This is a genomic window from Natrinema pallidum DSM 3751 (genome assembly GCF_000337615.1).
Taxonomy (GTDB): Archaea; Halobacteriota; Halobacteria; order Halobacteriales; family Natrialbaceae; genus Natrinema; species Natrinema pallidum.
Genome location: NZ_AOII01000014.1, coordinates 1 through 56,646, shown reverse-complemented (window position 1 = coordinate 56,646; position 56,646 = coordinate 1). Strand labels below are relative to the sequence as shown.

General features: G+C 63.7%; 55 protein-coding genes and 2 pseudogenes (1 of these 57 only partly in view). 33 read left to right on the top strand and 24 right to left on the bottom strand.

The window, feature by feature from the left end; genetic code table 11:
* From C487_RS01020 to C487_RS01010, 3 genes are all read right to left on the bottom strand, one after another.
* Nucleotides 1–77 carry the start of a preprotein translocase subunit SecD gene (locus C487_RS01020; protein WP_006183798.1) on the bottom strand. The gene continues 1,564 nt to the left of window position 1, outside the view, so the window shows 77 of its 1,641 coding nt (coding positions 1–77); the start codon lies at nt 75–77; its stop codon lies off the left edge, out of view.
* Complete coding sequence (gene secF, locus C487_RS01015) at nt 74–946, bottom strand: protein translocase subunit SecF (protein WP_006183797.1); 873 nt, start codon at nt 944–946, stop codon at nt 74–76. Before secF ends, C487_RS01020 begins: the two co-directional genes overlap by 4 nt.
* A gap of 159 nt (nt 947–1,105) precedes the next feature.
* Nucleotides 1,106–1,579: a DUF5812 family protein gene (locus C487_RS01010; protein ID WP_006183796.1), complete on the bottom strand. Its 474-nt coding sequence runs from the start codon at nt 1,577–1,579 to the stop codon at nt 1,106–1,108.
* Nucleotides 1,580–1,729: 150 nt separating this feature from the next.
* Here C487_RS01010 and C487_RS01005 point away from each other — a divergent pair, with 150 nt between their 5' ends.
* Nucleotides 1,730–3,025: a hypothetical protein gene (locus tag C487_RS01005; RefSeq protein WP_006183795.1), complete on the top strand. Its 1,296-nt coding sequence runs from the start codon at nt 1,730–1,732 to the stop codon at nt 3,023–3,025.
* A 102-nt stretch (nt 3,026–3,127) separates the two neighbouring features.
* On the top strand, nt 3,128–4,249 hold the full coding sequence (locus C487_RS01000; protein ID WP_006183794.1) for a CPBP family intramembrane glutamic endopeptidase: 1,122 nt from the start codon (nt 3,128–3,130) through the stop codon (nt 4,247–4,249).
* 58 nt (nt 4,250–4,307) lie between these two features.
* Here C487_RS01000 and C487_RS00995 read toward each other — a convergent pair whose 3' ends face one another.
* Both C487_RS00995 and C487_RS00990 read right to left on the bottom strand, forming a co-directional pair.
* Nucleotides 4,308–4,766, bottom strand: a complete 459-nt coding sequence (locus C487_RS00995) for an NOB1 family endonuclease (RefSeq protein WP_006183793.1) — start codon at nt 4,764–4,766, stop codon at nt 4,308–4,310.
* Between the two features lie 4 nt (nt 4,767–4,770).
* Entirely contained in the window at nt 4,771–5,016 is a 246-nt protein-coding gene (locus C487_RS00990) for a PRC-barrel domain-containing protein (RefSeq protein ID WP_006183792.1), read from the bottom strand.
* Between the two features lie 249 nt (nt 5,017–5,265).
* On the opposite strand from C487_RS00990, the gene infB reads away from it, so the two are divergent.
* The 8 genes from infB (at nt 5,266) to C487_RS00955 (ending at nt 14,963) form a co-directional block, all read left to right on the top strand.
* A complete protein-coding gene (infB, locus tag C487_RS00985; protein WP_006183791.1) occupies nt 5,266–7,065 on the top strand; it encodes a translation initiation factor IF-2 in 1,800 nt (599 codons plus the stop codon).
* A 169-nt stretch (nt 7,066–7,234) separates the two neighbouring features.
* Nucleotides 7,235–7,993 carry a helix-turn-helix transcriptional regulator gene (locus tag C487_RS21935; protein ID WP_083864450.1) on the top strand — a complete coding sequence of 253 codons (759 nt, stop codon included), beginning with the start codon at nt 7,235–7,237 and terminating at the stop codon, nt 7,991–7,993.
* A 563-nt stretch (nt 7,994–8,556) separates the two neighbouring features.
* On the top strand, nt 8,557–9,333 hold the full coding sequence (locus C487_RS00980) for a halocin C8-like domain-containing protein (RefSeq protein ID WP_083864448.1): 777 nt from the start codon (nt 8,557–8,559) through the stop codon (nt 9,331–9,333).
* Nucleotides 9,334–9,411: 78 nt separating this feature from the next.
* A complete protein-coding gene (locus tag C487_RS00975) occupies nt 9,412–9,789 on the top strand; it encodes a hypothetical protein (protein ID WP_006183789.1) in 378 nt (125 codons plus the stop codon).
* Nucleotides 9,779–11,392, top strand: coding sequence for a hypothetical protein (locus tag C487_RS00970; protein ID WP_006183788.1), 1,614 nt, complete (start codon nt 9,779–9,781; stop codon nt 11,390–11,392). The genes C487_RS00975 and C487_RS00970 overlap by 11 nt, the downstream gene beginning before the upstream one ends.
* A gap of 639 nt (nt 11,393–12,031) precedes the next feature.
* Nucleotides 12,032–13,717, top strand: a complete 1,686-nt coding sequence (pyrG, locus tag C487_RS00965) for a glutamine hydrolyzing CTP synthase (protein ID WP_006183787.1) — start codon at nt 12,032–12,034, stop codon at nt 13,715–13,717.
* A complete protein-coding gene (gene guaA, locus C487_RS00960) occupies nt 13,717–14,634 on the top strand; it encodes a glutamine-hydrolyzing GMP synthase (protein ID WP_006183786.1) in 918 nt (305 codons plus the stop codon). Before pyrG ends, guaA begins: the two co-directional genes overlap by 1 nt.
* On the top strand, nt 14,631–14,963 hold the full coding sequence (locus tag C487_RS00955; RefSeq protein WP_006183784.1) for a DUF7126 family protein: 333 nt from the start codon (nt 14,631–14,633) through the stop codon (nt 14,961–14,963). Before guaA ends, C487_RS00955 begins: the two co-directional genes overlap by 4 nt.
* 628 nt (nt 14,964–15,591) lie before the next feature.
* On the opposite strand, the gene C487_RS00950 is transcribed toward C487_RS00955, so the two are convergent.
* From C487_RS00950 to C487_RS22150, 3 genes and pseudogenes are all read right to left on the bottom strand, one after another.
* Entirely contained in the window at nt 15,592–16,359 is a 768-nt protein-coding gene (locus C487_RS00950; RefSeq protein WP_006183783.1) for a 5-formyltetrahydrofolate cyclo-ligase, read from the bottom strand.
* Complete coding sequence (locus C487_RS00945) at nt 16,337–16,897, bottom strand: MogA/MoaB family molybdenum cofactor biosynthesis protein (protein WP_006183782.1); 561 nt, start codon at nt 16,895–16,897, stop codon at nt 16,337–16,339. The genes C487_RS00950 and C487_RS00945 overlap by 23 nt, the downstream gene beginning before the upstream one ends.
* Before the next feature lie 177 nt (nt 16,898–17,074).
* Nucleotides 17,075–17,260 (bottom strand): annotated as a pseudogene (locus C487_RS22150) (hypothetical protein); the annotation flags it as partial.
* A 123-nt stretch (nt 17,261–17,383) separates the two neighbouring features.
* Between C487_RS22150 and C487_RS00940 the strand changes: the two are divergent.
* Complete coding sequence (locus tag C487_RS00940; RefSeq protein ID WP_006183781.1) at nt 17,384–18,409, top strand: zinc-binding dehydrogenase; 1,026 nt, start codon at nt 17,384–17,386, stop codon at nt 18,407–18,409.
* A 112-nt stretch (nt 18,410–18,521) separates the two neighbouring features.
* Nucleotides 18,522–18,836: a hypothetical protein gene (locus C487_RS00935; RefSeq protein ID WP_049907760.1), complete on the top strand. Its 315-nt coding sequence runs from the start codon at nt 18,522–18,524 to the stop codon at nt 18,834–18,836.
* Between the two features lie 68 nt (nt 18,837–18,904).
* Here the strand turns inward: C487_RS00935 and C487_RS00930 are convergent, their stop codons facing one another.
* Nucleotides 18,905–19,222, bottom strand: coding sequence for a DUF7853 family protein (locus tag C487_RS00930; protein ID WP_006183778.1), 318 nt, complete (start codon nt 19,220–19,222; stop codon nt 18,905–18,907).
* A gap of 221 nt (nt 19,223–19,443) precedes the next feature.
* Between C487_RS00930 and C487_RS00925 the strand changes: the two genes are divergently transcribed.
* Together C487_RS00925 and C487_RS00920 are read left to right on the top strand one after the other, a co-directional pair.
* Complete coding sequence (locus C487_RS00925; protein WP_006183777.1) at nt 19,444–20,517, top strand: alkaline phosphatase family protein; 1,074 nt, start codon at nt 19,444–19,446, stop codon at nt 20,515–20,517.
* Nucleotides 20,514–21,257, top strand: a complete 744-nt coding sequence (locus C487_RS00920; protein ID WP_006183776.1) for a class I SAM-dependent methyltransferase — start codon at nt 20,514–20,516, stop codon at nt 21,255–21,257. The genes C487_RS00925 and C487_RS00920 overlap by 4 nt, the downstream gene beginning before the upstream one ends.
* Before the next feature lie 681 nt (nt 21,258–21,938).
* Here the strand turns inward: C487_RS00920 and C487_RS00915 are convergent.
* Genes C487_RS00915 through C487_RS00905 form a run of 3 tightly spaced genes read right to left on the bottom strand, consistent with a single transcriptional unit; the run spans nt 21,939 to nt 24,650 of the window.
* Nucleotides 21,939–23,000 (bottom strand): glucose 1-dehydrogenase, encoded by a 1,062-nt coding sequence (locus C487_RS00915; protein WP_006183775.1) that lies wholly within the window; start codon nt 22,998–23,000, stop codon nt 21,939–21,941.
* On the bottom strand, nt 22,997–23,377 hold the full coding sequence (locus C487_RS00910) for a Rid family detoxifying hydrolase (protein WP_006183774.1): 381 nt from the start codon (nt 23,375–23,377) through the stop codon (nt 22,997–22,999). The genes C487_RS00915 and C487_RS00910 overlap by 4 nt, the downstream gene beginning before the upstream one ends.
* A gap of 58 nt (nt 23,378–23,435) precedes the next feature.
* Nucleotides 23,436–24,650, bottom strand: a complete 1,215-nt coding sequence (locus C487_RS00905) for an aminotransferase class V-fold PLP-dependent enzyme (RefSeq protein WP_006183773.1) — start codon at nt 24,648–24,650, stop codon at nt 23,436–23,438.
* 112 nt (nt 24,651–24,762) lie between these two features.
* Between C487_RS00905 and C487_RS00900 the strand changes: the two genes are divergently transcribed.
* The gene (locus tag C487_RS00900) at nt 24,763–25,524 is read left to right on the top strand and encodes an IclR family transcriptional regulator (protein ID WP_006183772.1); all 762 of its coding nucleotides are present in this window, start codon (nt 24,763–24,765) and stop codon (nt 25,522–25,524) included.
* Between the two features lie 79 nt (nt 25,525–25,603).
* On the top strand, nt 25,604–26,302 hold the full coding sequence (locus C487_RS00895) for a PIG-L deacetylase family protein (RefSeq protein ID WP_006183771.1): 699 nt from the start codon (nt 25,604–25,606) through the stop codon (nt 26,300–26,302).
* A gap of 351 nt (nt 26,303–26,653) precedes the next feature.
* Here C487_RS00895 and dgoD read toward each other — a convergent pair whose 3' ends face one another.
* Nucleotides 26,654–27,805: a galactonate dehydratase gene (dgoD, locus tag C487_RS00890; protein WP_006183770.1), complete on the bottom strand. Its 1,152-nt coding sequence runs from the start codon at nt 27,803–27,805 to the stop codon at nt 26,654–26,656.
* A 273-nt stretch (nt 27,806–28,078) separates the two neighbouring features.
* On the opposite strand from dgoD, the gene C487_RS00885 reads away from it, so the two are divergent.
* Genes C487_RS00885 through C487_RS00875 form a run of 3 tightly spaced genes read left to right on the top strand, consistent with a single transcriptional unit; the run spans nt 28,079 to nt 31,296 of the window.
* Complete coding sequence (locus tag C487_RS00885) at nt 28,079–29,386, top strand: extracellular solute-binding protein (protein ID WP_006183769.1); 1,308 nt, start codon at nt 28,079–28,081, stop codon at nt 29,384–29,386.
* Between the two features lie 51 nt (nt 29,387–29,437).
* Nucleotides 29,438–30,424, top strand: a complete 987-nt coding sequence (locus C487_RS00880) for a carbohydrate ABC transporter permease (protein ID WP_049907757.1) — start codon at nt 29,438–29,440, stop codon at nt 30,422–30,424.
* A complete protein-coding gene (locus C487_RS00875; protein WP_006183767.1) occupies nt 30,421–31,296 on the top strand; it encodes a carbohydrate ABC transporter permease in 876 nt (291 codons plus the stop codon). The genes C487_RS00880 and C487_RS00875 overlap by 4 nt, the downstream gene beginning before the upstream one ends.
* Nucleotides 31,297–31,390: 94 nt before the next feature.
* Here C487_RS00875 and nagZ read toward each other — a convergent pair whose 3' ends face one another.
* The gene (gene nagZ, locus C487_RS00870) at nt 31,391–32,974 is read right to left on the bottom strand and encodes a beta-N-acetylhexosaminidase (protein WP_006183766.1); all 1,584 of its coding nucleotides are present in this window, start codon (nt 32,972–32,974) and stop codon (nt 31,391–31,393) included.
* Nucleotides 32,975–33,100: 126 nt separating this feature from the next.
* Between nagZ and C487_RS00865 the strand changes: the two genes are divergently transcribed.
* The 6 genes from C487_RS00865 to C487_RS00840 all read left to right on the top strand — a co-directional run bounded on the left by C487_RS00865 (nt 33,101) and on the right by C487_RS00840 (nt 43,178).
* Nucleotides 33,101–34,267 (top strand): ABC transporter ATP-binding protein, encoded by a 1,167-nt coding sequence (locus C487_RS00865; protein WP_006183765.1) that lies wholly within the window; start codon nt 33,101–33,103, stop codon nt 34,265–34,267.
* 217 nt (nt 34,268–34,484) lie between these two features.
* Nucleotides 34,485–36,287, top strand: coding sequence for a glycosyl hydrolase family 18 protein (locus tag C487_RS00860; RefSeq protein WP_006183764.1), 1,803 nt, complete (start codon nt 34,485–34,487; stop codon nt 36,285–36,287).
* 87 nt (nt 36,288–36,374) lie between these two features.
* Nucleotides 36,375–38,111, top strand: a complete 1,737-nt coding sequence (locus C487_RS00855; protein WP_006183763.1) for a glycosyl hydrolase family 18 protein — start codon at nt 36,375–36,377, stop codon at nt 38,109–38,111.
* A gap of 9 nt (nt 38,112–38,120) precedes the next feature.
* Nucleotides 38,121–39,491 carry a PKD domain-containing protein gene (locus C487_RS00850; protein WP_006183762.1) on the top strand — a complete coding sequence of 457 codons (1,371 nt, stop codon included), beginning with the start codon at nt 38,121–38,123 and terminating at the stop codon, nt 39,489–39,491.
* Between the two features lie 273 nt (nt 39,492–39,764).
* Nucleotides 39,765–41,444, top strand: a complete 1,680-nt coding sequence (locus tag C487_RS00845; protein ID WP_006183761.1) for a S8 family serine peptidase — start codon at nt 39,765–39,767, stop codon at nt 41,442–41,444.
* 96 nt (nt 41,445–41,540) lie between these two features.
* Nucleotides 41,541–43,178 (top strand): PKD domain-containing protein, encoded by a 1,638-nt coding sequence (locus C487_RS00840; protein ID WP_006183760.1) that lies wholly within the window; start codon nt 41,541–41,543, stop codon nt 43,176–43,178.
* Between the two features lie 698 nt (nt 43,179–43,876).
* On the opposite strand, the gene C487_RS00835 is transcribed toward C487_RS00840, so the two are convergent.
* The gene (locus C487_RS00835; protein WP_006183759.1) at nt 43,877–44,347 is read right to left on the bottom strand and encodes a PadR family transcriptional regulator; all 471 of its coding nucleotides are present in this window, start codon (nt 44,345–44,347) and stop codon (nt 43,877–43,879) included.
* A 224-nt stretch (nt 44,348–44,571) separates the two neighbouring features.
* On the opposite strand from C487_RS00835, the gene C487_RS00830 reads away from it, so the two are divergent.
* The 4 genes from C487_RS00830 (at nt 44,572) to C487_RS00815 (ending at nt 45,962) form a co-directional block, all read left to right on the top strand.
* Nucleotides 44,572–44,838, top strand: coding sequence for an IclR family transcriptional regulator (locus C487_RS00830; RefSeq protein WP_006183758.1), 267 nt, complete (start codon nt 44,572–44,574; stop codon nt 44,836–44,838).
* 268 nt (nt 44,839–45,106) lie between these two features.
* Nucleotides 45,107–45,355 (top strand): helix-turn-helix domain-containing protein, encoded by a 249-nt coding sequence (locus tag C487_RS00825; protein ID WP_006183757.1) that lies wholly within the window; start codon nt 45,107–45,109, stop codon nt 45,353–45,355.
* Between the two features lie 53 nt (nt 45,356–45,408).
* Nucleotides 45,409–45,666, top strand: a complete 258-nt coding sequence (locus tag C487_RS00820) for a hypothetical protein (protein ID WP_006183756.1) — start codon at nt 45,409–45,411, stop codon at nt 45,664–45,666.
* Nucleotides 45,667–45,695: 29 nt separating this feature from the next.
* Nucleotides 45,696–45,962: a helix-turn-helix domain-containing protein gene (locus tag C487_RS00815; RefSeq protein WP_006183755.1), complete on the top strand. Its 267-nt coding sequence runs from the start codon at nt 45,696–45,698 to the stop codon at nt 45,960–45,962.
* A gap of 175 nt (nt 45,963–46,137) precedes the next feature.
* On the opposite strand, the gene C487_RS00810 is transcribed toward C487_RS00815, so the two are convergent.
* From C487_RS00810 to C487_RS00785, 6 genes are all read right to left on the bottom strand, one after another.
* On the bottom strand, nt 46,138–46,467 hold the full coding sequence (locus C487_RS00810; RefSeq protein WP_206538376.1) for a hypothetical protein: 330 nt from the start codon (nt 46,465–46,467) through the stop codon (nt 46,138–46,140).
* Nucleotides 46,468–46,729: 262 nt separating this feature from the next.
* Complete coding sequence (locus C487_RS00805; protein ID WP_006183753.1) at nt 46,730–47,782, bottom strand: glucosidase family protein; 1,053 nt, start codon at nt 47,780–47,782, stop codon at nt 46,730–46,732.
* Complete coding sequence (locus C487_RS00800; protein ID WP_006183752.1) at nt 47,779–48,501, bottom strand: class I SAM-dependent methyltransferase; 723 nt, start codon at nt 48,499–48,501, stop codon at nt 47,779–47,781. Before C487_RS00800 ends, C487_RS00805 begins: the two co-directional genes overlap by 4 nt.
* Nucleotide 48,502: 1 nt before the next feature.
* On the bottom strand, nt 48,503–49,870 hold the full coding sequence (locus C487_RS00795; protein WP_006183751.1) for a glycosyltransferase family 4 protein: 1,368 nt from the start codon (nt 49,868–49,870) through the stop codon (nt 48,503–48,505).
* Between the two features lie 231 nt (nt 49,871–50,101).
* Nucleotides 50,102–50,662, bottom strand: a complete 561-nt coding sequence (locus C487_RS00790; protein WP_006183750.1) for an NUDIX hydrolase — start codon at nt 50,660–50,662, stop codon at nt 50,102–50,104.
* 75 nt (nt 50,663–50,737) lie between these two features.
* Nucleotides 50,738–51,709 (bottom strand): diacylglycerol/lipid kinase family protein, encoded by a 972-nt coding sequence (locus C487_RS00785; RefSeq protein WP_006183749.1) that lies wholly within the window; start codon nt 51,707–51,709, stop codon nt 50,738–50,740.
* Between the two features lie 42 nt (nt 51,710–51,751).
* Here C487_RS00785 and C487_RS00780 point away from each other — a divergent pair, with 42 nt between their 5' ends.
* Nucleotides 51,752–52,474 (top strand): PHP domain-containing protein, encoded by a 723-nt coding sequence (locus C487_RS00780; RefSeq protein WP_006183748.1) that lies wholly within the window; start codon nt 51,752–51,754, stop codon nt 52,472–52,474.
* A gap of 132 nt (nt 52,475–52,606) precedes the next feature.
* Here C487_RS00780 and C487_RS00775 read toward each other — a convergent pair whose 3' ends face one another.
* Nucleotides 52,607–53,020: an Lrp/AsnC family transcriptional regulator gene (locus C487_RS00775; RefSeq protein ID WP_006183747.1), complete on the bottom strand. Its 414-nt coding sequence runs from the start codon at nt 53,018–53,020 to the stop codon at nt 52,607–52,609.
* A 102-nt stretch (nt 53,021–53,122) separates the two neighbouring features.
* On the opposite strand from C487_RS00775, the gene carA reads away from it, so the two are divergent.
* On the top strand, nt 53,123–54,202 hold the full coding sequence (carA, locus tag C487_RS00770; RefSeq protein ID WP_006183746.1) for a glutamine-hydrolyzing carbamoyl-phosphate synthase small subunit: 1,080 nt from the start codon (nt 53,123–53,125) through the stop codon (nt 54,200–54,202).
* 239 nt (nt 54,203–54,441) lie between these two features.
* On the opposite strand, the gene C487_RS00765 is transcribed toward carA, so the two are convergent.
* Nucleotides 54,442–55,209: an SIMPL domain-containing protein gene (locus tag C487_RS00765; protein WP_006183745.1), complete on the bottom strand. Its 768-nt coding sequence runs from the start codon at nt 55,207–55,209 to the stop codon at nt 54,442–54,444.
* Between the two features lie 303 nt (nt 55,210–55,512).
* On the opposite strand from C487_RS00765, the gene C487_RS00760 reads away from it, so the two are divergent.
* Both C487_RS00760 and C487_RS00755 read left to right on the top strand, forming a co-directional pair.
* The gene (locus C487_RS00760; RefSeq protein WP_006183744.1) at nt 55,513–55,842 is read left to right on the top strand and encodes a DUF7577 domain-containing protein; all 330 of its coding nucleotides are present in this window, start codon (nt 55,513–55,515) and stop codon (nt 55,840–55,842) included.
* 205 nt (nt 55,843–56,047) lie between these two features.
* A complete protein-coding gene (locus C487_RS00755; protein ID WP_006183743.1) occupies nt 56,048–56,362 on the top strand; it encodes a HalOD1 output domain-containing protein in 315 nt (104 codons plus the stop codon).
* Here C487_RS00755 and C487_RS00750 read toward each other — a convergent pair.
* Nucleotides 56,363–56,646: pseudogene (locus C487_RS00750) on the bottom strand (hypothetical protein); the annotation flags it as partial.

Below are 56,646 nucleotides of genomic sequence, written 5' to 3'. Positions count from 1 at the left end.
GCGACGACGGAAAAGGCGAGAAACACCACGAGCAGGAGGACCCGCCAGTTTTGCTTGACGCCGTCGATCGGGTTCATGATCGTACCCCCTCGAACTTGTACCAGCGAAGCAAGCTTAGGTTCAGCATGTACGTGTTCATCAGGTCGGCCGCGAGGCCGACGAACAGGATGATTCCGATCGATGCTAGGAGATCGATGCTGAGTACGAACGCCGCGACGCCCATGACGAGCATCGCGGCCATCGACGTGACGGTCATCGTGATACCCGTTCGCATCGCGCGATGGGTGCTGTCGTAGAAATCACCACCCCGGCGCAGGATGTGATTGTTCAACAGGATATCGGAGTCCACCGAATACCCGATCAGCATCAACAGCCCGGCGACCGTCCCCAGCGAGAGCGGTATCCCGGTCAGCCGCATGAACGCGAGCGGGATCATGAGGTCGGAGAACGCCGAAATGATGATCGCGATCGACGGGACGAACGTCCGAAAGAGGATGAACGCGATCGCGCTCATGCCGACGAACGCGATGACGAGGCCGAACAACGCCGTCTGCTGGTTTTGTTGCCCGAACGTCGCGCCCATCGACGAGGCCGACTGAACGATATCGGCGCTCCCGTCCTGTTCGAGCCCCGATTCCGCCTGCGTCCGGAGCGACTGCAAGTCAGAATCGGAGAACTGCACGACGTACTGATTGTCGGTTCCCGTGCTTCTCACGTTCGCGTCTTCGTCGAACGCCCCGGCGATATCATCCTGGGGCGTCGATGTCTGCACCGTCAGTTCCGTCCCGCCGGCGAAGTCCATTCCCATCGGGACCGGAGAGCCCAAGACGAGAAACGACCCGACGAGGACGAGCAGTGCCACTGCGAGAACTGCAAGCGGGACCGCCGCGAGTTGGCGGTTACTGTACCGGGTGTAGTCGATCTCCGGTACGTCGAAATACGCCATATATCCGTCTACTGGTATCCCCCCCGAAGTAAGCCTTCTCAATTCCGACAGTCCGCACCCGACCACGCGAGTCACTCTGCAACGAGGACCACAGTTGCCGTGCCGGTTGCCAGTCCCGTAGCCGACATCGATACGACCGGTCGGTGTGAACCGTGCCGGTCAGTCTGGCAGGTATCGGACGCTCAAGACGCCGTCGTCGACCGATCGACGAACTTCCACGCGGACCGCCTCGAGCCGGGCCGCCCGCGAGATCGTCTCCTCGTCCGCGAGCACGTCTTGGGCTGCGGGTTCGACCTCGCCCTCGGGAACGCTGAAGACGTGGATTTCACCCGTCCCGGCACGGTCCTCCTGTACCAGGTCGCCGACGTCGGCATCGGCCGCCAACTCCTTTTCGTACGTGGTCGGCTCGAGGTCGCTGTCGACCAGTTCGATCGCGCGTCTGTCCGCGACGTCGACCAACTCCCAGGTAACGTCCAGCGGCGGCTCGGGTGCGACGGTCGCCTCGAGCACGTCGTGGACCTCGAGATCGGGGTTGGAGCCGAGGGTGTGAACCTGTGCGGTCTCGACATCGCGGACGACCGCCGAGTCGGTTTCGGCGTGTGTGACGACGAAAGTGCCGGTTTTCTCGGTCATGGGCGGTCGTAGCGGGCGGATCGGTTTCCCGGTTTCGGCTTTCGATCGCCGTCCGAACGTGAGTTGCAAGCGGCACCGTCGCCCGGTAGTGAGTCGCCCTCGCGCTCGCGTCACGGAACGTCTTTAGTCCGGGCGGTCGCGTACTGAGGCATGAACGTCGACATCGGAAACGCGCTTTCGTCGGTCGCGTCGCCGGGCGTCTCGAAGGACTCCCTCGAGCGATTGGATGAACGAGTGGCGACCGCCCACGAACGGATCGAGACGGGAATGGCGACCGAAGACCACGGGTATGAGGCGCTGAACCTGCCCGAGCGGACCGATCCGGATGAGATTCGTGCGGCGGTCGAGCCGATCGCCGACGCCGAGGCGCTGCTCACTATCGGGATCGGCGGGAGTTCCCTCGGCGCGGCGACGATCACGAACGCTCTCGAGTCGGACACCGAAACGGTGTTCCTCGACAACGTCGATCCCGAGTGGGTCTCGAACCACCTCGAGCGACTCCCGCTCGCGGAGACGGCGATCAACGTGGTTTCGCGTTCGGGGACGACGGCGGAGACGCTGGCGAACTTCCTCGTCGTCCGCGAGGCGTTCGAATCGGCCGGCGTCGACTGGACCGAACGGACCATCGTCACGACCGGCGACTCGGGGCCGCTCCGGGACCTCGCGGAACGACACGGACTACCGTCGCTGCTGGTACCCGATGGCGTTCCGGGTCGCTTCTCCGCGCTGTCGGCGGTCGGCATGGTCGCCGCGGCCGTCTGTGGCCACGATCTCGAGGCACTGCTCGCGGGCGCGGCCGCCGAGCGCGAGACGCTGTCGGGGTCGCTGTTCGACTGCCCGGCCTACGCCTACGGCGCAACGACGTACGCACTGGATCAGCGGGGTGCCGGGATCAACGCGCTACTGCCCTACGCCGAGTCCCTCGAGACGTCCGCGGAGTGGTTCGCCCAGCTGTGGGCCGAGAGCCTCGGGAAGGACGACCTCGGCCAGACGCCGGTGCGAGCCCTCGGCGTCACCGACCAGCACTCGCAACTACAGCTCTATCGTGCGGGCCCGCGGGACAAGCTCGTCACCTTCGTCACGACCGCGGAGAGTGCCGACCGCCCGATTCCCACCACCGAGGTCGAGGACCTGACGTACCTCGGCGACGCGACGCTCGGCGAACTGCGTGCCGCGGAGTTCGAGGCCACGGAAGCCAGCCTCGCGGCCGCCGGCCGACCGAACGTCCGCGTCGAACTCGAGCGCGTCGACGAGTTCGAACTGGGCGGGCTGCTCTACGGCATGGAAGCCGCCTGCGTCCTCGCGGGCGAGCTCTACGGCGTGAACACGTTCGAACAGCCCGCAGTCGAGTGGGCGAAGAAGGCGACCCGCGGCCTGCTCGGCGGCGGTGACTTCGAGGAGGCCGCGGCCGTCGCCGAGAAGACCGAACTTCGAGTCGAGCGGTAGTCTGATATCCGTTCCCGACCACCCGACTCGAGTCGGTGTGGTCGACCCGGTCGCCCCGTTCGGTTGCGGTGTGCCTATGAGTCCGGACACGAATACACTGCTATGAGCCAGACTGCACGGGCCGACGACGCCGGCCCGATCGCATCCGACGTGGTCCCCGGCATCGGAACCGTCCTCTCGGCGGTCACGATGGTCGCCATGCTCGTCCCCGTTCGCAGCGGTGTCGACGATCCGATCGTCCTGACCGGTGCCGGGTTCGCCCTCGCTGCCGTCCTCGCGTTTCTGGCCCAGCGCCACGGCGGTCTCGAGGGGCGAATCGCCGGCCCGATCGCCGCCGTCTCGAGCGTGGCCGTCGTCATGCTCGCCGGCTACGCGTTGAATCAGGGTGTCACCGCGCCGGCCACGCTGCCGACGAGTTCGGTGTCGATTCCGATCGTTTTCGTCGCGTTCATCACCGGTGGGCTCACCGCCGCCGCCGGAGTCGCGGATTACCACGGGATCAGCGGGCAGGGGCTCGTGCGTCGGAGCCTACAGGTGGTCGTGCTCTCCGGCGTCGGTATCGCAGGGCTCCTCGTGACGCCGTTGGTTTACGCCACCCTCTCGCTTCCGGTTTCCGCGCTGCTCGAGCCGCTTTCGGAGGTCGAAAACACGGTTTTCACCCAGTTCTGCATGGCCATCGGAGCGACGCTCGTGGCGGGCGGATATCTCGCACTGACTGATCGGGACCGCTCCTTTATCGACATCCGACGGCCGACGCTACGGGATGTCGGCTGGACCATCGGAGGATTGGTCGTGCTCTTCGGGGTGCTCTTCGTGATTTCCGTGGTCATGCAGTCGGCCGGCGTGGAAAGCGCCGAGCACTCGACGACCCAGCGGGCCCAGGAGAACCCCCAACTCATGCTCGTGTTGGTGCCGTTCGCCGTCCTGATTATCGGCCCGTTCGAGGAACTACTCTATCGGAACGTCATCCAGAAGTCGCTGTACGAGTCGTTCTCGCGGGCCGGCGCGGTCGCCGTGGCAAGCGTCATCTTCGCGTCGGTACACGTGCTCGCGTACGCCACCGCCGGACTGGGCGCGGTGATCGCCAGTCTCGGGACGATCTTCGGGCTCGCGATCGTGCTCGGAACGATCTACGAGCGGACCGACAACCTCCTCGTCCCGGCGCTGATCCACGGGGTCTACAACGCGTTGCTCTTCGCGAACCTCTATTTCATCTACGGCTGATCGAGCGCGGTCTCGGCGGGACTACCGGACGGTTGATTCGACAGAAGGGGAACGCAGGCTACGACGGGTTCTTCCGGGCCAGTTCGGACCCGCAGATCGGACACCGGTCCTTCTCCTCGTCGAACTCGCGGCCACAGCCCTGACACTGATACAGCCACTGGCGCTGTTCGTCGATTCCCTCCCGGGCGATCACCTCGACCGCGACGTTGAGTTTCTCCGCGACGTTTTGCATCGCGTAGTCGTCGGTCACCAGGGTCGCATCGAGTTCGAAACTCGCCGCGACGAGCCGAACGTCGGTGTCCGAAAGGACATCGAGGTCGCCGGACTCGCGTGCCGCGCGTTCGACCTTCTCGGTGGTATCGTCGTTGGGAATATGAATGTGCATCCCGGAGCCCTCCATCGCATCGTAGCGGTAGGCGCTCTCGTCCTCGAGTTCCTCGCGGACGAGCGGGATCGTTGCAGTCTGTTCTGTCGTGTGAAAGTCGTGGATAAAAGCGGAGGAGTCGAGAACGTACATACCGTTAGCGCTGGACGACGATGTAGTCTTTCACCGCTTGGACGCGGTTAACGGGAACGAGAAAGCGGCCGGCGTCGTCGTTGTCGAAATCGACGGCGCGCCGGGACAGTTCCTCGTCGGGCTCGATGACGAGATCGTGAAGTTTGCCGGATTTCAGATCCATCGTGATGTTGTAGAGCAGTCCGAGCTCGGTGCCGTCGGAACCCATGACGGACTTCCCCGAGAGGTTTTCAGCGAGTATATCGCTCATGCATGCCCGTACTTACTAATCGGTATTAAAGACCACGGGGTCCGGCATACGAGCGGCAGACACCGGCCGGGACGAGCGTGCGATGTCTCGGCGATCGGGATGGCAGTTGACCGAACTGCATCGGTTGCCGGTCCGCTCATCACCGACGAGGTGGCTCGCGGGCGGACGTGCGCGGTGGACCGTCGATGACGATGGGTTTAACTACGGTGCTACGGAGGTTTTAGGTAAGACCTTCTCGGGTGGTTCATCATGTCGGACACGGATACACGCGACCCCACATCTCTCAGAACGCCGATCGTCGCCGTCCTCGGACACGTCGATCACGGCAAGACAAGTCTCCTCGATAAGATCCGCGGCTCCGCGGTCATCGAGGGCGAAGCAGGCGCGATCACCCAGCATATCGGCGCGACCGCCGTTCCGCTGGACATCATCTCCACGATCGCGGGCGAACTCGTCGACCCGGACGACTTCGACCTCCCCGGCCTCCTCTTCATCGACACCCCGGGTCATCACTCCTTTACCACGCTGCGCTCCCGCGGGGGGGCGCTGGCCGACATCGCCATCCTCGTCGTCGACGTCAACGACGGCTTCCAGCCCCAGACGCTCGAGGCTCTGGACATCCTCCGGCGGTCGGAAACCCCGTTCATCGTCGCGGCGAACAAGATCGATACCGTTCCGGGCTGGAACGCAAACGAGGATTCGCCGATCAACGACACCTACGAGGCCCAATCCGATCGCGTACGCGAGCGGCTGGACGAGAGTCTCTACGAGATCATCGGCAACCTCTCCGACGAGGGGTTCTCCGCGGACCTTTACTGGCGCGTCCAGAACTTCCAGCGCAACGTCGGCGTCGTCCCCGTCTCGGCGATGACCGGCGAGGGGGTCCCGGACCTCCTGACCGTCATGATGGGCCTCTCCCAGCGCTACATGAAAGAGGAGATGGAGATCGACGTCGCCGGCCCCGGCGTCGGCACCGTTCTCGAGGTCAAAGAGGAGAAAGGGTTCGGGACGACGGTCGATACGGTACTGTACGACGGGACGATCCGGTCGGACGATCGGATCGTCGTCGGCGGGCAGAACGAACCGATCGTCACCGACGTCCGCGCGTTGCTCCAGCCGCGGCCGCTCGCGGAAATCCGGACCGAGAGTCGGTTCGAAAAGGTCGACGAAGTGTCGGCCGCGTCCGGGATCAAGGTCGCCGCGCCCGAACTCGCGGACGCGATGGCCGGCGCGCCGGTTCGGGTCGTCCGCGACCGCGATCTCGACGCGGTCATCGACGAAGTTCAGGCCGAACTCGCGGATATCGCCGTCGACACCGCCGAGGAAGGCGTCGTCGTCAAGGCGGATACCCTCGGTAGCCTCGAGGCGATGGCCGACGCCTTGGACGACGCGGAGGTACCGATCGTCCGCGCGGAGGTCGGCGATGTCGCGCCGCGGGACGTCTCGGTCGCCTCGACGGCCGAGGACGGCAAGCAGAAGGCCATCCTCGGCTTCAACGTCGACACCCTCGACGACGCCGACCAGCGCGCGGAGATCGAGGACGTGACGATCTTCACCGACGAGGTCATCTATCAGCTCATCGAGGAGTACGAGGAGTACGTCGAGGGGATCGAGCAGGCCCAGCAGGACACCATTCTCGAGAACATCACCCGGCCCGCGCGGTTTCGCATCCTACCGGATCACACCTTCCGCCAGAACGATCCCGCAGTCGTCGGCGTCGAGGTGAACTCGGGAACGATCCAGAACAACGCGAACGTCGTCAAATTCGAGGGCAACGAGCCCGACCGTGTCGGCCAGGTCAAAGGCATCCAAGAGCAAGGCGAGGACGTCGACGAGGCCCGCGCGGGCAACCGCGTCTCGGTCGCCATCGAGGGACCCACCGTCGGACGGGGGATCGAGGAGGACGACGAACTCTGGATCGAGATTCCCGAGAAACACGCGAAGATCTTAGAGCAGGAACTCGCGAGCGAGATTCCCGGCGACGAACTCGAGGCACTGAACATGTATCTCGACAAGCAGCGCAACCGGGACCCCTTCTGGGGCAAATAATTCAGTACGCTTCGATAGAGAGAATACCTAGTTCGCCACATCCGTTCCGGATAGGTATAGATCTATGAATTAGTCAATGTAGTGTATAGTTGAGGAGTGTTATCGTATGATATGTAAAAACACATAATCACATAAAGTTTTATTGAAGTTCATGTAGTAGCGTTCGATAATGGGGACAGCCAGTGAACAAATAGCGTATTTGTCCCGGTCTGCGAACCGGCCCCGACTGTTACGATCGATCGCAGATCAACCAGGTACTCCGTCGGATCTCGTTGAACGGTGTTCTATCTCGCGAGCAACTGTTCAAAGGATTATCGCGGATTTCGAGAATTACGGGTGGGTCATAAAGAACAACGGTAAATACGGTCTCACTGCTGCAGGATCACTTATACTGGAAACATATGAGGAGACAATAACAAAAATAGATCAAATTATCGAAACAAAACCAGTCCTTCGTCAATTCTCCTCGGGGAATGAACCGCCCGTGCGACCGCTTTCGCAAAGCGATATCGTGGTCGCGTCCGACGACCAACCCCACGCCCCGGTGTTCCATTATCGAAAGCAGTTAACTTGTCGCACAATTGAGGCGCAATATATTGTCGATCCGATCGCAAATCCGACCTTCGATGAGATTCATCATGACCTGTACGAAGAGTGTCAATCTGTAACTGTGATACTTAATTCGAATTTTGAGACTTCTATCGAGAATAGTGGGTGGTTAGTGGATGTATCCCCGGAGGAACTGTATGTGTACCCTGGAAAGCTTTCGGTCGGTCTAGTTATCTCAGAAGATGATGTGCTAGCAATATTTTACGACGAAGATTGGTCAGTGAAGGTGTGTGTCGACAGTACAAATAAGAATGTCGTACGGTGGTTTACATTATACGTGATGGAAAAGAAGGCCGACGCGAAACGACTATCCAAATAATCTGAGAATCGAGTTCTGTGTAATTTCACTCCTGCGTGATGTACAGCGCGATGAATTACCATGCGTTCTCTTTTATTATGGCCATCAAATGATCACGTTCTCAGTAACCGGATTCGGTCGAAACCAGGGATTCACCTTGCGGTAGCATGGATCTATTCTCTTTGAGAAGCGACGCAACGGAGCGAGTAGTACAGTAGTGCGAGGGGAGACATGTCTCAAACACTGCCTCTACCTCCGTTTATTACGTAACGCATCCGAGGAGACCCCTTCGAACACGTGGCGGACGACGATTGAGTAACTGTAATCACACGCTCTCGGACAACTGATCGACCAAGATGCTATTGATCGGTGTGGCAAAAGGGTCAGATCGGAACTACTCGAGACCCGATCTCACCGAGCAATCAGTAAACAGTGGCCGATAGAACGTAGATCGTTGACGTGATGGCGTCAAACCGTATATTAAAACCTATTTTCTCCCTCCGACACACGTCTCACGACCTGAATGTACATACATCAATTAATTATAATCTGTAGTGTATTATATCTCGATCTGGGTCGCTACCATGGCAGACCGGAACAACGATACTACGTACAACCGTCGAAAGGTGCTTCGAATGGGGACCGCAACCGCAGCGCTAACGACGATCGGTATCGGCTCCGTCAGTGCTGAGACTCCAGACGGTTTCGACAAACTGACTGATTCGGAAGCAACGGAAGTGTATGAACGGCTCCAAGACACGCCCGAGTTCCGGAAACTCGAGAGGGAGGTACGTAAAGAGGGAAATACTCTCGCCGACCACGATATCACCGCAGGTAGAGTCGATGGGAAGGACCGGCTTGAACTCGTCTCAGTCCCGATAGCGGGTTCGAGTGCCGACGAGGCATATCTCACGATCGGACGATCGCTTGATTCAGCAGAAGTGACGATTGCGTCGCTCGAGTACGTCGAGAGATCGATCGAACGACCGTCCGCCGATGTGCAGTCTATTGACGACGTAGAGGGTACAATTACCGCACGCGTCGTCGACGCGCTCGATGGGATGGAAGAAACGGTACACGACGTATCGCTTGACTCCTCTGGTCCGGCCGCCGAATCGGACGAAATCTCGGTAGCGTTTGATATCGGGTGTGCAGGATGTAAAACCGCGGTCAAGCAAATCTGTCGGATCGGATGCGGAGCGTCAACTGCTTTCATTTGTGGCGTTCTTACCGGACTCGGGTACATCACGGGCGGTGCGTGCTTCGCATTCACGCAGGCCGCTTGTGCTGCGATCAGCCAGGTTGGCTGTGATTCCCCCGCCAAAGATATCTGCTCTCATCCGAAGCTAGACCTCTGCTGACGGTTCGGAATCGAGTACGGCTGCATAATCGGAACGTATTTATTATTTCATTTCCAATACTAATACAGATGAGATACAATGATCCAAAAACGCCTCGAGTTACTGACGGCAAATAAACTTCTCATCGGAAACGCGCTTCTGCTCGCGCTTTGCGGAATCGTACTGTACGGGCTCGTCGAGATCGACGTTTCGGATTGGTACGCGACGGCAGGGGTTTTCGTTCTCTTGTCGGCCCTCTGTTACGGAATCGGTACCGTACTTTTCGATCACCGACCGCGCTCGCTCGCGGGTGGTGGTTTCGGACTCCTTCTGGCTGCAGGATTCGTAGTTCTCTTCGCACCGATTACCACTGATGATGCGCTGGTTGTCGTCGGTGCCGGCGTTTGGATCGTCGTCGCAATTCCGTTCTTCGGCGAAGCAGCGGGCCTGAACACGCCGGATGAGCATGGGGAATAATCACGTTCGTCTCGTCTTTTCGACGACGCTCCGTCGGGGTGGCCGTCGGCTGATAGCCGATCGCCGACGGTTGTTGTTGCTGGTCGCGAGTCTCCTCGTTACGACGCCGGTCTGGTATCGCGGTATTCGCATCGTGTATCGGTACGGACGAAGATGGGTAACGGGTAAGCCACCGATCCCGCTTCCCGACCTTCTCGGGGGCCAACTGTCTTTCCTGGCAATTCTCGTCGTCGGGCTCACCGTGCTTCGAACAATCCTAGAGATCGGCTATCCGGATGAACCGGCGTTCGTCCTGCTCGCCGCGCCCGCAGCGGACGTCGCCACCGGATTGGTACTCGCCGAGTGCGTTCGCGTCGTACTCGTCCTTGGTGTCCCGACAACTGCCGTCTGGACCGTCTTTGCGCTTGGGATGGATGCGCCACTGCTCGTCGTCACCGGCGGAGTATCCGTCGCATCGTTTCTCATTGCATGTGTCCTCGGCGGGTACCTACTCGGGCTCGGTGCGATGCCAGTCGTCCGACGAATCGATCGTCGAGTGCTGTACGGTCTTTTCGCTGTTGTTCTCGCAGTCGTTATCGCCGGTCTCGAGCGGACTCCGTCTCTCCTCGCGTCGTTTCCAGAAGCCGTCCGTTCCCTGGAGGCGATCCAGATGCCCTTGTCCGTGTATACGAACCTCGCGCTTCTCGGTTCGCCCGCCGTTTCGACGGCCAGTTCGGTGGATTCCGCCCTTTCGATCGCTGCGGCGGTTGCGCTTCCGCTCTGTCTCCTCGGCGCGGTCCGAACGGTCGCGCCTGCAGTCTGGTGGCGATCCTCCAAGCGATCCGCCGGTGCCAAACCGACGCGAGCGGTCGCAACGGGACACCTCCCATTCGAGAGTCACCCGTCGGTTCGCGTTGCTCGGATACAGATACTTCGCGGGGTTCGAAACCCCGCTGGTCTCGCACACGTGTTCGTCGCTGCGTTCGTGTTGCTCCCGACAGGAGTCTCGCTCCTCGGAGAACCGCTGCCGGTCGCGCTGCTCGTCGGCCCGCCTATCGTTTCAGTGGCAACCGTCTGGGCCGCTGGCGCACTCTTCTGTCTGAACCCGATCGGTGACAGCGGACCGATGTACTCACAACTCGTCCTCGCGACCGTTCCCGATCGGTGCTTCATCGCCGGCCGGATGCTCGCGGGCCTTGTTATTACGCTTCCACCCGCAACGATACTGCTTGCAGTAGCTGGCATCGTGGGCCCGATTACGATCCCACAGACAGCGGTACTGACCGGGTTCACTGTGCTGTCTGCGATCTGTGCGACGGCAGTTGGAAGCGGTCTCGGTTGTCTGGTGCCGGCAACCCATCGATCGACCCGAGCCGACGGCCGAACCGTCGTCACTCCGCATCTCACCGTACTCGGGCTCTACTCGTTTCTCGTCGGAGTCGGTGGGTTGGTCGGTTTGCTCCTCGTATTTCTTCCGGACGTGTTCACGATCGTCGTACCGTCCGTACCTGCCGACACGATTCAAACGTGGGGTGGACTTGCCCTATTGACGAGTTGTACTGCGATCAGCATCCTCTCGTATCGCTACGCGGCGGCCCGGTTCGCACGGTACGAGTTGTATTGACCCGTTCCGATCGATTGCCCGTGATTCGTGACGGGTTCTACCGCTCGCTCGTATCGAACTCGATTCCACACTTCACATCCACGAGTTGATGCGAGAAAAACAGGGACGCACCGTAACCGGCCATGAGCAGTCCGTGGAACGATCCGACAATCTCACGTGTTCGCAGACGAACGTTACGGCCATCACTGCGGTGAACACGAACCCGCCGAATCGGTGGCTGCTACACCCTCAGGCCCAGACGACAGCGAGTTCGTCGTCGCTCCAAACCGCTACGAAGTTGCGAGCGGAGGTGGGGACGTGGAATTCGATTACTGCGGGGTCGCGAGCGGATACCATGGCCGTGACGACCCGTGACTCGTGTCAGTCCGACATCTCGACGGGCCGCGAGCCTCGGCGTGCGGCCCGTTCGCGGGTACGCTCGAGCGACTCGAGCCCGGCCGGCGAGTTCCAGTATGGGTGTTACCACACTTCACATCATCGAAATACGGGACGAAGCGCCCGGGTGAGACGTGACGGTGGACGACCGTCGTAGTCGCGGCCGTGACAGTGACCGTCTCCAACGGCAATGGGGGGGGACAACCCCTGTCGGGGGCGGTTCGCTCCCGAAATCGTTTTCAAGCGGTCGCGCGCACACTCGGTATGCCGACGGAATCGGACACTCATTATGACCCCTCGCTGGGGAACAAGTTCATCTTCGTCACCGGCGGCGTCATGTCGGGACTCGGCAAAGGGATTACGGCCGCAAGCACCGGCCGACTCCTCAAAAACGCCGGGTTCGACGTCACCGCGGTGAAGATCGACCCGTACCTGAACGTCGACGCGGGAACGATGAACCCCTACCAGCACGGGGAGGTCTACGTCTTGGAGGATGGGGGCGAGGTCGACCTCGATCTGGGGAACTACGAACGGTTCCTCGATATCGACATGACCTCGGATCACAACATCACGACGGGCAAGACCTACCAGCACGTCATCGAGAAGGAACGCGCGGGTGACTACCTGGGCAAGACGGTCCAGATCATTCCTCACATCACCGACGATATCAAGCGGCGCATCCGCGAGGCCGCGGAAGGCACCGACGTCTGTATCATCGAAGTCGGCGGCACCGTCGGCGACATCGAGGGGATGCCCTACCTCGAGGCCCTGCGACAGTTCGCCCACGAGGAACCCGAGGAAAACGTCCTCTTTACCCACGTGACTCTCGTCCCGTACTCGAAAAACGGCGAGCAAAAGACCAAGCCGACCCAGCACTCGGTCAAGGAGGTCCGTTCGATCGGCCTCCAACCGGACGTGATCGTCGGCCGGTGTGAGGATCGGCTCGATCCCGAAACGAAGGAGAAGATCGCGCTGTTCTGTGACATTCCCACGGAAGCGGTGTTCTCGAACCCCGACGTCGAGGACGTCTATCACGTGCCCCTGATGGTCGAAGACGAGGGGTTAGACCAGTACGTCCTCGAGCACTTCGGACTCGCCGACGAGGCCCTACCGGAAGGCGAGCGGGCGAACGAGTGGCGCGAGATCGTCACGACCGAGAAAGACGGCGAGATCGACATCGCACTGGTCGGCAAGTACGATCTCGAGGACGCGTACATGTCGATCCACGAGTCGCTGAAACACGCCGGCTTCGAGGTCGGCAGCGATGTCAACGTTCACTGGGTCGCGGCCGACGAGTTGAGCGAGGGCCACGACGGCCAACTCGAGGGGATGGACGGGGTCATCGTTCCCGGCGGGTTCGGGATGCGCGGCTCCGAAGGGAAGATCCGCGCGGTTCAGTACGCCCGTGAGAACGACGTTCCGTTCCTCGGACTCTGTCTGGGCTTCCAGATGGCGGTCGTCGAGTACGCCCGGAACGTGCTCGGTCTCGAGGAAGCACACTCCGCCGAGATGGAAGCGGACACGCCCCATCCCGTCATCGACATCCTGCCCGAGCAGTACGAGGTCGAGGACATGGGCGGCACGATGCGACTCGGCGAGCACACGACGGTCATCGAGCCCGAGACGCTCGCCTACGACCTGTACGGGGACACCTCCTGTAGCGAACGGCACCGCCACCGCTACGAGGTCAACCCCGAGTACTTCGACGCCTTCGAGGACGAACCGCTCGTCTTCTCGGGCACCGCGGGCAACCGGATGGAGATCCTCGAACTCGAGGAGCATCCGTTCTTCGTCGGGACGCAGTTCCACCCCGAGTACACGTCACGACCCGGTCAGCCGAGTCCGCCCTTCCTCGGACTCGTCGAAGCGACCCTCGAGCGGACCGACGACGAGGCCGAGCGCGACCCCGAGAATGCGGATACCGACACCGAAACCGAGGTAACCCACTGATGGTAGACACCGAAACGTTCGTTCCAGACGCAGTCGCAGAGATCGACGAGGAAATCGGCGACGCCAACGCCGTCATCGCCCTCTCGGGCGGTGTCGACTCCTCGGTCGCCGCCGCCCTGGCCTACGAAGCGATCGGCGACCGACTCACGCCCGTCTACGTCGACACCGGCCTGATGCGGAAAGGCGAGACCGACCAAATCCGCGAAACCTTCGACTACATGGAATCGCTCCGGATCGTCGACGCGAAAGACCGATTCCTCGACGCGCTCGAGGGAACCACCGATCCCGAGGAGAAACGCGAGATTATCGGCGAGCAGTTCATCCGGGAGTTCGAGCGCGAGGCGAAAGACGCCGACGCCGACTACCTCGTGCAGGGAACGATCTACCCCGATCGCATCGAGAGCGAGGGCGGGATCAAGTCCCACCACAACGTCGGCGGCCTTCCGGAGGTCGTCGACTTCGAGGGGATCGTCGAACCCGTCCGCGACCTCTACAAGGACGAGGTCCGCGAAGTCGCGCGCCATCTCGGTCTCGAGGAGGTCGTCTCCGAGCGGATGCCGTTCCCCGGTCCCGGGCTCGCCGTCCGAATCATCGGCGAGATCACCGAGGAGAAACTCGAGGTCGCACGCGAGGCCAACCACGTCGTCGAGGAGGAACTCGAGGAGTACGAGCCGTGGCAGGCGCTGGCGGCCGTCATCGGCAAGGCGACGGGCGTCAAGGGAGACAACCGCGTCCACGGCTGGGTGGTTTCCGTCCGTTCGGTCGAGTCACGCGACGGGATGACCGCCCGCGCCCAGGAGATCGATTGGGAGACGCTCCAACGGATGCAGTCCCGGATCACGGGCTCCCACGAGAACGTCGCCCGCGTCGTCTACGACGTGACCCACAAACCGCCCGCGACGATCGAGTACGAATGAGTTCCGCGACGACTGCCGTCGTCGCCGGTCCCGACGAGGACGACATTGGGGCTGCACTCGAGAGCGAAGGCGTCACGGTGAGCCGACTCGACGGCGTCATCTCCCGCCCCCAACTCGAGGAAGCTGGCGTCGTCACGGCCGACCTGTACGTCCTGACCGATGTCGGACAGGCGACGACGATCCCGATCGTCTGCGATCTGAACGACGAGGTCCGGACCGTCGTCTACGCCCACCGGACCGTTCCCGAGTTCGTCAAGGGGCAACTCGACATCGCGATCGATCCGCAGTTGATGGACGCGAGCGTCGTCGCCGACGAACTCGTCGACTGACGCTTTCGGACCCGACCGCCGAGCCGGGCTGGCGGTTGGGGCATCGATTCGGTCGCCAGTATCGCCGTTTCGTCCTGTCCGTTTTTCGAACGGCTGTCTCAGCAGTATAAACTTTCTCACCGCCGATTTCGACCGAATAAAATCGAATTGAACTCGGCGGAACTCGGCGTAAAATCGGTGTACCATCACCCCCGTTCAAGTGATAGCCGCCGCTATGTCGCGATGGAGGTCGACGGGCAGGCCCCTGTCTCTTATACACNCCGCCGATTTCGACCGAATAAAATCGAATTGAACTCGGCGGAACTCGGCGTAAAATCGGTGTACCATCACCCCCGTTCAAGTGATAGCCGCCGCTATGTCGCGATGGAGGTCGACGGGCAGGCCCCACCGATGGCACCCACCACTGCTCCCGCGACTTCCAGCAACCCCACCACAGCACCCTTCCCCCACCACTGCCAACCGATTTCGCTGACGCGGGCCCACCCCACCGGCTCGCGTCACACCCTGCGATTCTGGCATCGGGACGCGGCGGATTCCGTCGCGTCCCGGGGATGGACCCCCTTCTGTCGACGCCGCCGGCTCCAGTCGATCCATCACCAGCGACCGCCCCGCAGTCACCCGGATCGCGCTACGAGGTCCGTAGCCGCTCCAGAACCGGAATCTCCGCGAGTCGGTCGTCCGTGAGCAGGTCCCAATCGATACCGGTCGGCTGCGCGCTCCCCTCCGGACGGAACGCGCGCTCGGGCGTGACGACGAGATCCATCGCAACGTCGTGGGCCTCGATCGCGACCGACGCCGCGATCAGTTGTCGCTCGTGGACGGTAGTCGCAACGGGCGTCGCGTCGTCGACGAGACCGAGTTCCCGGAGGACGGCGTACTCGAGGTCGCTGTAGCCCTCTCCCTTTCCGATCCGGCCGCCCTCCTCGGTGACCGCGACGCTCCCGGAGACGATCAGGTCGACGCGGTCGATCGCGCCCGGGCCGACCTGTTCGCCGTGTGTCGACGAGCCGGAGACAGTGGTCGCCGCGTCGTAGTCCTCGAGGTCGTCCGGATCGAGCTTCAGGAAACACCGCTCGTCGGCCAGCCGCGGCACGGCCATGTAGACCGTCTTGCCCTCGCGCAGCGCCCGCCGCCGGACGGGGAGTTGCGGTGCGTCGGGGTTCGCTTTGATCGTCGTCGCTTCGGCCCACTCGGGCTGGTCGGCCAGTCGGTCGGCGGCCTCGCTCGCCCCGGCGAAGTTCGGAATGCGGCCGTGGGGCGGGAACGGAAAGCGGGCTTCGCCGCGTTCCTGCAGGTCGTCCCAGACGCGTTCGCGGACGGCGTCCTTGTCGAGCCGGTCGGTCGCGTCCCCATCACGGTCGGAAGCGCCCACGTCAGGCACCTCCGTCGGCCGCATCCGCGTCGGTCGAGTCGTCCTCGTCCGGCTCCTCGCGTGCGAGCCCGACGAGCATGGGCGCTTCCGACAGGATGATCTCCTCGAGCGCGAGGCGAACCGCGTCGGCGTCGCCGGGGAGACAGAAGACCGGCGTTCCGTCGGCGACGCCCGCGAGGGTCCGCGCGGCGACGGTTTTCGTTCCGACTCGGTCGTACGCCAGGAAGGTAAACAGTTCGCTGAACGCGGTCAGTTCCTTCTCGAGGAGCGGCTCGACGGCGTCGAGCGTGATGTCGGTCGGTTCGACGCTGGTCGCGCCGGCGGAAATCACGATGTCGACGTCGTCGCGATCGATCAGTCGCGAGACGATCGACTGGACCTTGTCGTGGTCCGCGCCGACGTGCTCTCGGACCGTGACTTCGTTGCCGTCGTCCTCGAGCGCCGTGATGATCGCCTCGCCGGCCTCGTCGGTAGCGAGGCTCCGATTCGAGGAGACCGTGACGACGCCGGTACAGAGCGTCACGTCGTCGGGGTCGGCGTCGCTGGTGGTCGGCTTGTTCATACGTCGCCTTCGAAAGCCGGCGGGTAAAAACTACGCACACGCGTCTCCGCTTCGGGTGACGTCCTCCGCGCCGTAAACGGCGCGGCTTCCCGGCATGGGAATGCCAGCGATAGTAGCAACTGAACGTCAATGCACACCTGATCGCACGACGGCGTTGCGATCAGTGTGTCAATCGTTTCAGTTGCTACTATAACTCTCGCTCTTGCTGGCAGCGGGTTCCGACCCGTGGAAAGCCGAGAGGGACATCCGCGGGGGGTCGTCGCTCGTCTCTCGGTGGGCCCTGGCGCTGTCACAGGCGCTCCCATCCCGTGAGATGTCATCGCCCGCCGGTTTCAGCGGCAGGCTCTCACCCCACGGGTCGTGGCAGCCAGCTTAGAGCGGCGGAGGTCGTGGTCCACCGCTGGCTGTATCGGACGGCTGTGGCCAGCAACCGCCGGCTGCTGGTAGCCAAACTGTTATGCGCGGCGTTTCCGTTGGCTTGCGTATATGCAGGCAGTTCAATTCGCGGAGCACGGCGACACCGACGTCATCGAGTACGGGGAGTACCCCGACCCCGAGATCGACCGGGACGAGGTGCTGGTCGACATCAAGGCGGCCGCACTCAACCACCTGGACATCTGGACCCGGCGGGGGATGCCGGGGATCGACCTCGAGATGCCTCACATTCCGGGCAGCGACGGGGCCGGCGTCGTGACGGAGATCGGCGCGGACGTCACGCGCTTCGAGGAGGGCGATCGCGTCGCGCTCTCGGCCGGCTGTGGCGACCTTCGAATGGACGACCCGACGCTCGATCCGCGATACCACATCATCGGCGAACACGTCACCGGCGTCCACTCCGAATACGCGGCGATCCCCGAGGACAACCTGATCCCCGTTCCCGAGCACGTCGACTGGGACGTCGCCGGCTCGAGCTGTCTGGTCTTTCAGACCGCCTGGCGGATGCTCATCGAGCGTGCCGACCTCGAGGCCGGCGAGACGGTTCTCGTGCTTGGCGCAAGCGGCGGGGTCGGCCACGCCGCACTGCAGATCGCCGACTACGCGGGCGCGGAGGTCTACGCGACCGGCAGCACCGAGGAAAAACTCGACTACGCCGAGGCCCACGGCGCGGATCACGTCTGTAACTACGAGGAGGAGGACTTCGCGGACTGGGTTCTCTCGGAGACGGACGGCCGGGGCGTGGACGTGGTCGTCGAACACGTCGGCGCGCCCACCTGGCAGAACTCGTTGAAGAGCCTGACCAAGGGCGGCCGGCTCGTCACCTGCGGCGGCACCGGCGGCGGCAATCCCGAGACGGACATCCCGCGTATCTTCTGGAACCAGCTCCAGATCATCGGCTCGACGATGGCGACGCCCGATCAGGTCGACGACGTGATGGAACTCGTCTGGGACGGGACGTTCGAGCCCGCGATCCGCGAGGACCTTCCGATGAGCGAGACCGCACGCGCCCACGAGATCATCCAGAACCGGGAAGGGTTCGGCAAGGTCGTCGTTCGCCCGGACAGCGAACGCTAACCGACGACCGCCGCACGGACGCGACCGCGTCCCGCTCGCTCGCCGCTCGGGGACGGACCTGTCAGGTCGGCCAACCGTGAGGGCTTTGACGATGCGGTCGAACGATCCGATAGTGAGCTCGAGCGACGACGGCGGCTACGTCCACGATCCAGCGGCGTTCGATACCGATGCCGACGGCGAACAGGGCGACGGGCCGGCCGACGGCGGGGGGGACGAACCGCCCCACCCCGCGACGGTCGACCGCGAGTTCGACTGGCGCGGCTGGGTTCTCGTCGGCGTCCTGTGTTTTGCCTTCCTCGTCGCTCCGGCGGCCATCTATCTCGTCCCGCCGGGTGCGGAGGGGTATCGCTTCGCACTGTTGATTCTCCCGCTTGTGCCCGCACTCTTGCTCGCGATTACCGCCGTCTGGGCGACGACGCGACCCTGAACGCGGCCGACGGCGAGCTGAGCGACGCGATACGGTCGGCGAAAACGAACCGGTGAGCGGTGCGTCGGCTACGCCTGCGCGTTCCGTCCGTCCTCGAGTTGGTCGAGGGCGGCCGTGCCGTGATCGACGTCCCGGTCGGGCGTCTCCTCGCGGTCGACGTACACGGCGAGCGCGTCATAGATGCGATCGGCCTGGGTGGCAGTGAGCCGGTCCGTGTCGCCGTCGGTCTCGAGTGTGTCGATCGCCTCGAGTACCCATTCGGGCGGCCGTTCGTCCGCGTCGAGTGCCTCGTCGAGGCGGGTCGCGAGGACGTGGTGGACGACCCAGCGTTCGTCTCTGGAGAGCGTGACTTCGTACGTCTCGGTATCCGGTGGTGAGGAGCTCATTTCGTCAGACTGGACCGGGATTGTCGGTCCTCGATCAACGCTACGAACACCGTCATAATAAGCCTTGTCACACCATGCCATAGTTGCTGCCTTCGATCGATCGACACCGGGCGGGGACAGGTCGCTCGGCCACTCGATCGTGTCGCGGCTGCTGACAGTCCGGTCGCCGATCAAAAGCTACTAACAGAATCGCGCCGATACACACACAGGAGCCGACGCTGATGGACCTCGCGACGTTATCCGAAAAGATCGCGACCGGATGCATCGGAGACACGCTCTCACGGCTCGTCCCCGCGACGCCGATCTGGGAGCGCGAGTGGGACGTCTGTTGTGTGCTCGACGGCTGCCGGCTCGATCTCATGCGCGAGGCGGCCGCCGCCGGCCATGAGACGCTCCCCAGCCCCGATGCGGTGGGTTCGCTGTGGTCGGTCGGGTCCCAATCGGCCGAGTGGATGGATCGGACCTTTGCCCCCGAACACCGCGAGGAGATGGCCCGCACCGCCTACGTGACCGGGAACCCCTTTTCGTCCCAATCCTGTGAACACATTCTCGTCACCTCCGACGATGTCCTGCCGCTCACGGCCGACGATTTCGGCGTCTTCCACGAGGCCTGGCGCGACGGGTGGGTCGACGACGACATCTCGACGATTCCGCCCGCGCCGCTGACCGACGCCGCGATCGCGATCTGGCGACATCGCCGGGAATTGGGCATCGACCGCATCGTCGTCCACTACATGCAGCCCCACGCCCCGTTCCGGTCGCAGCCGGGGTGGTTCTTCGGCTCGGCCGACATCGAACACTGGGGCCAATTCACCGACGGGGACGACGACGATGATGTCGATCTCGAGGCCCTCGACCCTGCGGACCGCGAGGCGCTCGAGGCGCTGGCCGACGCCGAGGACGATGCCGACGAGACGGACTCGATGAACGATCCCTGGCTGCGACTGCGCGACGGCGACCTCTCCTACGAGGCGGTCTGGGCGGCCTACCGGGACAACCTCGAGTGGGTGCTCGACGATCTCACGCGTCTGCTCACGAACTGCGACGGGCGGGTCGCGATGACCAGCGACCACGGCAACGCGATCGGCGAGTTCGGCGTCTGGTCGCATCCCCCCGGAACGCCGGTCCCCGCCCTCCGCCGGGTTCCCTGGGCGATCCGCGAGGGCCGGGATCGCGGGACCTGCGATCCCGCCCTCCCGACGGGGCTTCGCCAGCACGGCGCGGACGGCACGGAGCGGACGGAGGACCACGGTGGCGACATCGAATCGCGCCTCGAGGCGCTGGGCTACCGGTGACGGGCGCGCTCCGCGACGCAATCTACGCCGTTCGGAAGGCGCGGCTGCGACTCGAGCGCCGCCGCCTCGATTACGGCCGCGAAACGCGAGACAGGGCCGACCGACTGGCGGCAGTGCTCCCGGCGTCGGCCGCCGAACTGCGGGCGTACGAACGCGAGTACGACGACCTCGAGTGGTTTCACGAACGCTATGCCGATCGCGTCGATGCGATTCACGAGGCCGGCGTCGCGACCGACACGACCCACTGGCGCGACGGAGTGACGCTGTACGTCGTCTGTCGCGCCCTCGAGATCGAAACCGCCGTCGAGACCGGCGTTCTGTTCGGTTCGTTCGATGCGCACATCCTCGCCGCGATGGCCGAGAACGGTGGCGGAACGCTCCACTCGCTGGATCTGCCCGGTGGCCCGCCGGGGCCGTTCGAATACGGTCACCTGATCCCGGATCGCTGTCGCGACCGGTGGGAACTACATCTGGGTGACGCACGCGAGGTCTTGCCGAACCTGCTCGCGGCCGTCGGCCCCGTCGATCTGTTCCTCCACGACTCGGATCACCGACTCCCACATATGAAATTCGAGTACGAGACGGCGCTACCACGGGTTTCGCCCGGCGGGGTTCTGGCGAGTCACGACGTGCGACTCTCCGAATTGTTCGACCAGTTTACGGCGGAACACGGCCTCCCCGCCTGCATCGTCTGTGATACGGGCATCGCCGGCGTTCCGCCGCGGGAAAGCCCGGACTGAACCCAGGGAGCAACACTGCACATCGGGATCCGCCCACAGGCGGGCTACCAGTCCCCAGGCGATGGGAAAATCGCCGTGCCGAACCCGTCCTACGGGAGACCGATCGAGGAGACGGACGATACGAGGGTTGGTCCAGTCCGTAGAACACCCATTCCAAATAGGTGTTTTGATTAGTAATTCAAAATATAGGCAAGACTGGAGAACACTATACTGCGTTCGAACCGTGAATCACGACGATAGTCACGCCCTTCTCTCGAGAGACCGGACACTGGAACCACTTATGAGCCCCAGTTAGACATATATTGCGACAGATTCGCTTAAAACTCGAAAGTTATTCATCCATATGCGACAGTAGATAGGCGCACGATCGTATCGTCTGGCGGTGATAGAGCGGAAAGCTCTCCGTTCAGACAGCACCTACTCCGATAAAATCGCCATAGCGGGTGGAAACAGGAGTGTCAGTATTGCAAAAATATTGAACAAGTGCAGAGGACAAGTCTAGTATAAAATCTTATTATTCCGATTGGTATCGAATCGACATGTTCCCTCGGCTTCGTCGGCGACAGTGATCACAGTCCTCGCGATCGTGACCGAACCGTCGGGGACGTCCGTCCCGGCTGCTCGATCGCGGGCGGAGTCGCGTCGCTGGGCGACCGCTGCTCGATCAGCACTCGAAATCGGTCAGCGTGAATCGAACTCGATGACGGTCTTGATCCGATCCGGAGCCGCCTCGAACGCCTCATCGACCGCGGCCGGTTCGAACGTGTCCGTGATCAGTTCGTCACCGAACCAGTCGGGGAGCGCTGAGAGCGTTTCACAGGCGGCTTCGAAGTGTTCGATGTGGGAGTTGACGCTGCCGACGATCGCTCTGTTCCCCAGGACGAGCCTGCGGTGGAGTCGGCCGCCCGCAACGTCGAACTCGTCGTCTCCCGGGAGCCCGAGCAACACGCCGACGCCGTTTTGGTCGAGCGCATCGATCGTATCGAAGGCGTGTCTCGCGTATCCGGTCGCCTCGTAGACGAGGTCCATGGGCTCGTACACCGCCGGAACGTCGGCGACGGGAGTCTCACGCGAGTCCACGTAGGTCGCCCCCAATCGTTCGATGAGGTCGATCGTCGGATCGGGTCGGTCGCGTCGACCGAGACAATACGTCCGATCGAACTCCGATTGCAATCTGGACAGCGTTAACAGGCCGAGTGGCCCGTTCCCCAGCACGAGTGCCGCGTCGCGCTGCCAATCGAACGCCGACCGCGATGCGTAGGCGTGCTCGAGTGCCTTTTCCGTATTGCTCATCGGTTCGATTAGGACCCCGGTCGTTGCGAACGCGTCGGGAATCGGGACCAGGAACGCCGCCGGACTCGTGAAGTACTCGGCCATGTACCCGTGCGCGCCGTCGATCCCTCGCTCGAGGCACTCGTCCGGCGGTGCCATATCGGGCTCCCCGCGCCGGAAGTACTCGGTCGCGTCGCCCGGTGGACGGCGAACGGTCGGGACGACGAGTTGCCCCGCCTCGAGATCGGTCCCGTTCGGGTCTTCGACGACGCCGACGGCTTCGTGGCCGAGGACCTGGTGGTCGCTCCCGGCGGGGAACCCGCCGTGTGTCCCCTCGATCACCTCGAAATCGGTTCCGTCGATCCCGACCCTGAGCGTTCGGACCAGTGCGTCGCCGGGGTCGGGATCGGGACGTGGTTTGTCTATCAGACGCGGCCGGGAATCGCCGCGTTCGACGGCGATCGCTTTCATGAGTCGACCCGTGCGATCACGTCGATTTCGACGCCGATATCGATCGGCAACTCCGATACCTCGACGGCGCTCCGGGCGGGGTACGGGTCGGTTACGTACTGTTCGTACACCGCGTTGACGGCCTCGTAATCGTCCATATCGGTGACGAACACCGTCGATTTGACGATGTTGTCGAGGGAGCTGTGTCCGGCCTCGAGAACGGTCTCGAGGTTCTCCATGACGGCATGCGTCTGTGTCTCGATGTCGTCGGCGACGATCTCCCCCGATTCGGGATCGACCGGCCCTTGTCCGGAGACGTACAGCCGGTCGCCGTCGCGGATCGCCTGGGAAAACGGACCGATACTTGCGGGTGCGTCGTCGGTTGCAATTTCGTTCATCGTCCACTCCGATAACGTCTGACGGCCATTATATGCGTTTCGGTCACTAGTATCATGGTTACTGAGTCGCAGTCAGGGACGTCCGGATGCGAGCGATCACGTGGTCCAGTTCGGCCTCCGTAAGACACATGGGGTTGATCGTGACGATGTCCTCGTCGAGGCGGTCCGCACCGACGAACACTCGCGGCGAGTCCGTCCGAAGCGTTCGAACGAGTTGCGTCGCGGAGCACGCCGCCGCGGTCGTATCGACGTGGACCACGACTTCCGGGGCGACCGACACGTCATCGTCGTCGAGCGTCAGGTCGATGCCCTCGACGGACTCGAGCGCGGCCATAATGCGCTCCGCCTCACGCCGCCATCGGCCCCGCGTGGCGTCGTGATCGGCTTCGAGGAACGACTCGAGGGCGACGAGAAGACCGACGAGTTCCTCCTTGCCGACTTTTAGCGGCCGGCCGATCCCCTGTCGTGGGACGCCGTCGAGACGGTCGCCGTCGACGAGCGGTGACGGCGGTTGCCAGACCTCCTCGGCAGCGTGCATGTCGAGCTGTTGGAGCGCGATCGATTCGATGAGATCGCTCCGACCGGCGACGATGCCGGTCGTCTGTGGGCCGCGAATCGCCTTCCCACCGCTGAAGACTACGATATCCGCTCCCTCTTCGATGAACCGTGAGAGGTTCTCCGTCGGCGGCAGTTCCGCAGCTGCGTCGACGATAACCGGAACGTCGTGTGCGGACGCGATTTCCGTGACCGTCGGGAGGGCGGGTTCGGTGTACGGTTTCTGGACGTAGCCGATCGCCGCCGTCCGCTCGGAGATGGCGGCTTCGATCTCCCAGGGCTCGACTGCGGTCGATCCGGTCCCGAGGACGCGGTCGTTCGTGCCGACATCGACGATCGTTGCCCCGGCCGTCCGGAACGCGTGATCGTAGCCGGTTCTGTGTGTCCGTGGCATGATGATCTCGTCCGGAATGCCGTCGGTATCCGGTAACCGGTCCATCGTTCCGGGATCGTCCCCTGCCAGGGCCGCAGCCGCGGCGAGAAGCAGTCCAGCATCCGCACCGCACGTAACGTAGCCGGCCTCCGCTCCCGTCGCGTCGGCGATCACCTCGCTCGCTTTCGCCTGGAGATCGGAGAGCCTGACGAACTCGGTCGCTGCTCGTCCCATCGCCTCGACGGCTTCCGGCCGGATCCGGCTGCCACCGATCCGTGTTTTCGTCCCGGCGGCGTTGACTACACGTGGCACTCCTAACTCGTCGTAGACAGTCTGATCACTCATCTATCGCGTTCAATTACTTCAATTACTTCATATAAGTAATTTACGTTGAACGTTGGTTTCGGGCGTTTCGGACACGGAAACGACTATATAGAGCCGAGACGAACCGATTCCCATGCGGACTGATACCACGATCGACGCCACCGTTCGGTCGATAACGATTCTCGAGATCGTTGCCGACTCGCGGGAGCCGATCGGTGTGACGGCCATCGCCGATCGAACGGACCTCAGCAAAAGCACCGTTTCCAAGCACCTGTCGACGCTACACGAACTCGGATACGTCGACCGCTCCGACGGACGCTATCTGCCGTCCGTTCAGTTCCTCGACTACGGGGTACGTACCGGCTCCCGAACCGAGTTGCGGCACGCAGCCGTCGATCCGGTCGACGAACTCGCCGAGATGACGAACGAAGTGGCCGGGCTCGCGATCGAGCACGACGGGCGGGTCGTCGACGTCTATCTCTCCACGACTCACGCCGAGCACGGGTTCCCGGCGTACAACACGCGATTCCGTCACTGTAGCGCCGCCGGAAAAGCGATCCTCGCCGAGCAGTCGACTGACGCGCTCGAGGCACTGCTCGAGGATCGGCGGCCGGCGCGGACCGAGTACACGATTACGGACGAATCCGAGTTACGTGCCGAGCTGGATCGAATCCGCGATCGTGGGGTCGCGTTCGACCGACAGGAACAGTTTTCGCGCGTCAACAGCGTTGCCGTCGGTCTCTCGACCGAATCGCTGACCGGCGCGATCTTCGTCTCGGGCTGGGCCGACGAACTCTCCGGCAAGCGATTCGAGGAAAACGTCCCCGGGATTCTCTTCAGTGCGAGCCGATTGCTGCGGTCGAGCCTCACTGCTGAGACGGCTGCCGAGCAGTAGCGGCGGCGAACCCCGATTTAACCCGAACCCGACCGAGCCGGAATTATTATGACGCTCCCATTCGTCAGTCGACACGTCCATGGAGCTATTAGCCATCGTTGCGCATCCGGACGATGCCGACATATTTTGCGGTGGGACGCTCGCGAAACACGCCGACCGGGGCGACACGGTTACCATCGCCCACCTTACCAGCGGCGAGTACGGCGGACTCGAGTCGACGACCGACATCGCCGCCGTCCGCGAGGACGAAGCGCGTCGGTCGGGTGAGACGCTCGGTGCTGCCGAGGTCGAGTTCCTCGGGTTCGAAGACGGCCGCATCGAATACTCCCTCGAGAACCGACTCTCGATCGTCGAGACGATTCGAACGTTCGCGCCGGATGTCATCCTCACGCACTATCGGGACGACATGCACCCGGATCACCGAGTCACGTCGCGACTCGTCACCGACGCCTACTACATGGCGTCGTTGCCCCGCGTCGAGACGCCGTCCGACCCCTGTGATCCGGAGAACGTCTACTACTTCGGGAAGCCCACGTCCGAATTCGAGCCGTCGATCTACGTCGATATTACCGGCTACGAGGAGGTCAAGGCCGATGCGATCAGACAACACGAGTCCCAGGTGGAGTTCCTCCAGTCCCACGGCGGTATCGATGCGGAGTTCGACAACCTCGTGGACGGCGTAGCCGCCGAAAACACCGTCCTAGGGAAACAAACCGGCGTCGACAGCGCCGAGGGATTCCGCCCGTTTCACGAAACCACGCGCGCCTATCTCGAGTGACCGGCAACGAAAACAGCGAGACCGGGTCCGCCGTCCGAGTGCCGGCCGGTGGTACGTCGGACTGTCGACGAGCGACGACCGTGACTGCGGGTGCGGTATCCGATTCGAGCTATTCGTCTCGTGGTCGACCTGCGGTCCGTCCCACCTGAGGCGCGGTCCGTGCTCGATTTGTTGCGCTGTGCGAAACGAGAGCTACTGACCATCGAGACGAGTCTCTCATGGCGGCGACCACTCAAGAAATTACAACCATACGTGTGTAAATGCAGATCGATGCTACTGGGGCGAGCAACCAAACAGTCCCGGATCGGTCCCGTTTGTTTCCGACAGCGAAACAAAACAGGTCGCTTCGGGTCACCACTCGGTGATGCTCCCGTCGGCCTGCCGCCACACCTGATTGTGCCAGTGTAAGTTCTGCTGGGACCGCTCCCGAACGGCGTCCTCGTCGATTTCGATACCCAGTCCGGGTCCGTCGAGCGGATCGAGATAGCCGTCGGTGAACTCGAAGACGGAGGCGTCGTCGAGGTAGTCGTCGGCCGCGCTCTTCGGGGCGGGATAGATGTCGAACCCGTGATCCTGGAACAAGAGGTTCGGAACGGTTGCGCTCACTTGCAACGAGGCCGCAAGCGCGATCGGTCCGAGCGGACAGTTCGGGGCCACTGCCACGTCGTGTGCCTCGGCCATGTTCGCGATCCGAACCATCTCGGAGATGCCGCCGGCATGGGAGACGTCCGGCTGGACGACATCGATCCCGCCTCGTTCGAACAGCGGCTTGAAATCCCACCGCGAGTAGAGCCGTTCGCCCGTCGCCAGCGGAACCGTGGTCTGCGATGCGAGCGTGGGCAAACACTCGAGGTTCTCCGGCAACACCGGTTCCTCGATGAACGTGACACCGAACGGCTCGAGTTTCGGCGCGATGCGTTTCGCGAGCGACTTGGAGATTCGTCCCCGGAAGTCGACGACGATATCGACGCCTTGACCCACGGTCTCACGAACGTGTTCGACACGCGAAACGACCTCGTCTACCACGGCCGGTGGCTCGAGGTGTCGCATCTGGTTCGCCGCGTCCATCTTCAACGCGGTGTAGCCGACGTCACACAACTGCTCGGCTTCGGCACCGATTTCCTCGGCTCGATCGCCGCCGATCCACTGATAGACCCGAATTCTGTCGCGTGACTTCCCGCCCAGGAGTTCGTATACCGGGGCGTCGAACGTTCGCCCTTTGAGGTCCCACAGCGCTTGATCGATGCCCGCGATGGCGCTCATCAACACGGGTCCGCCGCGATAGAAACTACCCCGATACATCGCTTGCCAGTGGTCCTCGATCCGGTGTGGGTCCGTTCCGAGGAGGTAACTGTTCATGATCTCGTCGACGGCGGTTCGGACGGTCTTCGCTCGCCCTTCGACGATCGGTTCGCCCCAACCGATCGATCCGTCCGCCGTCTCGAGTTTCAGGAAAAGCCATCGGGGCGGCACTTGGAACAGTTCGTAGTCGACCAGTTTCATACGTTCCGTTCGAATCGGTTAGTAATAAACGTTCGACTCGGCCACCGACCGTGACGGGCATCGAACTGGGTGACGGCGCAGCGACCGAGCGGTCGCGATCGAGGGACGAGGGGCTGCATGTCGGTTCGCACGACGAGGTGGTATCGGCCGGCGAACGGACCGTGATCGATCGGTTCGGCACCACTTGCTCTCGGTACGACGCCCCATCACAACCACAGCCAACAGTAAGCTATATATACAATTAGCATGAATATTAGTTCGGGTACGAATGAGATGAACGACCGCTCCCGACGCAAGCTACTGCAGTCTGCTGGCGTAACGACGACACTCGGACTCGCGGGGTGTTTGGACGGGTTCACCGGTTCCGGCGGTGCCGGAGATGCGGTTCGGGCACGCTATATCGGCCAGGAATCTCAGTCGGACTGGCTCGAGGAGCAGTCCGATGCCTTCGAAGCGGAGACCGGAATCGAAGTCGAACACGAGTTCCTGACCTGGGCCGACGTCCCGGATTCACAGGTAACCGATATTCAGTCCGGCGTCGGGCCGGACGTCGACCACATCGCGTCGACGTTCCTGCCACAACAGGCAAACGCCGGTGGGTGGGTCGATCTCTCGGAGTTGGACGCGTCGCTCCCCGATCAGAACGCGTTTTTCGATCAAGTCACCGACATCATGGACTATCAGGGGCAGATTCACGGCATTCCGTGGTTCTGGGGACCGCGTGGCTATCTCGAGTACGACCCGCTCATCGAGCAAGCGGGGATTGATGGCCAGCCCGACGACTGGGACGCCCTCGTCGACCAGGGGCAGGCGTTCCGCGAGGCGTTTCCGGACAAACACCTCTATGCGATGATGGGCGTCAGTTGGGAACTCCCGCGCGCGTTCGTCACGTTCCTCTGGCAAAACGGCGGTCGGGTAGCGGACGAGGACACGAACGAGATCCTGTTCGATTCGGACGCCGGCGTCGAGGCCTTGAACTTCTGGAAGGATCTCATTCTCGAGGAGGACGTCATGCCGAGCCAGGTCGCCGAGTGGGGGGTCGACGAGTTCGACGGGGCGTTGATCAACGAGGACGTCGGGGCGATCATGCAGGATTTGAGTCCCGTCGATCCGTTCGTCGAACAGGGTGGGGCGGATCGGAGCGACTTTACGATCGGCCGACTCCCGGCCGGGCCGTCCGGCGACCGGTCGACGTTCTTCGGCATGGAGGGGCTCGGTATTCGACCGTGGTCGGACAAACAGGAGGAGGCCGCCAAGTGGATCTCGTGGCTCTCACGGCCGGACGCCAACGCGACGTTCGCCGATCGGATCGGACTCCTGCCGACGGTCGAAGAGGCGTTCGACCATGACGCGTTCGACGATGAACTCAGTCAGACGCTCCACGACGATGTGCTCCCCGACGCGCGGCATTATCCGATGATCCCCGGTCTGAGCGAAGTCGAGCGCGAACTCACCAACACGATCGGGACGTGGCTCGAGGAGGTCGTCACGGGCGAGTGGGAGGACGGACGCTCCGCGGAACTCCTCGACGAGGCTGCCGGCGTTGCACAGGATCTCGTCGACCAGGCACAACAGGGTTGATTGCCTCAGGTCGGGAGAAGGAATTATCACGGTTCACAAACCTAAGACATTATGGCACGCGCTTTCACCCGGTTACACGAGCGAGTGACCGACGGGGGGATCGGACGGTATCTCCCGTTGTACAATCGACTCGACGAGAAGCACCAATACGCATACAAACTTCTGTTTCCCGCGCTGGCGATGATGTTCGTCGTCCACGTCATCCCCGTCGTATGGGGAGCGACGATCAGCGTCATGGGGGTCAACTCGAACTACATCGCCGATTGGACGAGTGCACCGTTCGTCGGCCTCGAGCACTACGCCTTCGTGATGGACCCCACGACGACCATCGGGAGTCGGTACTGGTACTCGATCTCGCGGACCGTGCTCTGGTCGGTCGGCGTGCTCGTCGGGACCTACGTGTTGGGGCTGACGGCGGCGCTGCTCCTCAATCAGGAGTTCAAGGGATCGTTCTTCGTTCGAACGCTGTTGTTGCTGCCGTGGATCGCACCGGCGATCGTGACGTTGAACGTCTGGCGAATGATGTTCCTCTCGGAATCCGGCATCATCAATCACGCGCTCATGTCCGTCGGACTCATCGACGAGCCCGTGTTCTGGTTACTCGGCGATCAGGCACTGTGGTCGATGACCATCGCACACGTCTGGCTGCAGTTCCCCTGGGTGATGATCATGCTCTATGCCGGCCTCCAGTCCATTCCCCAGCAACTCTACGAGGCCGCTGCGATCGACGGGGCCGGCCGCTGGGGCAAGTTTCGGTACGTCACGTTGCCACAGCTCAAACCCGTCTCCGGGGTGGTCGTCTTGCTCATGTTGCTCTGGACGATGATCGACTTTACGACGCCGTACGTGATGTTCGGCGGGAGTCCACCGTCGTCGGTCGAGGTGACGATGGTGTACATCTATAACTTCTCGTTCAGGGCGTTCGCGTTCGGCCGCGGGGCCGCAATGAGCGTCGGACTGTTCGTCGTCGCGATGGTGCTCGCGACGATCTACTACCGTCGATTCATTCGAAGCGATCTCGAGGAGGAAGACCAATGATACCCGACGAGTGGCCGCTCTCCGAAGCGACCACGGACCGACTGTTCGCGCTCGCCTCCAAGGGGCTCTTACTGACGATCCTGATCTGGGCGCTGTTCCCCATCTACTGGATGGTGTTCAACAGCTTCCGGACCCGGTTCGAGATCGTCGGTGGCGATCCGAGCTTCACCGAGACGTCGCTTCACTACCAGAACTACATCGACATGTGGTCTCGCGTCGATCTGATCGAGTACTTCATGAACAGCCTCATCATCGCGAGCGTGACGACGGTCATCGCGCTCTGTATCGCCTGCCTCGGCGGATACGCGTTCTCGCGATACCGGTTCCCGGGCCGGCGGTACGTCGGCGCATCGCTCATCGGGACGCAGCTGATCCCCGGAATCCTGATCCTGTTGCCGATGTTTATGCTGTTCCGGACGTTCCACGACACCGTCGGGGTCCAGCTTATCAACACCTATCAGGGGATCATCTTCGTCTACACCACGTTCGCCGTCCCGTTCGCGATCTGGATGCTACGGGGCTTTTTCGACACGATCCCCGCGTCGCTCGAGGAAGCGGCCCGCGTCGACGGCTGTACTCGGTTCCAGGCGCTGGTCCGGATCGTCTTACCCCTTGCAGCGCCGGGTATCGCCGCGACGGGGATGTTCGTGTTCCTGGTCGCGTTCAACGAGGTGTTGTTCGCGTCGGTCATGGCGAGAGGCGACGTGACGCCGCTCTCGATCGGGATGCAGCAGTTCATGGAACGCGACCAGAACTACTGGGGCGAGATGATGGCCGCATCGACGGTCGCGACGGTCCCGATTCTGCTGCTGTTCGTGCTATTCCAGAAGCCGATCGTGAAGGGGCTGACGGAAGGCGGTGTGAAACAATAGCCGACCTTTGCCGACACACCGGCAGCGACATCGCGCCCGTCTCCGTTCGCTGCAAGCGATCGATGAGGGATGGAGACGGTTCAGCACGGTCCCGTCAGTCCGCGAGTTCGGGGACGGTGACCGGCAGCCGACCGGTCGCCGTCGTCTCGCCGAGCAGAACCTCGCCGAGCGCGGTGCGCGTCGCCCGCGTGTAATCGTACATCGACACCGCGGTCGAGACGTCGGGAACCGCCGACAGGTCGTAGGGGTTGCGAACGACTACCGCCGCGAACCGTTGTCTGCGGTCGTCGAGCGTCCGGACTACGGCCGCCCGCGACTCGTCGGCCATCGCGCCGTCGACGGTGGCGATTACCTGTGTCCCGGCTTCGACCGACGGCAGGTCGGACCGGTCAGCGACCTCGTGACAGGTGACATCGAACCCGGCGGCCGCGAGCGAGTCGGCGAGCAGCGTCGGCTCGAACTCGTCGTCCTCCGCCGGCGACGACCGGCCACTCGACGAGCCGATCAGGTGAAGCGGCCGCTCGGTCGTCAACGGCAGCGTGTCGTCGCGGTCCCGGACGAGCGTGATCCCGCGAGCGGCGATCGCGCGGCCGACCTCGCGTGACCGGTCGGCCGTCTCCGCCCAGCGAGCGGCTGACGGCGGACGCGAGGCCCCCAGTCGGCGGCGTTTGAACCGCAGAATCCGCTCGACGGCTGCGTCGATCCTCGCCTCGTCGAGCCGGCCCGATTCGACCGCATCGATCACGGCGTCGATCGCGGCCGCCTGAGTCTCGGGCGTGTGACAGACGAGCAGTAGATCACAGCCCGCCTCGAGCGCTCGGACACAACCCGCCGGGGTGCCGATCGTATCCGCGATGGCACGCATTTCCATCCCGTCGGTCACGATGAGCCCGCCGAAGCCGAGTTCGTCGCGGAGCAGTCGGCGCTGGACGGCAGGCGACACCGTCGCCGGGGTGGACGGGGAGTCCGCGATCGCCGGGAACGACACGTGTGTCGTCATGATCGCGTCGATACCGGCTTCGATCGCGCGCCGGAACGGCGCGAACTCCACGGCCGCGAGTCGATCGCGGTCGTGCTCGACGACCGGCAGTTCGTGATGGGAGTCGGTACTCGTGTCGCCGTGGCCCGGGAAGTGTTTCCCGCAGGCGACAACCCCGTTGGCTTGCATCCCCATCGCCAGTTCGGCCCCGAGGTCGCCCACCAGGTCGGGGTCCTCGCCGAACGAGCGGACGCCGATCACCGGATTGCGCGGGTTGTTGTTGTTGACGTCGAGTACCGGAGCCAGGTTGACGTTGATACCGAGGGTCGCCAGTTCGGCGGCGACGGCCTCGCCGGCGGCCCGCGCGAGTTCGGGGTCGGCGCTCGCACCGAGACACATCTGACTCGGCAGTGTCGTCCCCCAGCCGAGGCGAGACACCACCCCGCCTTCCTGGTCGGCCATCACGAACGGCGGGACCCCCGCCCCCTCCTCGAGTATCAGTCGGCGGAGGCGGTCGGTTAGCGTCGCGACCTGGTCGGGGGACTCGATATTCCGACCGAAGTAGACGACGTTGCCACACTGTCGGTCGGTGATCAACGTTCGAAGGTCGTCGGTCGGCTCCGTCCCGTCGAACCCGACGACGAACAGTTGGCCGACTTTCGTCGCGAGATCCATCTCGCGTCCGTCTGCTGTCAGCATCGTGAGTCAGTTGGTCGTTCTCGTATGTAGTTCTACTGTCGCGACCGGCGTTAGTTCTAGCGGCTCGTGGGTAGAACTATCGACTGCAGATAAGTATATATGCCTCGCCGATAGCATTCGTAACGAATGGGCCGGATTGACATAGATGGTCTGACCAAAGAGTACCGTACGCCGAACGGACCGATCCAAGCCGTCGAGTCGCTCGATCTCCAACTCGAGGACGGCGAGTTCGTCGTCTTCGTGGGGCCGTCCGGCTGTGGTAAGTCGACGACGCTCCGCTGTATCGCCGGCCTCGAGACGGTCACGAGCGGCGCGATACGGTTCGACGGGACCGCCGTGACGGACGAAAAGCCCAAAGACAGGGATATCGCGATGGTGTTCCAGAACTACGCGCTCTACCCGCACATGACCGCCCGGGAGAACATCGCGTTCGGGCTGAAGATGTCGACGGATCTCTCGGCCGCCGAAATCGACGACCAGGTCGAAACCGCCGCCGAAATGATGGATATTGTCGACCTCCTCGACGACAAACCCGGCGACCTCTCCGGCGGGCAACAACAGCGGGTCGCGCTCGGGCGGGCGGTCGTCCGCGATCCGGAGCTCTTCTTGATGGACGAACCGCTCTCGAACCTCGACGCGAAACTGCGTGCACAGATGCGGACGGAACTCCAGCAACTGCAAACCGAGTTGGGCGTAACGACGGTGTACGTCACGCACGACCAGACGGAGGCGATGACGATGGGCGACCGGATCGTCATCCTCAACGACGGCCGGTTACAGCAGGTGGGGACGCCGCTCGAGTGCTATCACCGGCCGGCGAACCAGTTCGTCGCGGGATTCATCGGCTCCCCACCGATGAATTTCCTCGACGTCGACGCCGATCTCGAGGACGGCAGGCTCGACCATCCGGACTTTACGCTGCCGCTGTCGGACTCGCTGGCCGACGAACTCGACAGCACCGACCTCGTGCTCGGTATCAGACCGGAGCACGTGTCGCTTACCGACACCCCCGAGACCCACCCGGAACCGAATCGGTTGATCGAGACGGATGTGACCGTCACCGAACCGATGGGGGACATCACGAACGTCTATCTGGACGTCGGTGGCGAGGCGATTACGGTTACCGTCGACGGTCACGTCGGCGTCGATCCCGGCGGGCACCTGCACATGCACGTGCCGGCGTCGAAGATGCACCTCTTCGACGCGGAGTCCGGGCGGTCGATCAAGCACAGCGATGAACCGATCGACTCGAGTTCGCTCTCCGAAGCCGACAGCCACGTCGAGACGGCGTAACCGTCGCCGCTACTATAGCGTGGTAACGTGTGGCCCCGAGAGTGGGACCTGTAATCGATCCGTTCCTGTAAAATATATAGTACTGTAAAGTGTGAACTGATAAATATTATCTCGAGTATTAAGATATTATTTTATATGCCGAGTAAAGAATACTAGGCGGGTCGCGACGGATCGCGACCAGTTGCAACGTCCGACGACCATACTGAAATCCAAACCAATGAAACGAACACGACGAACCGTACTCAAGAACGCGACGAAACTGTCCGCGCTGCTGGCGAGCATCGGTGCGAGCACGGCGGCGGCGGCACAAGAACATCCCGAGTGGGACTCCGAGACCGTCTACACGAGCGGCGATCGGGTCGTTTACGACGGCTCCGTCTGGGAGGCCCAGTGGTGGACCCGCGGCGACGAACCCGGGGCCGACGAGTGGGGCCCGTGGGACCAGATCGAGGAAAACGACGGGGACGACGGCGATGGCGGCGACGACGGCCCGACCGCGCAGTTCTCGGTCAGCACGCAGTTCCCCGATCCCGGCTCCGAAGTCACGTTCGACGCCAGCGATTCGGAGGGTGAAATCGAGTCCTACGAGTGGGCCTTTGGCGACGGCACGACCGCGTCAGGCGAAACCGTCACCCGTGCGTTCGAAACGGGACAGTACGACGTGACGCTGACGGTCGAGACCGCCGACGGCAAGACCGACACGCATTCGATCACGATCACCGCCGGCCGCCCGTCCCCGGACGAGAACCGGGTCATCGCGTACTACCGGCAGTGGGCCCAGTACGACCGGGACTACGTCCCGGGCGACATCCCCTTCGACAAGGTCACGCACGTCCAATACGCGTTCGCCCGGCCCGAGGCGGACGGCTCCATTAACCTCGTGGGCGATAGCTACGGGCAACAGATGTTCTACGCCGAGAAGGACTGGCAAGGGCCGGACCGCGGCAAGACGTTCGCGGAATACGCCGCCGAACGGGAGGACACCAAGTTCGTCCTCTCGATCGGTGGCTGGGGCGACTCGGAGAACTTCTCCGACGCTGCGCTCACCCAGGAGAACCGAGAGCGCTTCGCCAGCAATTGTGTCGATCTCGTCGAGAAAGCGAACCTCGACGGGATCGACATCGATTGGGAGTTCCCCGGCGGCGGCGGCTGTACCGCGGACGATCCCGTCTGTGACGTCGACAACAGCGTCCGCGAGGGCGACCAGGAACGCTTTACGCTCCTGTGTCGGGAAGTCCGCGAGCAACTCGACGCGGCTGCGGAAAGCGATCCCGACCGCGACGAGCCCTACGAACTCTCCGCCGCCGTCAGCCCCAACCCCGAAGTCGTTGAGGGGAAGAGCGCGGGCAACGACGGACTCGAGCACGACGAACTCTCGGATATCCTCGATTTCGCCCAGGTGATGACCTTCGATTATCGGGGTATCTGGAGCGAGACGACCGGCCATCACGCGCCGCTGAAGGAGAACCCCGACGACCCGTACGCGGACTCCGACAGCTGGAACGCCCAGTTCGCCCTCGAGTACTGGGCCGAGCAGGGCTGGGACCCCGATCAGCTCAACATGGCGGTCCCGTTCTACGGGCGGAGCTGGACCGACGTCCAGCCGCCCGAGGGTGACTTCGGGACCGGGACGGACGACGGTCTCTTCCAAACGTACGAGGGCGACGGTCGAGACGCCAGCGGCGAGGGATCGTACCCGAGCTGGGACCCGTCGATGGGGACCAGCTACGCGGGCGTCTGGGAGTGGTTCGACCTCGGCTCCGACGGCCGGAGCGGGAGCAACCCGGTCGATCTCGACGGCCCCGGCTGGGAGACGTACTTCGACGAGGACGCGGTCGCCGCCTGGAGCTGGAACTCCGAGGAACGGACGATGATCTCCCACGAAACCGAGCAGTCGATGGAAGCAAAGATGGACTGGCTCAGGGACTCACCCTACGGCGGGACGATGCTATGGGCCATCAGCGGCGACACCTACGAGGGCGATCTCATCACGACGCTCTGGACGACGCTCAACGGCTAACCGACGGTCGCGAGCCCGCGCCGCGACGGCCGGGGAGCCGCTCGAGCAGCAGCACTGCCGATCGAACGACACACATACCCACAACCGATGAAACGATCACGACGAAACGTACTGAGCACAGCATCGAAAATATCCGCCCTACTGGCCGGCCTCGGGGCGGGGTCGGTGGCGACGGCCCAGGAGTATCCGGAGTGGGACCCGGACACCGCCTACACGGGCGGTGATCGAGTCGTCCACGACGGCTCCGTCTGGGAAGCCCAGTGGTGGACCCGCGGCGACGAGCCGGGCGACGGCGGCGAATGGGGACCGTGGGACGAGGTCGACTCGTCCGAGCCCGAGCCCCCGGCCCTGTCCGCACGCATCGCCGCGAGCGCGTCCCGCATCGAGATCGGCGAGACCGTCGAGTTCGACGGGAGCGAGTCGACAGGTGCGATCGACTCCTACGCGTGGACGTTCGGCGACGGGACCGAAGCCACCGGCGAGGTCGTCACGCACACGTACGACGAGACGGGCGACTACACCGTCGAGCTGACCGTCACCGACGCCGACGGCGAAACCGACACCACCCGTCTGGACCTCACCGTCCGGGACGAGATCGAGGGGCCGGACGACGAGTTCAAAGTCGTCGGCTACTACCCCGGCTGGAAGGCAAACACCGAGCAGGACTACTACCCGAGCGACGTCCCCTTCGACAAGGTGACCGACATGCTGTACGCGTTCATCGCGGTCGATGAGAACGGGAACGTCTTCCCGCCGGAAAACGACGAGACGGAGTTCGACGTACCGCGCCAGACACACGAGGAAAACCTCGAGCAGTTCGCCGACCTGGCGGACGAGGCCGACTGTCGGTTCCACCTCTCGATCGGGGGCTGGACGCTCTCGGAGAACTTCCACATCGTTGCGGCCGATCCCGACCTGCGGACGACCTTCGCCGAGAACTGCGTCGAGCTGATGCGACAGTACAACTTCGACGGGATCGACATCGACTGGGAACATCCCGGTCCCCAACAGGGCGAGTGCCAGTGTGGCAACGACGACGACTACGAGAACCACGTCCTGTTGCTCGAGGAACTGCGCACCCACCTCGATCAGGCGGGCGAGGAGGACGGCCAGCACTACTACCTGTCGGTCGCCAACGGCGGCTCCGACTGGAACGCCGGCGGGCTTCGCCACGATCGGATCGGCGAGGTCTGTGACTCGGTGTACGTCATGGCCTACGACTTCACCGGCGAGTGGATGACCACGATCGGCCTGAACGCGCCGCTGTACGGTCCCGACACGCATCCGACGAACGACCGCGACGTCTACCCCGACGGCGAACAGTACTGGGCGGAGTACTCCGTCGACAAGCTGTGGGCCGGCGATCACGGCGAGGAGGGCTACTGGCCCAACCAGTGGCAGTATCCGCCCGCCGACCCCGCCGAGTACGACGAACTCGTGCTCGGGATGCCGTTCTACGGCCGCGGCTTTACCGTCGGCGAGTGGCAGTCGCCCGAACTCGGCTCGCGGTACTCGGGACTGCCCGAGGGAACCTGGCACCACCTCCTCGAGGACGGCGCGGACCCGACCGGCTCGTTCGACTTCGGCGACATCGAGGAGAACATGCGCGACGAGTCCGGCTGGGAGGTCAGCCGTCACGACATGGGTGACGTTCCATATCTCGTCAACGATGAGGAGGGGATTTTCATCAGTTACGACGACGAGCAAGCCATCGAGGCGAAAGTCGAGTTCGCCAAGGAGCGCGGCATGGGTGGCGTGATGTTCTGGGAACTCTCCCAGGACTGGAACGAAACGCTTCTGGAGACGATCCTCCGGACGATCTAACCGACGACAATGAAACGATCACGACGAAACGTACTGCGTACTGCATCGACACTGTCCGCCATCGTCGCGGGCGTCGGGGTCGGCACCGCTGCGGCCGCACAGGAGTACCCCGAATGGAAACCCGACGACGTGTACACGAGCGGCGACCGCGTCGTCCACGACAGCACCGTCTGGGAAGCCCAGTGGTGGACCCGCGGCAACGAACCGGGCGAGGGCGGCGAATGGGGGCCCTGGGATGAAATCAAAGCGTACGATCCCGGCCCGACCGCGTCGATCACCGTCAGCGACGCCACCCCCGATCCGGGTGCGGACGTTCGGTTCGACGGCACCGACTCGGACGGCGAAATCGCCGCCTACACCTGGGACCTCGGCGACGGCACGACCGCCGAGGGAGACGTCGTGACACACGCCTACGACGACGACGGCGAGTACGAGGTAACACTGGCCGTCGAGACTGCCGACGGCGACTCGGATTCGACCGCGACGACGGTCCACGTCGGCGGCCGGGACGGGATCACCGTCGACGGCGCGTTCGCGCCGTACCAGGGCACCTGGGGCGATCTCGTCGACGGCACGCTCGCGGCCGATACCGATCGCGTCGTCGTCTCGTTCCTCGGCGATGCGACCGACGACGGCGACATCAATCCCGGGTGGCTGACCGGCTGTAATCAGGGCTCGTGTGATCAACAGCCCCTCTCGAGGTACGAACAGGAGATACGGACGTTACAGGACGAAGGCATCGAGGTCTGGCTCTCGATCGGCGGCTGGGAAGGTCGAACCATCGCCCGCGATGCCGACTCCGCGACGGAACTGAAAGACGCATACGCGGCGGTTCTCGATACGCTCGCTGTCACGCACATCGACATCGACGACGAGAACGCCCACCGACGCGACCAGCCCATCTACGAACTGCGCAACAAGGCTCTCGCGCTGTTACAGGACGAGCGCCCCGAGGTCACGGTGGGCTACACCGTGCCGGCGGACGAGAACGGGATCGCGAACTCGAGCCACGCACAGGCCAGAACGTGGGTCCGCGACGCCGTCGAGAAGGGCGTCGACCTCGCGTACGTCAACATCATGACGATGGTGATGGGCCCGACGACGTACGACAAGATCGTCTCGGCGTGTGAGGGCACCGTCGCGTTCCTCGACGAGACGTATCCCGACAAGTCGACCGCGGAGTGTTGGGCGATGCTCGGCAACACCCCGGACGTCAGCGAGGAGTCGATTACGCCCGACGTTGCCCGGAATATCGTCGATTTCGCGGCGGACCGCGGAATGGGACTGGTGTCCTACTGGGCGCTGTACAACGACCCCGACGGAACGTTCTCGGACATCTATAGCGACTTCGAGAGCGGATCGACCGATCCCCCCGCCTGAACAGATTCACACACCGATCACACGGCAACCGGCGGTCGGCTGTGCAGTGACGGGCAGCGACTCCCGTCACCCTGCTCGAGTCGTGACCGGCGGCCAGCGTGGCCGTCAGCGTCGCCGGCCGAGCAGTCGAGACATCGAGCGCCGTCCTCGAGCGGTTGCCGTTCGTTGACCGGGGCCGTCCTCCACAATTTTCTTTAGATTATGTAAATTAATACTAGTATCTAATTTACTAATAAAATATAAGTGCAGCAAGTAAATATATATGGTTGCAAAATGGCAAATAACAACGACCGAAACGGTCCCGGCAGACGGGATATCCTTCGGAGTGTCGGAGCGATCGGCGGTATCACAGCGCTCGGCGGTCTGACGGCCGCACAGCCCGGACGCGATCCGGGACCGAAACCGAACGAGTTGCTGGTCAGCACGGCACCGACGACGAGTACGGTCTCCGTACAGCGCACCGTCGCGAATCAACTCCCCGCAGACGCGAACGTCGTCCACCGAAACGAGACGCTCGGCTACTTCGCCGTCGAGGTTCCCGAGGAGGCAAGCGCCCAGTCGGGATCGACCGTCGCTCGGAGCCTCGAGCGAACCGACGGCGTGGAGTTCGTCGAGGAGAACGGGACCTACTACGCGTTCGACCCGGTAGAGACGGAGCAGCGTACCCCCGACGATCCGGACTTCTCCCAGCAGTACGCCCCTCAGCAGGTGAACGCGCCGGAGGCGTGGGAAACGACGCTCGGCTCGGACGACGTGACGATCGCCGTCGTCGACACGGGTGCCGATTACACCCATCCCGATCTTCGGGACCGGTACGGCTCGAATCCGGGGACCGACCCCGCCGGCGACACCGACGATCCGGCCGCACGAGGGGCGAAACACGGGACCCACGTCTCCGGCATCGCGTCGGCGACGACGGACAACGGCAGCGGGGTCGCCGGAATCTCGAACTCGCACCTCTATTCGGTGCGCGTCCTCGGCGACGGCGGCGGTTCCTGGAGCGACATCGCCGACGGTATCCAGTGGGCCGTGGACAACGGTGCCGACATCATCAACCTGAGCCTCGGCGCGCCACAGCAAAGTGGCGTGGTCGAAAGCGCGATCAACTATGCGTACAACAACGGAACGCTGCCGATCGCTGCAGCGGGGAACGACGGTCCGTGTCGGGATTGTGTCTCCTACCCGGCGGCGTACTCCAACTGCGTCGCGGTGTCCGCACTCGATTCTTCGGAGTCCCTCGCGCGCTTCAGCAACACCGGACCGAAGATCGACGTGGCTGGGCCGGGCGTGGACGTCCTCTCGGCGGTTCCGAACGGCGGCTACGAGCGGCTATCGGGCACGTCGATGGCGTCGCCCGCCGTTGCGGGCGTCGCCGCGCTCGGACTGGCGGCCAACCCCGACTGGGGGCCGAGCGAACTGCGCTCCGCGCTCGAGGAGTCGGCCGTCGATGTCGGACTTCCGAGTACCGACCAGGGTGCAGGCCGGGTCGATGCTGCTGCCCTCGTCGGCAACGGCGGTGAGCCTCCGGAGGGAGTCACGGCCGTCGCGGACGCGTCACCGACGACCGTCGAACCCGAAAAGACCATCACGTTCGACGGCGGTGACTCGTCCGGTCCGATCGACTCCTACGAGTGGGAGTTCGGTGACGGTGTCTCGGCGACCGGTCAGTCAGTGACCCACAGCTACGACGCCGAGGGAGAGTACACCGCGACGTTGACCGTGACCGGCGACGGCGAGAGCGACAGCGACTCGGTTACCGTCACCGTCGACGAAGACGGCACCGGCGAGCAACCGGGCGACTGCGGCGACTACCCGGCGTACGACAACGCGACGGTCTACGAGACCGGCGACCGCGTCGCCTACGACGGGGCCGTCTGGGAGGCCACGGTAGACGTGATGACGGTCCCGCCGAGCCGCGATAGCTGGCGGTGGGAACACATCACGGACTGCTGATCGCGTTCGCCCACCTGCTCGAGGCGGGGCTCCTCGAGTAGACTACGCGTATTCGTCGTTTCGTTCGACAAATACCACCCGACGATTCCGAAATCAATGAAACGAACACGCAGAACAGTCATCCGCAATGCATCGTTAGTCACTGCTGCACTCGCAGGCGTCCCCGCCGTTTCGGCCGCCGACGCCCCACCCGAGTGGGACTCCGACACCGTCTACACGAGCGGCGATCGCGTCGTCTACGACGGTGCCGTCTGGGAAGCCCAGTGGTGGACCCGCGGCGACGAACCCGGAGCCAGCGAGTGGGGGCCGTGGGAGCAGACCGACGCCGACCCCGATCCGGAGCCGCCCGAACAACCGACGGCCGCGTTCACCGCCGCGCCGGAGTCACCCTCCCCTGGCGACTCCGTGACGTTCGACGCGAGCGGCTCCACGGGCGCGCTCGAGACGTACGCGTGGACGTTCGGCGACGGCACCGAGGCCACCGGCGACGTCGTCTCCCACGCCTACGAGGAGGCGGGCGAGTACGAGGTCGAACTGACCGTCACCGACGACGACGGCGAGACGGACACCGCGACCGACGCGGTCGTCGTCGAGGAGCGAGACACCGAGCCCGGCGACGTGACGGCGGAGACGACGCTCGCCGAGTTCTACCCGAACTACGCCGAGCGCTACGTTCCCGACCTGTTCGACCTCTGGCTGCCGGACGACGCGGCCGAGTACGGCGTGGACACGGACGCGATCCGGAACAACGCCGCCGACGGCACCCTCGAGTTCGGCTCGCTGGGCACGCAGGCGCTCCCCTGGGTACAGCAGTTCGACGAGGAGGGGCTGCCCCGTCACGCCAGTTCGCAGTTGCTCCCCTGGCTGTTGGTCCTGCCCGAGGAACCGGACCCGCCGACGTTTCAGGGCAGTGGCCGCGGCGTCGCCTGGGACCAGACGGCCGGCCCGACCGCAGCCAGCAACGAGCCGACACAGTTCGTCCAGCCGCAGTGGCCCACGGACGCCGTCGGCGAGGCGGACGACGAGGTCGCCGAGCGCGACGCCGTCCACAACCAGCCGATGCACCGCGACGACTGGGATTCGCACTTCTCCCTCCCAGACGAGATCCTGTACAACCACGACAACCAACTGCTCGACACCATCAAGAACGACGTCCACCCCCTGACGGGAGCGTCGCTCGGCGGCGACAGCTTCACCGCGAACGCGCCGATGTCGGTCACCGCGGAGGTCCACTCCGACGGCTGGAGCGGGCACCAGGTGCTCCTGTTCAAAAATACCGGTCGGGTCCCGTACCATCTCGACGGCGCGGTCATCTGGTGGGTCGGGCCGTCGAAGTACGGCAAGACGATGTCCGCGGGTCACTACAACAACGAACAGCGCCCGGAGCCCGGCGTCGGGCACCCACAGCGTGACATCATCGAGGTCGTGCTCGACGACGAGCACATGCCCGACCGCTACGAGGGCATGGACGTCGACCTCTCGGCGTTTGCCATCCGGCTGGCGTTCCACGATTCGCCGTACATGTTCCGGACCGCCTACCCCGGCCAGTACTGGTCGCTCGAGATCCGTACCGGCGATAACCTGAACGGCCGCCATCAAAGCGACGCGGAACGACAGCGCCTCGTGGACACGATGGTCGATACGTGTCACGTCGAACTCAGACACGATCTCGATATCGAGCGCAACACCGACCTCGTCGAAGAGATCGAACTCACGAACCGGGTCGCGAACTGAGCACCGGCCCGAGTCGGCGCTCGCAAGCGACCGTGCCACCGCCGCGTCGCCCGGCGACGCCATCCGTTCGACGCGCGATGGTAACCGGCGACCGGGTTACCAGCATTCTTTTATGGAATGAGTGAAAACTGACTTGTCGACAGACCGAAGGAGTTTGTTGTGATCTATACTCGAAATACCATTCGGCGACCCCACCGCCGCGTTCCCCGGGTCGTCTCCTACCGTCCCCTCTCGAGGGGGAGTCATCACGGCTCGCTCGAGGCGGGCGACCGAATCGCCCCATCCGATAGATTTGGCTTTAGAGGCGTTTTAGCGGAGGTATAGTCGTCACGGATCGAGTGCCGTACGTACGGGCCGGCAGCGGTCGGCGTGGGTGTTCACCGTCGATGACGGGCGTGGAGCGGCGGCGGCCCAGCAACGTGTAGTGGTCTACTTTTGCAATATCTCCGTGGCATGTATATGACTTATAATGTACCTGTACCGGTTCGTGACGGGTTGCTGGCCACTCGAGCCGGGCAGGCGACGTTACCGATCCCGGATCGCGGCTCCGGTCGCGGCGTGAGCGGGCACAGAGGGGAACCGGGACACGACAGGCACATCGAATCGCGGCCCCGGTCGCGGTGTGGGGGCTCGAGCGGCGGCCGGCCGCGGGCGCGAGCGCGAGGGTGCGGCCGTCGTCAGCAGGTGTGTCTCGCCTGTCAGTGGCTACTTCGGTCCTCGTCTCGCGTCGCTGGCGCTCGGTCGGTGTCTGTCGCTCGAGCGCTGGCGGCGGTCACGGCGTCGGTGGGCTCGCGGCCGAGTTCGCAGAGGGTAGCGAGGCGTTCGGCGCGCTGGATGAGCAGCGCGCGGCCGGTGTCGGTGAGGCGGTAGGCGGGGACGTGGCCGGTGAGGCCATCGCGCGAGGTGATGTAGCCGCGGTCGGCGAGGATGCGCAGGCCCGGCTTGACGCGGGCGCGGCTGACGGTCGGATACCGTCGCTCGAGGGTGCGGGCGATGCCCGAGGCGTAGCAGGGGTAGCCGTCGCGTGCGCGGCGGGCGACGGCCTCGAGACAGTCGCGCTGGAAGCCGCTGAGTTCGACCCACGCGCGGCGGCCGTCGGGGGTGTCGTCCGGGAACGATGCAACTGCTCGAGCGGGACGTTCATGGTCCCGCGAATCGTCGTCTGACATGGCTTGCTGAGGTGCGGAAGCCACGCGGGCCGGTGGTGTGACACCGGGTCCGCATTTTCCGGGACCGAGTCGGGGAGTCGTTGGTCCGTCTGGCCTCCGTTGTCCTATCTGATGGTGTGGTATAGTTTATATTTAACGCCATATGTGCTCAAATGGGATATATAGATCCCCATTCTACTGCATGCCACCCGAAGTTATCACTGGAAAGCGTGACCATCGACTGAATGCGTCCGTTGGTTTCGTGGATGACGAAGTCTGATCCTGCAATTCTCGAGGTTTTCGAGGAAGCGGGGATTGCGATCCCGCCAGCGGTTGCGGAATACAATTTGATGGGTGTCTCGAAATCTACGATAAGTCGACGCCTTCCAGTTTTAGTTGATCACGGGCTATTGGAACGCGTCGACGAAGACCGGGGCTATTACCAAATTACGGATCGGGGTCGCGCGTACCTCGAGGGCGAATTAGAGAGCGACGATCTCGAATCATCATAACAGACCCGCACCTGCAACACTCGAAAGCGTACTTTCCGGCTTACTAAACGGTCTACTTCAGATCACAACCAGCAGAATGTGCTGAATGCCCAAAATGAGTGGTTGGATATTCATTGATCATAGTATCTACAGAACACACATAAACTCCTCCAGTGATTATCTAAACACTGAACACAGATTCATTATATACTCTCTTATTTCGTGATAATAATGATCCCTGAACGAGTATTCGCGCCTAATCGTGTCGATTCGAGAACGACCAAGTTGGATGTCGCGTGAAGATTTCCGTATCCTCGAGGCATTAGCCGATCCGGGGATTCTCGTCGTACAGTCGCCCGCGATAATCGCGTACAATTTGGATATGACTCGCCCCCACGTCTCGAATCGTCTTTCTGCGTTCACGGAGCACGGTCTCGTCAAAAAGAGAGAGAACGGCCGCTACCAGATGTCAGACCGCGGTCACGCGTATCTCGAGGGCGAACTCGACGCCAACGACGTAGAACTGAACCAAGAGTAATCACCACTGATCCAGTGACTAGATGCAGAATGCGACGGCCACGAGTGGACTGGATGACGCGGGCGGATGACGCGATCCTCGAGTTCCTTCTCAACGAGGGGAACCGACCCCTCGTCTCGAATCCATCCACCGTCGAGGCCAACATCGAGTACAAAATCTCGCACGTCAGGCGAAGACTGCGAGCATTGCAGGATGGGGGGCTGGTAGAATATTACGACGAAGATCGTGGACTGTACCGGATCAGTGAGCGGGGTCGTGCCTATCTCGAGGGCGAGCTTGACGCCGCGGAATTGAAGGTCAACGAGGAATGACTTCGACCCGAACGATAACTGATCACTGAATGCGCCCGCTGATATCGTGGATGACGAAATCCGATCCCGTGCTGCTCGAGCTTTTCGAGGAAACGGGAATAGCGATGCCACCAGCGGTAGTTTCATACAACATCGACGGCGTTTCTCATCCAACAGTGAAACGCCGCCTTCCGGTCTTGGAAGACCACGGACTCCTCCGGAAAGTCGACGACAATCGAGGCTATTACCGAATTACGGATCGGGGTCGCGCGTACCTCGAAGGCGAATTAGAGAGCGACGATCTCGAATCATCATAACAGACCCGCACCTGCAACACTCGAAAGCGTACTTTCCGGCTTACTAAACGGTCTACTTCAGATCACAACCAGCAGAATGTGCTGAATGCCCAAAATGAGTGGTTGGAGGGCACCGTCTAGTTAGCGCAGTTTATCTGAACGTTAGATAGAGGGTCAAACATTGGCCAGTGTGATGTTACTCTCCAGTAATTGACTGACAGTCTGCTTCGAGTCGAATGTCGGGTGTCCCGTCCTGAGCATTCTCTACGTATATTTCAATACCGGCCTCATTCTGGCCATCGCAAGGAAGTGCCGGTTGCTCGAATCCCGGCCAGTCACGTTCAAAGCGGGTTCCGTCAACGGTCACAACGATTGTTCCGGGGTCGGTCGATGCTGGAAACGTCGCATCCTCGTCAGCCTCGTTACCATCTGAAAGATGGTATTTCTTCTCGAAGAGAACATCACTCCTCTCGTTCGTAATCGTGACCGTAACATTGTGGGTCTCATCACGGTCACCAAGATACATCTTCACCCAATGTGGGGAAGAACCTTCCTCGCTCTGAGTGGAGGATGAATCTAAAGCAGCGCAGCCGCTGAAGGAGGTGAGTACCGCACCCGTCCCCGCTAGAAGTGTGCGTCGGCTAAAGGAGGGCATTGCATCCTACGATCCGATTTCGTTTTCTGAAAACGGTTACTATTAGTGCTATATAGGTGGTCGAGCTGAGTGATCATATCGTCCAGCTACCTAACGACTGTTTCAGCGGGAAAGTTATCGAAGTAAGAGGATTTCAACAGAGCCGGTCAGTAAACAATTTCGCGGCCGGCGACAGCCCCGACAGTCCGTCCGCAGCCAGCACCGCCGCCCCGCCGGTCCACGTCGGCCGGTCGCCCGGCCAGTACTCCTCGTCCTCGAGCTGATACCCCGTCCAGAAGACGCCCTCGTCGTCGGTCCACTGGAAACACCACTCGTATATTTCGCGTGCGCGCTCCGTCTCGCCGGCCGCCGCCAGCGACAGCACCAGTTCGCACGACTCCGCGACGGTCACCCACGGCTCGTCCGCCACGCACCGACAGCCCAGGCCGTCCTCGAGAAACCGATCCATGTCCGCCTCGAGCCGCGCCCGCGCCGGCTCGCCGGTCAGCACGCCGCAGAGGACGGGATAAAACCAGTCCATGGCGTAGCGGGACTTGCTCTCCCACGTTCGATCGAAGCGGTCGGGCCGCGTTCGGATCGCCTCGCCGAGGGCGGCCCGGGCCTCGAGCCAGCGCTCGCGGGCGTCTTCGTGACCGAGTTCGCCCGCGATCGCTGCGCCACAGGCCAGGCTCTTGTACAGCGAGGCACAGCCGGCGACCAGCGCGTCCTCGTAGGCCTCGCCGTCAGCGCCGACGGTCCAGTAAATCTCGCCGGTCGACGCCTGCTGGCGGCAGGCGAACGCGAGGGCGTCGCGGACGGTCGGCCAGAGCGCCGCGAGGAAATCCCGGTCGTCGGTACAGCGATAGTAATGCCAGACGCCGACCGCGACGTAGGCGCTGCGGTGGGTCTCCTTGCGCGGCTCGTCACCGGCATGTGCCCCCTCGTCCGCGTCGGCCTCGCCGTAGGTCGCCCACAGCGCCCCGTCGTCGTGCTGGGCGTCGGCCACCCAGCGATACGCGCGCCGGGCCGCTTCGTGGCGACCGGCGACCGATAGCCCCATCGCACTCTCGACGTGATCCCAGGGATCGGCGGGGCCGTCGGGGTACCAGGGGATGAGCCCGTCCGATCGCTGGACGCGTTCGATGTAGTCGACCGCGGGCTCGAGCCCCCACTCGGACAGCGTCCGCCCCGACGACACGTTGCTCACGCTCCCGCCTCCAACTCGAAGTAGTAGACGACGCTCTTGCCCACGACGGGATCGAGCGCCCGCTCGAGCAACCGCACGGGCCGCGGGGATTCCAGCACGTCCCACTCCAAAAAGCGGTCGTACGCCCGGAGTGGCAGCGGCGCGTCACCGCGCTCGTCGCGGTCCCACCAGAGACACTTCAGCCACCAGTAGGGCGCGTGCAGGGCGTGGGCGAAGTGGCTATCGACCCGTTCGAACCCGCGGCGCTCGATGGCGGCCCGTAACTCCTCGCGATCGAAGATGCGGACGTGTCCCCCCTCGACCTCGTGGTACTCGTCCGAGAGGGCCCAGCAAACCCGTTCGGGGCCCGCCCGCGGGACGCTCACTGCGAGGGTTCCGCCCGGCGCACAGACCCGACGGAGTTCGTCCAGCGCCGCCTCGTAGTCGGGGATGTGCTCGAGCACCTCGGTACAGCAGACGACATCGAACGCGCCGTCCTCGAACGGGAGCCGCAGTGCGTCCCCCGAAAGGAAGGTGACGGGCACGTCCGATTCGGGAGCGATATACGCCTCGTGATCCTCGCGAGCCGCTGCCAGGTTCGCACGCTCGAGGTCCAGCCCGACGACTGCCGCGACGTTCTCGAGGGCGGCGGCGTGGACGTGCCGACCCTCGCCACAGCCGACATCGAGGACGCGTTCGCCCGGCGTCAGCGCCAGCCGGTCGAAATCGATCGTCTCCATGTCAGGGCCCCCGCGACTGGGTTTCGATGGCGTCGCGATACGTCCGGACCGTCTCGCGGGCGGCCCGCTCCCAATCGAATTCCGTGACGATGCGCGCTCGCCCCCGCTCGCCGAGTCGCCGCCGGCGCTCGCCGTCCGTGAGCAGGCTGCGGATCGCGTCGGCCAGCGCGTCGGCGTCGCCCGGATCGACGAGGACGCCGGCGTCGCCGACCACCTCGGGAAGCCCCCCGCCGGTGGTCGCGACGACCGGCACGCCACAGGCAAGCGCCTCGCCAGCCGGCAACCCGAACCCCTCGTAGACCGAGGGGACGACCGCGATATCGGCGGTTCCGTAGAGGTCGACCATCCGCTCGTAACTGATCTCGCTGTGGGTCTCGATCGCGTCCGCGATCCCCAGGTCCGAGATCAGCCGGTCGCAGTCGCCGCCCTCGTCGAACTCGCCGACGACGACGAGTTCGGCGTCGATCTCCTCGCGGATGGCCGCGAACGCCTCGAGCAGGTACCGGGCTCCCTTCAGCGGCACGTCGGCGCTGACGGTCGTCATCACGCGCGGGCGGTCGCGACTGCGCTCGACGGGTTCGAACAGGTCGGTGTCGATGCCGTTGTGGACGACGCGGATGGACTCCGGATCGGCCCCGAAGTCGGTGACGGTGCGATGCTTGGCGGATTCGGAAACTGTCAACACGTGTGGCAGGTCCTGGACGACCTCGCGTTGCATCCGGAGGAATCGGTACCAGCGCCGGATCAACAGCCGCTCGCCCCAACTGTCGGCCGCCTCGAGCGCAGCGTCGCGGTCGACGGTGATCGGGTGGTGGACGGTCGCCACGACGGGGTGGCCCCGTTCGCGGAGGGTACACAGCCCGTGACAGAGCGACTGGTTGTCGTGGACGATGTCGTAGCCGGGCTGGTGGGTCTCGAAGTAGTCGATCACGCGGCGTCCGAACGCGTACGGGTCCGGAAAGCCGCCGGTGAGCGCGCTCAGCCACTCGTACAAAGCCAGCGGATCGCGCAGATAGGACGGCTCGAACTGGCCCAACCGGTCGAGTTCGTCGACGACGTTCTCGCCGGGCAGTTTCACCAGCCCGACATCGTCGTCGAGGTCGGGGTACGGTTTCCCCGAGATGACGTCGACGGAGTGACCGAGATCGGTCAGCGCCCGACTCAGGTACTTGACGTAGACGCCCTGGCCGCCCGAATACGGGTTCGATCGATAGCTCAACAGACAGATCTCGAGCGGCTCGTCGGCGAGCCGCCCCCCACCGGGCGACGGCTCCGACTCCGCCGTCGCTCCCGCGGCAGTCGACCCCGCCGACGCCGACGACGCGATCGTACTCCCCCGGAGCAGCCGTCTCAGCGTACCCATGACCATCGCAGTCTATCCTGCATGTGTGGGCACTCCCTCATAAACCTCCCGCTCGTGTACTGTTTCCGGACAGTGTGTGGTCGCGAGAGGGACCTTGCTCGAGCGCGGCGAGAAGCTTGAAGCCGCCGGTTCAGGACCCGAACGGGCCGGTTCGATCGGCGTCGTCTCGGACGGAAGCGGTACTCGCGACGAGGCGTTCGGAGGCGTGCCACGCGGCGTACTTGTTCGGTCGCCGTCCTACCGAACGTCCCGACGCATCGCGATCTCGAACCACGGACAGAGTCGCAGCTGTCGGTACCACTCCGGGTTCGAGTGGAGGCGTTCGTAGGGGACCCACAGCAGGCCGGCGACCTCCTCCTCGTTGGGATCGAGGCTGCGGTCGGTCAGCGTTAGCTGTAGGACGGCACAGACCTCGTGTTCGACGCCAGCGTTCTCGAAGTAGCGCTTGTACTCGAAGCGGTCGGTCAGTTCCAGGTCGTCGTACTGATCGGGGGTGATCCCCAGCTCCTCCTCGAGTCGCTGGCGGGTCGCCTCCTTCTGGCTCTGGCCCTCGACGGGGTGGGAGGCGACGGTGCCGTCCCAGTAGGTCCCCCACAGGCGCTTGTCCGGCGCGCGCTGGGCGAGCAGGACGTTCCCCTCGCCGTCGAAGACCAGCGACGTGAAGGCCCGATGGCGGATCCCGTCGCCGGTGTGGGCGTCGAGTCGGTTGACCAGTTCGAGTTCGGTGTCGTCGGCATCGACGGCGATGACGTCTTGCCCCGCGTTCTCGTGTTCGAGGTCCTCCTCCGGCGTGCTCATACCCGCACAATTACGGCGACTCTTGAAACCAGTATCGTCTCGTCGCGGCCGTTTCGAATCGATAGGGAGGGTGAGCTACTGATTCGCGGGCGTTCCGATGGGCCATCGCTCCTCGTCGTCGGGGTCGGGCCGGTAATCGTCGCCGACGGGGAGCGTGAGCGCGCCGGGGTCCGTCTCGATCCGAACGGTCTCGGTCTCGAGGATCTCGCCGTCGAGGCTGTACTCGATCGAGTCCGCGCGACTGTCGATCGCCAGCGAGGGCGTGCGCCGGCGGACGATGTGGGTACTGTCCCGCCCGAACAGCCCTTCGAGGGCCGCACCCTCGAGCAGGTCGGTCGTCGCGGCGTCCTCGACGATCGTGACCTCGAGCAGGCCGTCCTCGACGTTCGCCTGTGCCGTCCGCGCGCCGGTGAACCGTCGGCAGTTCCCGATGAGGACGAACAGGGCCTCGCCCTCCCAGGACCGGGCCGTCTCGCCGTTCGGACCCGCGGCCGTCTCCACTCGCAGGGGAAGTGAGTCGAACTCCCCGACCGTCTCGATAGTGTGTTTCACGTACGCGAGCACGCCGAGGGCTGCCTTGCTCTCCGTGGTCGTTTCGCTGCTCGCCTCGGCGGTGATCCCGCCGACACAGGAGTTGACGAAGCACCGATCGTTCGCCGTCGCGATGTCGACCGTCCGCCGTCGGCCGTCCTCGATCACGGTAAACGCGTGCTCGAGGCCGCGAATTCCGACGTTGGTCGCGAAGTTGTTGCCCGTTCCCGCGGGGACGACGGCGACGGTCGTCGTCTCGAGGGCGTCCGCGGCGGCGACGCCGTTGACGACGGCGTTGAGCGTGCCGTCGCCCCCGGCCGCGGCAACGAGGGTGGCCTCGGGTGCGGCCTCGCGGGCGAACTGCTTTGCGTCGCCGCCCTGCTCGGTCCGTCGAATCTCGAACCCGTGGTCGGCCGCGAGTTCGACGACATCGTCGACGTGGTCGCCACTCCCGCTGACGGGGTTGAGAATGAGCACGCGGTCGCTCCCCTTTCCGGGTGTCATACTGCCGTCCATGCCGGCCGCACGCAAAAGGGTCTGCCCGGCGTTTGCTCTCCCATGTACGCGATCGATCTCCACGCGCACACGCGGTTCTTCCATGGGCGGCGCTCGCTCGGCGATCGGTACGACCCGCTGGGCGTCCGCTTGCTCGCCGAGATGGCCAAGCGACGGGACCTCGACGGCGTCGCGACGACCAACCACGACTACTACACGGCGTTCGACCCATCTCCCGACATCGAGACGCTGCCGGGCATCGAGATCACGACCGACCGCGGTCACGTCCTCGTCGTCGGCCCCGATCCGCCCCATGCGACGAAACCCGGCGCGCTCTCCCCCGCGGAGGCGGTCGCGCTGGCACGCGATCGGGACTGCGCCGCGATCGTCGCCCACCCCTTCCGAAACAGCACGGTCCGGGAACTCGAGGAGGTTCCCTTCGACGCGATCGAAGTCAACGGCAAACACCCGCGTTCGCAGCCGCTGGTCGAGGAGTTGGCCGACGAACGGGACCTCCCGCTGGTCGGCGGCAGCGATGCGCACTACCCCTTCGAGGTGGGGCGAGCGTACACGATCGTCGAAGCCGACCGACTCACGCCCGCGTCCGTCGTCGACGCGATCCGCGACGGCCGGGTGAGCGCGACCGTGTCGCGGACCGGGTTCGATAGCCTGCTGCGGCGGGCGTACCGCATGATCCACGATCGCAAGGGAGTGATCGACGCGATCGACCGGCCGACGCCCGGCGTGGGAACCCCGCCGGGCGAGGAAGAGACCGCCGACCGGTAGGGTCACCGCCGTTGCGGCCGCCCGTCGAGCCGTCGGGGATGACCCACGAGAGCAGGTCGATGACGGGCACTCGGACGGAACGCGCGACTACACCACCGACACCGTGACGAGGCGGACTCTCGGTGTCGATCGTTAGCCGAGTTCCTCGTCCAGAATCAATCGCGTTTTCGTGCTCACGACCTCCTCCTGATCGCGGGCTTTCGTAATGAGATCGTTGACCCCGCGCGTGTCGGCGGCGTCGACCACGAGCACGACGTCTTGCTCGCCGGAGACCATCCAGACGAAGTCGACCTCGTCCCACTCGGCCATCCGCTCGGAGACCCCTTTGGTATCGACATCGACCGCGACGCTGATCTCGAGCATCGCCTGCACGTTGCCGGTCCGGGTCGAAATCGTGAAGCGTTCGATTACGTCGTCGTCCAGCATGCGCTCGACGCGGTTGCGGACGGTGCCCTCGCTCGTGCCGACCTCGTCGGCGATTTCGGTGTACGGCGTGCGACTGTCCCGCCGGAGTATATCGAGTATCTGTCGGTCCAGGTCGTCCATGGAGATGCGAACCTACGTGTGACCTGCACTTACCGATTACGAAAATCGTAACTGAGCTTCGAAGACAACACTTATGATGGTCCATCCGATACGTAGATCGTAATGACGGAAGCCTACGTCGCACTGGAAGGCGGCCACGTACTCGACGGGCGTGGTCGTGCCGACGGGACGGCCCGCGGCGAAATCGTGTTCACGACAGCGTACACTGGCTACGAGGAGAGCCTGACCGACCCCTCTTACGAGGAACAGATTCTCACGTTCTCCTACCCGCTGATCGGCAACTACGGCGTCCGCGAGGAGCGGTTCGAGGACGACCGCATCCATCCGCGCGCCGCGATCGCCAAGGAGTTCACCGACGAGATCGTCGACTGGTTCGAACGCGAGGGAGTCCCGGCGGTCGACCACCTCGACACCCGCGATGTCGTCACGGACATCCGCGACGGCGGCGCGATGAAGTGTGGCATCGCCGTCGGCGAGGATGTCACCGAGGAAGACGCGCTCGAGCAACTCGAGGCCTGCACGGCCATGAGCGACCACACCGACATCGGCGCGCAGGTCAGCGTCGACGAGCCGGTCGTCCACGGCACGGACAACGACGGCGAGACGGTCGCCCTGATCGACTGCGGCGCGAAGGGCTCGATCGTCGACTCGCTGCTCGCACGCGATGCGACCGTCCACGTGTTCCCCTACGACGCGGCCGTCGAGACCGTCGAGGCCGTCGACCCCGACCTCCTCTTCATCTCGAACGGCCCCGGCGATCCGGTCAACTTCGAGGGGGCGATCACGCTCGTCGAGGCGTTCGTCGAGGACACGCCCGTCGCCGGCATCTGTCTCGGCCAGCAGATCGTCGCCGAGGCCCTCGGCGGGTCGACCGAGAAGATGACCTTCGGCCACCGCGGCGTCAACCAGCCCGTTCTCGACCTCGAGTCCGGGCAGGTCGTCATGACGACCCAGAATCACGGCTACACCGTCGCCGACCCGGGCGACCACCTCGAGATCACCCAGATCAACGTCAACGACGACACGCCCGAGGGAATCGACGGTATCGAGTACGACGTGCTCACCCGCCAGTACCACCCCGAGGCCAACCCCGGCCCGGAGGACACCCTCGACTTCTTCGACGACGTGCTCGCCATGGCTTCCGGGCGAGCGGACACGCGAGCCGTTCCGGCCGACGACTGACGGCCACCGACTGATCGCGGCTCGCCCGCTTTCGTCGCGTCGTGGACGACTGCTGACTGCGTAGGTGCACTGTTCCCTGTTCTCGAAACCGTCAGAACCGCTCGAGAGAGCCGTTTGGCCGTCATCTCGAGTTAGAAGAAGTTCATGATCGGTCCCAGGTATCGCATGCCGCTGGCGAGGACCCGGTCGTTCTCCACCGCGGTCAGTTCACTGCCGGCGGCGTCGCTCGTCCCGCCGCCTCACGTGGCGAACTCGTAGGTCACCGTCGCGCTGGCGCTGACGGTGACGGGGTCCGCATTGATCTCCGTCGGCGGCGCTGCGTTGCCCGCCGAGTCCTCGGCGGACATGTTATCGTACCGAACCGTATGGACCCGTACGTCACCGGTTGTGACGGATGTCGTTCCCTCGAGTTCGACCTCGCGGTTGTCCGCGATGTGGCTCGCCTCCTCGTCGGCGTTCGCCAACGCGGCGTCGATCGCATCCTTTCGGAGTTCGGACTTGGACTCTTCCTGGAGGGTGAAGTTCACTCGACCGATATTGTTGGCACCGGCCTCGACCGACGCGTCGATGACTTCGCCGACACGGCTCGTATCGGTGAGCGTCACCTCGAACGAGTGAGCTCCCTCGAACCCGTCGGTCTCGCCGTCACGAGTGTGGTTGGGATGGACCCGGTACCGGCCCTCTTCGATGTTCTCGTCGGGAATGCCGAGGTCGTCGAACGCGGTGCGAAGCCGGTCGGCACCGGTCGAGAGCGCGCTGGTCACTTCGTCGGCGGTGTCACCGGAGGCTTCGACGCCGATGTCGACGATCGCCTTATCCGGTTCCGCCTCGACTTCGCCGCTGGCGCTGACCGTGATTTCACCGTCGTCGCCGTCCCCGTCCCCGTCGGCTGCTGATCCTGGGTTCGTCGAATCGGTCTCGGTACTACTGAGCGGGCTTCCCATACAGCCCGCGACCGTCGCTGCGACGCCGACACTCGATGCCGTCAGGAACTGTCTTCGATCCATAGGTGACCGATACAAAAGGGTATGAAAAAAACCCATCCCAAGCTCAAACGGATCTTTGACCCTCGAGCGCTCGAGCAGGAAGACGTTCGGGACACCGATAGTAGTGTCATCATTACGCATGCTGGGCCCGATGGTCGGACCCCTCGAATCGATCACCGAATCGCCGGGGTCGTCTTCGACCGGTAGGAGCGGCGAGCGAACGGGCGGGTCCGCGCGCCGACGGCGAACCGTTCCGTCCGCCTGACTCTCTTCGGCTCGGAACTCAAGGAATATCCAAGTGGCTCGAGGACGTAGCACACAGTGATGGAGCTCTGGGGCTGGCTCATCGGCTACGTCGTCTTATTCGCCCTCTTACACCTGTTACTGTACTACCTGTACGTCCGCCGTGACGACGGGGACGGCGAGCGGACGCCGTCGCTCGCCGATCCGAACCGCGCGAGCATGCGGTCCTCGGCCGGTCCGGATCGGTTCCCCCGCGCATCCGACGACATCGGCGACGCCGACCAGGTTGACGAGGACCGCGAACCCGATTTCGACGGGGAGACGATCCGTTGTCCCCACTGCGGCGCGCGAAACGAGGCCGACCAGACGTTCACCTACTGCTGGAACTGCATCTCCGGACTGCGGCAGTGACCTCGCTCGAGCGGCCGGCGATCGTGGTCCACCGGGGTCGCCGTCCGGTTTTGAGTGAACCGACGTGATGCATCCGTTCGTTTCGCCCCGTTCATACCACGGTGAATTTCTTCATAAATGACCAATTCATGCGCTCGGCTAGCCTTTTTCTGCCAGTAATGAACGATTAAGCTTTTAGTCTTCAAAAAGAGAGTGGGATGCGACGATGAACGGATACGCTCCCTCCCCCTCGCAGTCCCGCTCTCCATCCCTGTATCGCGCCACGCACGACCCGAACGGATCGGCGACGCTCAGTACGACCGTCGTCCACGCGCTGGCCGACTGTCTGGGCGTCGATGTGACCGACAGCCGTCTCTCGCTGTACGATGCCGTCGATCCGGACGCACTGAACCAACTCTTCCGACCGCGCCACGACGGCACGCCGCGGGCCGGCGGCACGCTCACCGTCGTCGTCGCGGGCCACCACGTCACGATCAGGGACACGGGCGAGATCCTGATCGAACCGCCCGCGCGACGCTAACTACCGGTCGGGTTCCGCTATCGCGGGAGCGCGTTCGTCGCCGGTCGGAACGCGCCGGCCGGACGCCGACAGCGCCGTCGCGAGTCGCTCGAGGTGATCGACGCCGACGACGGCGACGACGTCACCCGGCTCCGACCGGAGGTCTGCGAGCCGTTCGATCATGCAGTGTTCGCGCGTGTCGTCTCGGTACGCTAACGCAGAGCCGTCGGTTTCGATGCTACCGAGCAGCGCCTGCACGCCGGCGACGTGGGAACGCTCGTGGGCAGCCTGCCGCTCCGGCGGGT

Bases quoted from the DNA above. Each gene is read 5' to 3' on its own strand.
- C487_RS00885 (WP_006183769.1), top strand. From the start codon at position 28,079: ATGAACGACCGCTCCCGACGCAAGCTACTGCAGTCTGCTGGCGTAACG.
- C487_RS00975 (WP_006183789.1), top strand. From the start codon at position 9,412: ATGATCCAAAAACGCCTCGAGTTACTGACGGCAAATAAACTTCTCATC.
- C487_RS00820 (WP_006183756.1), top strand. From the start codon at position 45,409: ATGACGCGGGCGGATGACGCGATCCTCGAGTTCCTTCTCAACGAGGGG.
- C487_RS00825 (WP_006183757.1), top strand. From the start codon at position 45,107: ATGTCGCGTGAAGATTTCCGTATCCTCGAGGCATTAGCCGATCCGGGG.
- C487_RS00840 (WP_006183760.1), top strand. From the start codon at position 41,541: ATGAAACGAACACGCAGAACAGTCATCCGCAATGCATCGTTAGTCACT.
- C487_RS00815 (WP_006183755.1), top strand. From the start codon at position 45,696: ATGCGCCCGCTGATATCGTGGATGACGAAATCCGATCCCGTGCTGCTC.
- C487_RS01000 (WP_006183794.1), top strand. From the start codon at position 3,128: ATGAGCCAGACTGCACGGGCCGACGACGCCGGCCCGATCGCATCCGAC.
- C487_RS00980 (WP_083864448.1), top strand. From the start codon at position 8,557: ATGGCAGACCGGAACAACGATACTACGTACAACCGTCGAAAGGTGCTT.
- C487_RS00865 (WP_006183765.1), top strand. From the start codon at position 33,101: ATGGGCCGGATTGACATAGATGGTCTGACCAAAGAGTACCGTACGCCG.
- C487_RS01005 (WP_006183795.1), top strand. From the start codon at position 1,730: ATGAACGTCGACATCGGAAACGCGCTTTCGTCGGTCGCGTCGCCGGGC.
- C487_RS00940 (WP_006183781.1), top strand. From the start codon at position 17,384: ATGCAGGCAGTTCAATTCGCGGAGCACGGCGACACCGACGTCATCGAG.
- C487_RS00990 (WP_006183792.1), bottom strand. From the start codon at position 5,016: ATGAGCGATATACTCGCTGAAAACCTCTCGGGGAAGTCCGTCATGGGT.
- C487_RS00845 (WP_006183761.1), top strand. From the start codon at position 39,765: ATGGCAAATAACAACGACCGAAACGGTCCCGGCAGACGGGATATCCTT.
- C487_RS00950 (WP_006183783.1), bottom strand. From the start codon at position 16,359: ATGCGGCCGACGGAGGTGCCTGACGTGGGCGCTTCCGACCGTGATGGG.
- C487_RS00810 (WP_206538376.1), bottom strand. From the start codon at position 46,467: ATGTATCTTGGTGACCGTGATGAGACCCACAATGTTACGGTCACGATT.
- C487_RS00915 (WP_006183775.1), bottom strand. From the start codon at position 23,000: ATGAAAGCGATCGCCGTCGAACGCGGCGATTCCCGGCCGCGTCTGATA.
- C487_RS00800 (WP_006183752.1), bottom strand. From the start codon at position 48,501: ATGGAGACGATCGATTTCGACCGGCTGGCGCTGACGCCGGGCGAACGC.
- C487_RS00905 (WP_006183773.1), bottom strand. From the start codon at position 24,650: ATGAGTGATCAGACTGTCTACGACGAGTTAGGAGTGCCACGTGTAGTC.
- C487_RS00790 (WP_006183750.1), bottom strand. From the start codon at position 50,662: ATGAGCACGCCGGAGGAGGACCTCGAACACGAGAACGCGGGGCAAGAC.
- C487_RS00855 (WP_006183763.1), top strand. From the start codon at position 36,375: ATGAAACGATCACGACGAAACGTACTGAGCACAGCATCGAAAATATCC.
- C487_RS00780 (WP_006183748.1), top strand. From the start codon at position 51,752: ATGTACGCGATCGATCTCCACGCGCACACGCGGTTCTTCCATGGGCGG.
- C487_RS00945 (WP_006183782.1), bottom strand. From the start codon at position 16,897: ATGAACAAGCCGACCACCAGCGACGCCGACCCCGACGACGTGACGCTC.
- C487_RS00955 (WP_006183784.1), top strand. From the start codon at position 14,631: ATGAGTTCCGCGACGACTGCCGTCGTCGCCGGTCCCGACGAGGACGAC.
- C487_RS00765 (WP_006183745.1), bottom strand. From the start codon at position 55,209: ATGGATCGAAGACAGTTCCTGACGGCATCGAGTGTCGGCGTCGCAGCG.
- C487_RS00930 (WP_006183778.1), bottom strand. From the start codon at position 19,222: ATGAGCTCCTCACCACCGGATACCGAGACGTACGAAGTCACGCTCTCC.
- nagZ (WP_006183766.1), bottom strand. From the start codon at position 32,974: ATGCTGACAGCAGACGGACGCGAGATGGATCTCGCGACGAAAGTCGGC.
- C487_RS00795 (WP_006183751.1), bottom strand. From the start codon at position 49,870: ATGGTCATGGGTACGCTGAGACGGCTGCTCCGGGGGAGTACGATCGCG.
- C487_RS21935 (WP_083864450.1), top strand. From the start codon at position 7,235: ATGGGGACAGCCAGTGAACAAATAGCGTATTTGTCCCGGTCTGCGAAC.
- C487_RS00860 (WP_006183764.1), top strand. From the start codon at position 34,485: ATGAAACGAACACGACGAACCGTACTCAAGAACGCGACGAAACTGTCC.
- C487_RS00970 (WP_006183788.1), top strand. From the start codon at position 9,779: ATGGGGAATAATCACGTTCGTCTCGTCTTTTCGACGACGCTCCGTCGG.
- C487_RS00875 (WP_006183767.1), top strand. From the start codon at position 30,421: ATGATACCCGACGAGTGGCCGCTCTCCGAAGCGACCACGGACCGACTG.
- C487_RS00760 (WP_006183744.1), top strand. From the start codon at position 55,513: ATGGAGCTCTGGGGCTGGCTCATCGGCTACGTCGTCTTATTCGCCCTC.
- guaA (WP_006183786.1), top strand. From the start codon at position 13,717: ATGGTAGACACCGAAACGTTCGTTCCAGACGCAGTCGCAGAGATCGAC.
- C487_RS00830 (WP_006183758.1), top strand. From the start codon at position 44,572: ATGCGTCCGTTGGTTTCGTGGATGACGAAGTCTGATCCTGCAATTCTC.
- C487_RS00785 (WP_006183749.1), bottom strand. From the start codon at position 51,709: ATGGACGGCAGTATGACACCCGGAAAGGGGAGCGACCGCGTGCTCATT.
- C487_RS00850 (WP_006183762.1), top strand. From the start codon at position 38,121: ATGAAACGATCACGACGAAACGTACTGCGTACTGCATCGACACTGTCC.
- C487_RS00895 (WP_006183771.1), top strand. From the start codon at position 25,604: ATGGAGCTATTAGCCATCGTTGCGCATCCGGACGATGCCGACATATTT.
- C487_RS00755 (WP_006183743.1), top strand. From the start codon at position 56,048: ATGAACGGATACGCTCCCTCCCCCTCGCAGTCCCGCTCTCCATCCCTG.
- infB (WP_006183791.1), top strand. From the start codon at position 5,266: ATGTCGGACACGGATACACGCGACCCCACATCTCTCAGAACGCCGATC.
- C487_RS00835 (WP_006183759.1), bottom strand. From the start codon at position 44,347: ATGTCAGACGACGATTCGCGGGACCATGAACGTCCCGCTCGAGCAGTT.
- dgoD (WP_006183770.1), bottom strand. From the start codon at position 27,805: ATGAAACTGGTCGACTACGAACTGTTCCAAGTGCCGCCCCGATGGCTT.
- C487_RS00900 (WP_006183772.1), top strand. From the start codon at position 24,763: ATGCGGACTGATACCACGATCGACGCCACCGTTCGGTCGATAACGATT.
- C487_RS00995 (WP_006183793.1), bottom strand. From the start codon at position 4,766: ATGTACGTTCTCGACTCCTCCGCTTTTATCCACGACTTTCACACGACA.
- C487_RS00880 (WP_049907757.1), top strand. From the start codon at position 29,438: ATGGCACGCGCTTTCACCCGGTTACACGAGCGAGTGACCGACGGGGGG.
- pyrG (WP_006183787.1), top strand. From the start codon at position 12,032: ATGCCGACGGAATCGGACACTCATTATGACCCCTCGCTGGGGAACAAG.
- C487_RS01010 (WP_006183796.1), bottom strand. From the start codon at position 1,579: ATGACCGAGAAAACCGGCACTTTCGTCGTCACACACGCCGAAACCGAC.
- C487_RS00775 (WP_006183747.1), bottom strand. From the start codon at position 53,020: ATGGACGACCTGGACCGACAGATACTCGATATACTCCGGCGGGACAGT.
- C487_RS00925 (WP_006183777.1), top strand. From the start codon at position 19,444: ATGGACCTCGCGACGTTATCCGAAAAGATCGCGACCGGATGCATCGGA.
- carA (WP_006183746.1), top strand. From the start codon at position 53,123: ATGACGGAAGCCTACGTCGCACTGGAAGGCGGCCACGTACTCGACGGG.
- secF (WP_006183797.1), bottom strand. From the start codon at position 946: ATGGCGTATTTCGACGTACCGGAGATCGACTACACCCGGTACAGTAAC.
- C487_RS00910 (WP_006183774.1), bottom strand. From the start codon at position 23,377: ATGAACGAAATTGCAACCGACGACGCACCCGCAAGTATCGGTCCGTTT.